This window comes from Actinophytocola sp., assembly GCF_049647105.1.
GTDB lineage: Bacteria > Actinomycetota > Actinomycetes > Mycobacteriales > Pseudonocardiaceae > Actinophytocola.
Genome location: NZ_JBARWZ010000144.1, coordinates 1 through 56,069 on the forward strand (window position 1 = coordinate 1; position 56,069 = coordinate 56,069).

Consider the following 56,069-nt stretch of genomic DNA (forward strand, 5'->3'; position numbering starts at 1 on the left):
GCGCTACCCCGAGCTCGGGGTAGCGCTTCTCCGAATGCGGATCAGAACCAGTGCGCGCGTCCACCGATCTTGCGACCGGTTCCGCCGACGATGGCCAGCACCGCGCCGATGACGACCAGCACAATGCCGACGGTCCACAGGATCGAGATGTTCGCGATCAGACCAATGACGAGCAGAATGATTCCTAGGATGATCAACAGGGGCCTCTTTTTCTACCCGGAGTACGTTGCCGTACCTGTTCGCGAGAGTTTTTCTCAACGGCGTGGTACCCCTTGCCGGGAGGGCTAAACACGGCTTGTCGAGAATGTGGGTGGCAGACGGCCGTCACGGTCAGGTGTGATGCACCCGCGCCCGGGTACACGGTGGGTCGGGGAGGAAACCCGACATCGGAGGTACGTCATGGGTGTGTTCGACAAGGCCAAGGACAAGGCCGAGCAGGTGACCGGCGCGGCGAAGGAGAAGCTCGGTCGCGCCACCGACAACGAGGAACTGGAGGACGCGGGCCGCCGCGACCAGCTCAGTGGCGAGATGAAGGAGACCGGCCACGACGTCCGGGACAAGGCGGCGGGCGCGGTGCACAAGGTGCGGGAAGACCTGCGCGACGACAAGTGACTTAGAGGGCGCGCCCTCTAACGATCGGTGACCGGCGGCAGCCGGCCACCGATCGCCTATGTCAGCCGCTCACGCGGGTGAAGCCGACCTGGTAGAGCTTGCCGGGCGTCTCCGTCACCACGTAGAACTCGCCGTGGTTGTCGGTGCCGAAGGCCGTCACGTACTCGGGGAAGGTGCCGATCGCGGCGCCGGTGTGGCCGCCGTCGCGGTCGGCGCGCAGGCCCCACGCGGTCATGGCGCAGAAGTCGGCGGCCACGTAGGTGCCGTCGGCCAGGTCGGCGTAGCGCCGGCCGTGGTACACCGCGCCGCCGATGACGGCGCAGCCTTCGGTGCCGGACCGGTAGTGGAAGACCGGGTCGGTGAACGCGGCATCCGGCTCGCAGCGGGTCTCGTCGAACACGATCGGCCCCTCCATACAGGACCAGCCGAAGTTCGCGCCGCCGTCGCGGGCGCCGATGTGGTCGATCTCCTCGTACCGGCCCTGGCCGACGTCCGCGATCCACAGCGAGCCGTCCGTCTTGTCGAACGAGAACTTCCACGGGTTGCGCAGGCCCCACGCCCAGATCTCCGGCCGCGCGCCGCTGGTCCCGGCGAACGGGTTGCTCCTCGGCACGCAGTACGGCAGGGCGCCGCAGGTGCGGCTGACGTCGATGCGCAGGATCTTGCCGAGCAGGGTGTTCAGGTTCTGGCCGCTGCCGAACGGGTCGCCGCCGCTGCCACCGTCCCCGATGCCGAGGTACAGGTAGCCGTCGGGGCCGAACGTGACGTGGCCGCCGTTGTGGTTGCCGAACTCGGCGTGTTCCTGGGTGAGCAGCACCTGCTCGGCGCCGGTGGTCAGCTTCACCCGCGACAGGGTCACCGCGCCGTCCGGGAGGCGGGTGTAGGCGACGTAGACGTTCCTGGTTCTGGCGAAGTCCGGTGCGAGCGCGAGACCCAGCAGTCCGCGCTCGGCTTCCGAGTCGTTGACCCGGTCGGACAGGTCGAGCACGGGCGTGGGTGCCAGGCCGGTGCGTTGGTCGTACACGCGAACGCGGCCCGGCTTCTCGGTGATCAGCAGGCGCCCGTCGGGAAGGCCGGTGATCGAGGTCGGCTTGGTCAGGTCTGCCGCTACTTCCGTTGTGGTGACTCGTAGTTGGTCCAGTGGTACGCCGCTGCCATCTCCGTTCGCAGGCACGGCCAGCCCGATCGCGGTCGCGGCAGTGAGCAGGGGGATGGTGAACATACGACTGCGCCATCGACGTCGTGACATCCGGACTCCCTCGCTGAATGGTCTAGACAACTTGTGTCCTGATTCAACCACCTGCGAGGTGTGCTGGGTAGCTGCCCGATGACGCAACCCGCCTCCCCGGAATTTCTCAGTGTTGGTCTCGACCCAGCGCATCCTCGGATCGCAGGCCAGATCGGCCATGGCGCGAATCGACGGTGTCGCCGTCGGTAGGTCCACAGGACCAAGGCTAGCGACGGTGGGCGCCTCAAACTGCTTGGTACCAACGGGCTTTCGTGTCAGTGCCGGAGCACGCCGGTCAGCGGGTCGTAGCGGAGCACCCTGCGCCGGGACGCGGACCGGTTCGCCAGGCCGTCCACCTCCACCACCAGCACGCCTTCCTTCACCAGGTCCCGGGTGGCCACCCGCAGCCACGGCTGTCCCGCTCGCAGTACCGTCACCTCCTCGACCAGGGTGCCGTTCCGGCCCGCCGCGATGGCGTACGCCGGACCGCTCGCCGGGGCGATGTCCAGGCCGCCGTCCCCGCGGATCGTGAACGTGACGACCAGGTTGCCCCTGCCGTTGTTGGCGTCGCCGATGAAGTCGTAGACGGGAGCCGGGTCGCCGACGTAGTGCTTGAAGCGGCCGAGGCCGGTGACGTCCATGCCGTTGTAGAACGTGCCGCCGTCCGCGTTGAGCCAGAAGTGTGGGTTGTGGGTCTTCGCGTTGAAGTCCGCGCCCGAGTTGTAGGAGATGTGCCAGTGCGGTGGGTTGTCGGCGTGCAGGGTGTTGTTGGTCTCGAACCCCATCAGCACGAAGCGGTGCCCCTTGGCCGCGGCGACGCTCGTCATGCCGGAGTCCTGCCAGATCGCGTGTGCCGCGATCAGCTGGTGCACCACCGACCGCACCTGTCCCTCGGGCCACGCCACGGTCGTCCACGGCCCGGCCACGCGGTCGGGGTCGTTGTGCTCGATGCGGAAGTCCATGCCCGGTGAGACATCCGGGAAGCTCCACACCTGCAGCGTCGGCTGGTTCGCGTCGGCCGAGGGCTGGGTCACCGGCAGCGTGAACGCGACGCCGTCGCGATGGCGGCGCAGGTCAAGACGGGTCTCCTGGTGGACCACGGCACGCACCGGCACCCCCGGCCACGTGACGTGGATATCGACGCCGTCCGCCACCGGGCCACGCACGAACGTGTAGTACTCGGCGCGGCTGGCCACGGAGTACTGGTCACCCGGCACGATCTCGTACCCGGCGGGCAGCGTGATCTCCGGCCGTGCTGGCTCGCCCGGCCGCACGCGCACCACGCGGAACGCCGCGTAGCCGAGCTGTTGTGCGGCGGCGGCGCCGGGCAGGGCGACGGCGAGGCCTGCGACGGACGCGCCAAGAAGCAACGTACGACGGCTCAAGTCTGTGGACATATCACAAGCATGTCAGCGATAGGCCGCCGCCTGAAGGGTGTAGAGCTCGGCGTAGAGGCCATCGTGGGACATGAGCTCCTCGTGGGTGCCGTCCTCGGTGATGCTTCCCTTTTCGAGGACGATGATGCGGTCGGCCTGCCGCACATTGGCCAGGCGATGGGTGACGAGCACGGTGGTGCGTTCGCCTCGCTGGTCACGGCCGGCCTGCTGCAGCGCGCTGAACACCTTGGCCTCGGCCCGCGCGTCGAGCGCCGCGGTTGGCTCGTCGGCCACCAGCACCGGCGCGTCCCGGTAGGCGCCTCGGGACACGGACAGCCGCTGCCACTGCCCGCCGGACAGGTCCTTGCCCTCCTCGTACCGCCGCGACAGGATCGTGTTCTCCTTGCGCGGCAGGGCATCGATCACCTCGTCCGCGCCGGACGTGGCCGCGTGCCCGACCCACAGCGTGCCGTCGCGGCCGTCGCGGTCCAGGCGGCCGATCCGGATGTTGTCGGCGGCGGTCACCGGCCAGCGCAGCGGTTCCTGGGTGATCACCGAGACCTGCTCGTGCACGGTGTGCCGGTGCGCGGTGGCGATGTCCGTGCCGTCCCACAGCACCTGGCCCTCGGTCGGCCGGTACAGGCCGGTGATCAGCTTGCCCAGCGTCGACTTGCCAGAGCCGTTCTCCCCGACGAGCGCGACCACCTCGCCCCGCCGGATCTTCAGCGACACCCCGGCCAGGGCGGGGGAGTCCTGGCCGGGGTAGGTGTAGGAGACGTCCCGCAGCTCGATCGTGGCCGGGTTGACCGGGGCGTCCGCGACCGGCTCCGGTCCACGCCGCGTCGTCGCGTCGGTCAGCAGCCTGCGGAACAGGTCGATGTGGAAGCTCTGCTCGTACAACCGGTTCACCTGGTACATCGTGTTGCGCAGGGAGGTGGACCCGGTGCGCATGGCGACGACCGCGGCCCCGGCCAGCGCCAGCGGCATCGCTTCGATGTAGAGCAGCCACCCGAGCACCCCGTAGGCCAGCGCGGTGCCGACCCCGGCCGCTGTCCGGCCGGTGAGCTGGATCCACGTCTGCCGCCGCTCGACCCGGACCGTCTCGGCCGCCAGGATCTCCGCGACCCTCCGGTACTCCGCGAGCAACGTCGGCTGTGCGGTGAACGCCCGCACCTCGAGCGCCGCCTCGCGCCCGGTGATCAGCTCGCCGATCATCCACTGCTGCCGGTCCCGGTTGACCATCTGCAGGAACGACTCGTAGCTCAGCTTGGCCGCACGCATCGCCGCCCAGGCGTCGATGCCCGCGGCGACCAGCATCGCGGGCAGCAGCCAGCCACTGAAGAACGAGACCGTCACCATGGCCGCGACCATCGTCACCACCGACGACATCAGGTCGGCGACTCCCTGCGTGGAGTTGCGGATCGCGTTCGCGCCGCGCTCACCGCCCTGGCGCACCAGCTCCCGGAAGTCGGCGTCGTCGAACGCGGCGGCCTCGACATCGAGCACGGCCCGGTGCATCTGGTCGTAGGCGGCCACCTCGACATACGGCGTGAGCATCCCCTGCACCAGGGCGACGGCCGCGTCCAGTAACGCCCCCAGCGCGAACGCCCCCACCACCAACGCGATCGACGGCAGCGACGCCACGACCCGCTCCGGCGTCGGCCCCTGCTCCAGTAGCTCGGTCAGCACGTCGGCCGTGGCCAGCAGGCCGAACGCCGTGACGCACCCGGACAGCACGTGCAGCACCGCGGCGAGCACGGTCAGCCGCCGGGACGCCTGCCAGGAGTACCGCGTCACGGTGGCCACCGCAGCTGGCACCGAACGGACCGTCTCCCACCAGGTCGCGTCCGCGGCCGCACGGTCGGCCGCCGCCCATTTCGGGGCGGCGATGCCGTCCAAGCCGATCAGCGGCCGCTCCGTGTCCACGTTCTCACCCATACAGGCATGTTCGCGCACACCACCGACAATTCAAGCCGGGACACCGGGATCGTCCGGAAACATCACCGTGATGCGAGCCGTGCCGTGCCAGTGCCGCCGAGGCCGGGGGTCCTCGGTCTGGACATGCCTCATCGCAGGACCGCGAACGCCGGAACACGTCCGGTTCTCGCGCTGTCCGTGCGGTCAGGCCGTCGGGCGCGCCGCGACCGGAGCAGGCTGTTTCCGCGCGGCCCGCGTCCACGTCCACAGCCCGTGGACCACGAGGGCGCCGAACACCACGTACACCAGCGCGCTGAAGTACAGGTGCGACGAGATCTGCAGTGGTACGCCGATCGCGTCCACGAGGAGCCACACGATCCAGAACTCGACCAGACCCAGGCTCTGCAACAGGAACGCCAGGGCGGTGCCGACGAAGATCGCGGCGTCCGGCCACGGAGCCCACGACGCGTCGAACGCGTCAAGGGCCAGGGCGAAGACCACGGTGCCCACGACGAACCCGGCCACGGCGGCCAGTCGTTCCCGTGTCGTGCCGGTGCGCACCGGCACACCGAGGATCGGGTCACGCTTGCGGGCCCACGCCCACCAGCCGTAGACCGCGATCAGGCCGACGATCACCTGCCGCACCGCCAGCCCGCCCAGCTGCGCGGAGGCGTAGACGCCGAACAGGAGCGCCACCGACACCAGTTGCACCGGCCACGTCCACAGCGTGCGTGCGCCGGCGAGGAACACCACCGCGATCGCGAACACCTGGCCGATCACCTCGGCGTAGGACATGGTCTGCCCCAGGAACGGGATTCCGTTGTCGAGCAACACGTGCATGAGAACCCTCTCAGCCAGCGTGCTCCTCCCATCCGGACTCTGACCGTCGGCCCCGGAATCTCACCGGGTCAACCGTCCGCGGGTGCGGACGGGTCGCGGGCTGTACCGCCGGCTCGGAATTTCACCGACCCCGGAACACGCTTCCCGTCCAGCCTGCACCTGTCCCGAATCGCCGACAGCAGCTTGTGACCAACCCCACCGGCCACCGCACCCGCGGGGTGCGATGGCCGGTGGCCCGAGGGGCTCGAGTGCTCTTCCGGGCATCAGTCGTAGGTGTCCTGGTTGAGGAAGCGGGCGAAGGCGCGCCACGAGTTGGGGCCCATGACGCCGTCGACGGGGCCGGTGTAGCCCCACTGCGTGCCCAGCCGCTGCACCGCCGCCCACGTGTTCGTGCCCGGCACGCCGTCGACCGGGCCGGTGTACCCGTGGTCGCGCATGGCGCGTTGCAGTGCCTTGTAGGTGTTGGTCCCGGGTGCGCCGTCGATCGGGCCGGTGTAGGCCCAATCCATCGACAGCCAGTTCTGGGCGCGTTGCCAGAACACCGTGCCGGGTACACCGTCCTGTTCGGTCGTCGTCTTCGGCAACGCGGGTGGCTCGCCAGGCGGGCCGGGTGTGACGACGTCGAACGCGTCGGGGCGGGCCACGTTCACGTCGACCCGGGTCCCGCCGACCGTGCCGTTCGACGTGTACTGGTGCGCGCTCCACGCCGGGTACTTGCCGCCGAGGTTCGGCTCGCCGGGATAGGAGCCGTCGTTCGCGCCCCATGACGCCACCCACAGCTTCGTGCCGGTGGCGATGGTGCGTGGCCACGAACCCGACCGCAGGTCCGCCGCGCCCATGTAGAGCCACGGCACGTGGTCGCCGACGCGGTCGTGCACGCGGGTGAAGAACGCCGCCACGTCACTGTCGTTCCACAGCCGCGTCGAGTCGTCCAGCACCTCGTTGTCCAGCGCGAGCACGTCGCCGAGCCGGTAGTCGTGCAGGTGGCCGACGAAGTAGTCGGCCGCCTGCACGGGGGTCGAGAAGTCGCCGGTCACCCAGTAGTGCCCGACGCGGAGTCCCGCGGCACGTGCCCCGGTGACCTGAGCGGTGTAGTGGGGGCTCGTGTACGGGCCCTCGGTGAGCTGCGAGCCGCCCGCCTTGACGACGGCGAACGCGTGGCCGTCCGCGCGGGCCTGGGTGAAGTCGATCCCGGCCTGCGTGGTGGCGACGTCGAGGCCGGTGACCACGCCGGGCGGTACGGGTACGGGGGCCGCGACGGCGATGACCGCCGCGACCAGAGTCTGTGCGAGCACGGCGTTCCCCTAGTTGTACTTGTCCTGGTTGAGGAAACGGGCGAAGCCGCGCCACGAGTTGGGGCCCATGGCACCGTCGATGGGGCCGGTGTAACCCCAGTGCGAGGCCAGCCGCTGCACACCCGCCCACGAGTTGGGGCCCATGACGCCGTCGATCGGGCCCGTGTAGCCGTAGCCGCGCACACCCCGCTGCAGCGCCGCATAGGTGTTCACGCCGGGAACGCCGTCGATCGGGCCGGTGTAGCCCTGCTCGATGCGCAGCCAGTTCTGTGCGCGCTTCCACATGATCGGGCCGGGGACGCCGTCCTGTTCCGTCGTGGTCTTCGGCAGCCCGCCGCCACCGCCGCCACCGGCCATGAAGTCCAGCGGGTTGATGCGCGTGCCACTCGGGTTGATCATGTGCCAGTGCAGGTGCGGGCCGGTCGAGCTGCCCGATCCCGGCGCGCCGACCGCGCCGCCGGAGAGCCCCACGACGTCGCCCATGCCGACCCGCGTGCCGTTGCCAAGCAGGAACTGCGACAGGTGCATGTACTGGGTGCGGTAGCCGTTGTCGTGCTGGATGGTGACGGTGTGACCGCCGGTGCCGTTGTTCGGGATGTTGGTCACGACCCCGCCGCCGCACGCGGGCAACCGGGTGCCGACGCCCATCCCGAAGTCGATGCCGCCGAGCGAGCCGTCGTTGAGGTGGTCCTGCCACGTCCCGGTGATCGGATAGCCGGTGAAGGGGTGGTAGAACCCCGGGGGCGCGGCCTGCGCGATGCCGGCCCCCACCCCGGCCGCGGTGACGACACCGGCCGCCACCGTTCCCCGCAACAACGTCCGCCTGCTGATGCCATCGCTCGCCATTGGGCCCGACTCCCGAGTTCGAGGGTGTTTCGCACGAACGTAGAACGAGTGACGAGTCGTGCGCATCGGGTGTTCGACCGACGGCCGTTCGGCTCAGTGCGGGCGGCTCACAGGTCGTCGAGCCGGACCAGGCCGTCCTGGATCGCGCGTGCCACCAGCGCCGCCTTCGTCGGCGCCTCCCGGCCGCTCATCGCGTACTTGACGCGGATGTGCTCGAGGTGGGTGTTGACCGTGCTCAGCGAGATCCCCAGGCGCTGGGCCACGAAGTCCTTGGACTCCGACTGGAACCACTCGACGAGCACCTCGGTCTCGCGGGCCGACAACACCGGCCGGTGGGCGGAGCGGTCGCCAGCGAGCGCACCGGCCAGCGACGGCGGCGTGTACGCGCGGCCCTCGGCAGCGGCGACGGTGGCCTGGACGAGGTGGTCGGCGCCCTCGGCCTTCGTCAGGTAGCTCAACGCCCCGAGCTCAAGGCACCGCAGCGCGATCGCGTCGTCCGCGCGCATCGAGTAGACGACGACCCGCCGCCCCGCCTGCACCAGCCTGCGCAGCTCACCCGTCACGGGGGCGGGCCCGCCAAGGTGCAGGTCGAGGATGACCACGTCGGCCGTGGCGCCGTCGCCGACCCACGCGACGCGGACGTCGTCGCCATCGGCCGCCACGCGGATCGCGGGCGTGCCGGAGGAAAGCCAGTGGGCGACCCCGGTCCGCACCGCGGGATGGTCGTCAATGACCACCGCGCTCACCACCGCGCTCAGCCCTTCCTCCGCCATCTGGCCTCCGTTCGCACGTACTCACCATAAGTGCCGCTCTCCACCTCGACTCGTGCCGTGGCGGCGGCGACCGTGTCGGTGCCCGCCTCCGTGCCCGCGTCGGCGACCACGGCGACCCGCACGTCCTCGTCGGTGCGCAGCACGCTCACCCGCGCGCGCACCCGCGTCGCCGACAACGTCGCCACGACCGGGCCGGTGAGCGCACGGCGCACGTCCGCGGGCACCGCCACGGCCGCGCCGCTGACCGCCAGCGACACGTCGACACCGCGGCGCTCCGCCACGTCCACGCACGCGGTGACCTCGTGCACCAGCGGATCGGGGACCTCGTCGTTCTCGGCGAACAACCTGCGCAGCTGGGTCGCCGCGAGCGCGCACCGCCGCCGGGTGCCGCGGTCGCGCGGGTCCAGCACACCGTCGGCCAGGTCCGCGAGCAACGGCAGCGTCGCGCCCATCTGCCCGGCGAAGACGGTCCGCTGCTCGCGTTCCCACTGCTCGGCCGACAGCACCCTGGTCGCCAGCCGGTCCCGTTCCCGCGCCACCGCCATCGCCATGGCGGTGCGGCGGCGCAGCATCCGCGTGATCACCACGACCGCCAGCTGCACGCTGGCCGTGCCGAGCGCGACAGCACCCGCGGCGCCGACCTCGGCGCGTTCCGGCACACCCGCCAGCACGAACTGGCCAGCACTCACCGCCATGTGCGTGGCCATGGCCGCGAGCAACACGGGCACCCGGTCCAGGAGCAGCAGCAACAGATGCCACCCCACCAGGCCGACGGACCAGTCCGGTGGGCGGAGGTGCCCGTCCGGCGGCAGGGCGGCCGTCGCGCAGAACGAGGCGGTCAGCACGATCACCGTGCCACCCACCACGACGGCGGACGGCAGGGGTTTCCTTCGCACGACCCACACCCCGCACGTCGCGGTGACCAGCGCCAGCGCGATGAACGCGGCGACGGCGACCCACGCTGGCCGGTACGCGTGGCCCGTGAGCGTCCACAGGCACAGCGCGAACTGCACGCCGCCCGCGACGCCGAGCAACGCGATCCGCATGGTGGCGTGCACGTGCCCGGCCGCCGCGCGATCCTCAGCCACCCGGCCACTCCAGCCGCACGGTGGTCCCCTCGCCGGGGCGTGAGGTGACGGCGGCGCTGCCACCGACGGCGGTCATGCGCTCGACGACCGAGCCGCGGATGCCGCGCCGGGAGCGCGGCACCTCGTCGGGCCGGAAGCCGGCGCCGTCGTCGGCGACCGTCACGACCACCCGGTCACCGTCGAGGTCCGCGCTCAGCGTCGCGGTGTGCACGCCAGCGTGCCGCTCGACGTTGGCCAGCGTCTCGCGCACCGCACGCACCAGTGCGAGCGCGACCGAAGCGGGCACCGGCAACCCGTCCCGCCACCGGACGTCGACGGTCAGCCCGCTGCGGTCCACGACGGTGCGCAGCGAGGCATTGAGGTCGACCGGACTGTCCTGTGTGGTCGGTCCGCCCGCGGTACCCGTGAGCACGGCGAGGTCGTGCCGTGCGAACCCGGCCACCTGTCCCGGCTCGGTGTCCGCACCGTGCACCGCAACGAGGAGGAAGGTCGACGAGGCCGTGTCGTGCAACAGCGCGAGGTACTCCCGTTCCCGCCTGCGGCGCGCGAGTGACAGCGCCTCGGCCCGCGCCAGTGCCGCCTGGCGTGCACGCAGCAGGTCAACGCGGCGGCTCGACCGGCGCAGCAGCACGAACGCCAGCCGGGACAGCACGCACTCGATCAGCAGCCGCGCGACGATGGCGCCCCCGTCGCCGGTCACGGCGAGGTGGACCGCGAGCAACCCGGCCGTGACCGGCACCGAGACCTTCGGCGACCACTCCCACTGCACGGTGATCGCCGTCGTGGTCAGCACGTTGAGCGCCCACTGGTTGGGCTGCCCGCCGGTCCACTCCTGGGTCACGCAGACCGCGACGACCCGCGCGACGGCGAACGCCAGTGCCAACGGCGCCCAGCGCCCGGAGAGCCCGGTCCAGCAGTCCACCGCGGCGCCGGCCACCACCAGGGCGAACAGAGCGAACCCCAGGGGCAGAGTGTCACCGGGCACCGCCAGGAGTCCGAACGCGCTGATGAGCACCAGCCCGATCCCGCGCAGGGGCCCGGCGAACCGGCGTGCGGAGATCAGGAACTCCGCTTCGACGCTGCCTTGCCGCGGCACCAGGAGACCGTAACAACCCGAGGGGGCGCACATCGGCGAAACGGCACACCCCGTTGCGGCGGCCGACCGACGCCGAGTTGTGACCGTCGCCGGGCCAACGGGTTCGTGCCGTTCGTCCGTCCAGGTGACATCCACAGACGTCAGGGAGGACGTATGAACGGCAGAATCGTCGGCATCGCGATCGTGTTGGGCATCGCGACGGGACTGGTCACGGCGTGCACAGGCGACTCCGGCGGCTCCGCCGACAGCATCGCCGCCCAGCCCTACCAGGCCGAGGACGCGGGCCGCGGTGCCGGTGAGCCGAATGCGACCGGCGAGGGGGAGAAGCCGGAGGCGGTGGGACAGCGGGACATCAGCCAGCCGGGGGTGGACCGGACGCTGGTGCGCACCGCGACCATCGAGCTGACGACCGCCGACGTCGTCGAGACGGTCGACAACGCACGTGACGTCGCGGCGGGCGCGGGCGGTTACGCGGGCCGCGAGGCGGTCCGGGAGGAGTCGGCGACGCTGACCCTGCACATCCCGTCGGACCGGTTCGACGAGACCCTCACCGAGCTGTCCGGGCTGGGCGAGGTGGTGTCGCGGGAGCAGGCCGCGGAGGACGTCACCGAGCAGGTCGTGGACCTGGACAGCCGGATCGCCACCCAGCGCGCCAGCGTGGACCGGGTGCGCGCGTTGCTGGCCAAGGCGACGACGGTGGACGAGATCGTGCGGATCGAGCAGGAGGTGACCAACCGCGAGGCCGACCTCGAGTCGTTGCAGCAGCGCAGGCAGGCACTGGCGGGCCAGGTCGCCATGTCCACGGTGACGATGCGGGTCGACAAGACCGACGCGGTACCCGTGCAGGAGCAGGAGGAGGAACAGGGCGGCTTCTTCGCCGGTCTGTCCGACGGCTGGGGCGCGTTCCTCGACGCGGGGGCAGGCACGCTGCGGGTCGTCGGCGCCATGCTGCCGTTCCTGATCGTGCTCGGCGTGCCAACCGTGCTGGCGATCCGCTGGCGGCGCCGTCGCCGTCCGGCGGCACCGGTGGCGCAGCAGTCCTGACCGCGGGTTTGTCACGAGCGGACAATGCCGGGGTGGCCGATGATTGCGCCGGTGCGCAATTTCGCGGTCAGGGTGGTCGCGGGCGGAACAGCGCTGTTTCATGGACTTTCGGTTCCGACCTGGGGAGAAAGCCATGCGCGGCAAGCTGTTCCGTGCCCTGTTCGCCACGATGACCGTCCTGGTCCTCGGTGCCGGTGTCGCGCAGGCCGCGCCCACGGTGGGGCGGTACGCCGGGTACGGGGGACCGGTCTCCTCGCTGGGCTGTGACACCAACGTGATCGGTGGCAACCAGACGGGCGGCATCCTGGCCGACATCGACGAGTCCACCTACGAGAACTGCGGCCAGTGGGGCTTGATGTGGACGGTGTCCCCGTACCACCCGTGGCAGCTGCACCCGGACAGCCAGTCGGGCACGGTGACGACCTACACCATCACCAACATCGACGCGGACGTCTCCGGGCCCTTTTGCGAGGCGACGATCGTGGGTAGCGCGGGTGCCTCGTACGACAGTGCGCCGGGCGTCCTTACCGTGGACTATCAGGCGACCACGGTGACCTATGTCGACCCGGCCAACGACTGCCTCGGGCTGATCACCCAAGGTGAACAGTTGCCCGTATTGGCGGACTGGTACGACATCGTGTTCTTCGGCTGACTCGCCCGGCGGTCAGGCGAGACCGGCGGCGATGAGCTGCCGCCAGATCTCACCCTGGTCGACGACCTCCACGCCGAACTTCTCGGCCTTGGTGAGCTTGCTCGCGCCGACGTCGGCGCCGGTGATGAGGAAGTCGGTGCTCGCCGAGACCGACGACGCCGGGGTCGCGCCCGCCTTCTCGCACATGCGCTGGAAGGTGGGCCGGGGGACCTTCTCGCCGGAGCGGGGGTCGCTGATCGAGCCGGTGATGACGACCGTCTTGCCCGCGAGCGGCGCGTCCGACGCCACGACCGGCGGGAGGTCCTCGTCGCGGACGTCCAGTGAGACACCGCGCGCACGCAGGCGTGCCAGTTCCGGACGCAGCCGGGTCAGGTGCTCGACGAGCGACGCGGCGACCTTCGGGCCGATGTCCTCGACGGCCACGAGCCGCTCCTCGCCCGCGTCGGCGACCTCCTCGAGCGAGCCGAAACCGGCGCGGCACAGCCGTGCGGCGGTGCCCTCCGACGCCATCGGGATCGCGAGGCCGATCAACCCACGGCGCAGGCCGACACCGCGGCTCGCGTCGATCGACTCGATCATCCTGGCCGCCGAGACCTCGCCGATGCGGTCGAACTCGAGCAGCTGCTCCTTGGTCAGCGCGTAGAGATCCGACGGGTTCTCGAGGATCCCGTGCTCGGCGAGCCGTTCGATCCACACCGGACCGACGGCCTCGATGTCCGCCGCCGCGCGCGATGCCCAGTGCGCCAGCCGTCTTGCGGTCTGGCCGGGACAGGAGACGTTGACGCAGAACAGTTCGCGGCTGTTGCCCTGCTCGATGAGCGGCTGCCCGCACGACGGGCACACGGTGGGCGGCACGATCTCCCGCTCCGCGCCGGTGCGCTTGGACTCGTCGAGCACACCGGCCACGAACGGGATCACGTCGCCCGCGCGGCGCACCAGTACCGTGTCGCCGATCCGGATGCCGCGGGCGCGGATCACCTCCTGGTTCGCCAGCGTCGCCTTCGTGACCGTCGACCCGCCGACGAACACCGGCTCCAGCTTGGCGACCGGCGCGATCTTGCCCGTCTTGCCGACGTCCCATACGACGTCGGCGAGCACCGTCGTCTTCTCCTCGGCGGCGAACTTGTACGCCAGCGCGCCACGCGGCGAGCTCGACCGGGTGCCCGCGGCCGCGTAGGCGTCGCGGTTGGCCAGGCGCAACACCGCACCGTCGAGGTCGTAGTCCAGGTCGGCCCGCTGTGTCTCGATCGCCGAGATCGCCTCCTGCGCGGCGGCCGCGTCCACGCAGTGCCGCATGTCGGCGACGGTGAACCCGAGCGTGCGCAGTGCGTCCTCGAGGTCGGTCTCTGCGCCGCCGCTGGAGGTGTCGAGGTCGAAGGCGAAGAACCGCAGACGCCGCCCGGCGACCGTGGCCGGGTCCTTCGCACGCAGGGTGCCCGCGGCGCCGCCGCGCGGGTTGATCAGCAACCGGTCCGGGTGCGCGGCGTTGTAGGCGGCGAACGTGGAACGCAGCATCACCGCCTCGCCCCGCACCTCGACCCGGCCCGGCGCGTCCACCCGCTCCGGTATCCCGTCGCCCAGCGCCCGGATCAGGACCGTGACGTCCTCGCCCGTCGTCCCGTCTCCCCGGGTGACCGCCCGCGCCAGCCGCCCGTCCTCGTAGACCAGCGCCAGCGACAGCCCGTCCAGCTTCGGCATGACCACCACCGGCTGACCGGGGAACCGGTCGAAGAACGCCGCGACCTGCTCTGGCCGGTTCGCCTTCTCCAGCGACAGCATCGGCCGCGAGTGCCGGACCGGCGCGTGCAGCACCGAGGGCGCGCCGACCTGTTCGAGCGGGTTGGGGTCGGGTGCCAGCTCCGGGTTCGCCTCGATCAGGCCCCGCAGCTCGTCCTCGATCGCGTCGTACTCGGCGTCCGCCACCAGCGGCGCGCCCTGGTAGTAGGCGTCACGCAGCGACGTGATCTGGCCGGCGAGTTCCTGGATGCGTTCCCGAGCGTTCACAGCGCAACACGGTACCGGCGACAGCAGCAGTTCAAGCTCTACCGGCTGGTGTAGTGGGCGCTGTCGTCCTCGGGGTGGTGATCGTCCTGAGTCAGGCTGACAGGAGCGGTAGCCTGGGTGGCGAACCTCTCGCAGAGGTAGCCCCCGGCCGACGGGCCGGGGGCGCGAGGGGTCCAACCTGCGAGAGGTGGAGGCCATGGCCGGCATCAGCGACCCTGGCGTGCCCTTCAAAGACCGGCTGCGACGTCTCCGTGAGCGTGCTGGTCTGTCCCGTCCGGTGCTCGGCGGTCTCGTCGGCCGGTCCGGTGAATGGGTGAAGGCCCTTGAGGGTGGTCGGCTGTTGACCCCGCGACTGCCCTTGCTGCTACGCCTGGCCGAGGTGCTCGGTGTCGACGACCTGGCTGAGCTGACCGGCGATGAGCGTCTTACCACCGCGTCCTACACCAAGGCGGCTCATGAGCAACTGTCCGATGTCGCCCAGGCGCTCGCCACATATCCGATGGTCATCGGCGACGGCCCGGCCGATGTGGACGGAGTAATCAGTCGAGTGCGCCAGATGTGGGAGCTGTGGCACGGCACCCACCGACATCGCACCGCGATCGCCGGTCTGATCCCTGACATCCTGCAAGACGCCCGCCGGGCGGTGCGCCGCGCCGACGGCAACGACCGTCGCGCCGCCTTGGCTGCCGAGGCGCAGGTATACCACCTGACCCAGCTGTTCCTATCGAATCAGCCAGCGTCCGAACAGGTGTGGCTGTCCGGTGACCGAGCGATGACGGCCGCACAGGACGCTGACAGTCCCTACGCGATGGCGGCGGCGGTCTGGTACCTCAACCATGTCTTCAGGGATGCCGGCCAACAGCACGAAGCACGCGTCCAGCTCGCGCTCGACGCCATCCGGTTGCTCGACTTCGAGCGCAGCGAAGAGGACCGCGCCCTCTGGGGACTGCTGTACCTGGCCATTGCGCTGTCGCATGCCAAGATGGGCAGGGAAGGCGATGCGTGGCACTACTGGGATCACGCGGACTATGCCGCCTCTGCGCTCGGTGACCAGTACACACACCCGTGGTTGATGTTTGGCCGGGGCATTGTCGACGGCTACGCCGTTGACATCCTCAACGACTTGATGAAGCCAGGAGACGCGGTGCAACGAGCCGACAGGCTCGACCTGAGCCTCGTCCCCTCGGCCACTCGGCGGTCGCGCCACACGATCCAGATCGCCAGGGCGTTCTACCTTAACCGCGAACCAGTCGCCACGGTCCACCTGCTGCGCAAGGCCGAGGACGAGGCACCGGAGACGATCAAGTTCGACCCGTTCACACGCGGTGCGCTGATCGATCTCGCCGAGAACGGCGGAACAGTTGTCCGCGAGGAAGCGCGGATGCTGGCTCAGCGGATCGGCATTCAACCTGCCTGAAGGGGTACAAGCTGTACCCCTTGATGAGGGGGGTTGCTTTGTGCCCCGCGTACCCATGACCGGCGCATAGCGTCACGTCCCGTCAACGGGAGGTGACTATGGCAGTGATCATGTCGGATCGTCGGCACAGAACGGGCCGGTGCTCGTCACGGGCGGCGTCGGGCTGGTGGGGGTCATGACTCTGGCTGACCCGAGTCCTGCTGTGCGGGCGCTGATGCAGCGGATGCGTGATCGCAGTTGGACGATTCACCGGTGGGCGTCGGGTGTCGGTCAGGTGCCCGAGATTGTGAGTGCGGTGTGGATGTGGGAGGACGGTGCCGCGGATGTGGTGGTGATCCGCAGTCACTTGATGGCCAGTGCGTACCGGGCGATGCCCTGTGTGGACTGCTGGGAGCCGGCGGCTGTCACGCTTTGGGACATGGCGGCGCCCGAGAAGATTCTCCGGGAGGTGCTTGGTTGGGAACCGTATGGCGAGGAGGGGCGGCGGCGGGAGGCTGTGCGTCCTCTTCCTGGGTTGGTGTTGCCGCTCGCGGCACGTCAGCGGCTCACCCAGTACATCGATCTGCCGCACTTGCCAGAACCGATCGTGGTGCCACCGATTCCCGTCTTCTGACTCGACCGCGAACGCACCCCTACGCCTGCGCGAAGGCTGAGCGCCGAGGAGTTGCCTGCCCAGCGGCCCCGCGCCTCGCAGAGACCGCCGGGGTCCGAAAGTTTTGCGGAAGTTTCATTGGTGGTGGCCGAATGCGGTCACGTCAATTCGCAACTTTCGGCGCCCATGGCGCGCACGGTGCCGGGTTCAACTCGTTGAACAGGTGAAATGGTCGACCGGGTATCCGCGCCCTCGGAAGGCATTTCCGAAACATTGACGAAACTTGTTGACAACACGGCGGAGTCGGACCAACACTGCTCGTGTCGACAAAGGCTCACGCCGGTGTCGATCCGGGGTCGGGAGACCTGCTCTCCGGTCGCAAATGGCCGGTCAATCCCGCTGTTGTGCGTCATCGGCGCGTGGCGTCCCGCCCTGCCCCGGGCAACCCTCAACGACGAGGAGGAAGAATGCGTTTCGTTCAGTCGGGGAGTCGCAAGCGCGGGCGGATCAGGGTGCTCGCGGGCAGTGCGTGCGTCGCGCTGGCCATGACCGTGCTGCCCGGTGCCACCGGCGCCACCGCGGCCACGGACGTCGGCATCAACGCCACGTGCTCGAGCCAGACCGGCAACCACAACGGTTACTACTACTCGTTCTGGACCGACGGTGGTGGCTCGGCCTGCATGAACATGGGTTCCGGCGGCAACTACAGCATGCAGTGGAGCAACGTCGGCAACTTCGTCGGCGGCAAGGGATGGACCAACGGTTCGCGGAGAACCGTCAGCTACTCCGGCAGTTTCAACCCGTCCGGCAATGCGTACCTGACCCTGTACGGGTGGACGTCGAACCCGCTCGTCGAGTACTACATCGTCGACAACTGGGGAACCTACCGGCCCACCGGGGAGTACAAGGGCACGGTGACCACTGACGGCGGCACGTACGACATCTACCGGACGATGCGGTACAACGCCCCGTCCGTCGAGGGCACCAAGACCTTCCCGCAGTACTGGAGTGTGCGGCAGCAGAGGCGCACCGGCGGCACGATCACCACCGGCAACCATTTCGACGCGTGGGCCCGTGCGGGAATGAACCTCGGCAGCTTCAACTACTACATGGTTCTCGCGACCGAGGGATATCAGAGCAGCGGTAACTCGAACATCACAGTGGGGTGACCATGCGAACCAGAACGTTCCTCACCGCACTGGCCGCCGCCGCGATGGTCGTGACCGGGATCGTGGCCGCCACGCCGGCGCAGGCGGCCGCCTGCAACGGGTACGTCGGGCTCACGTTCGACGACGGCCCGTCGGGGAACACCGGCGCTCTGCTGAACGCGTTGCGGCAGAACGGGTTGCGGGCCACGATGTTCAACCAGGGGCAGTACGCCGCCGCCAACCCGGGCCAGGTCTCAGCCCAGGTCGGCGCCGGCATGTGGGTCGCCAACCACAGCTACACCCACCCGCACCTGACCCAGTTGAGCGCGGCACAGATCGATTCGGAGGTCTCCCGCACACAGCAGGCGATCGCGAACGCGGGCGGTGGCACACCGAGGTTGTTCCGCCCGCCGTACGGGGAGACCAACTCGACCGTGCAGTCGGTGCTCGGCAGGTACGGTCTGACCCAGATCATCTGGGACGTCGACTCGCAGGACTGGAACAACGCCAGTGTCGACGCGATCGTGGCGGCCAACGCACGGCTCACCAACGGCCAGATCATCCTCATGCACGACTGGCCGGCGAACACGCGCGCCGCGATCCCGCGCATCGCGCAGACCCTGGCGAGCAAGAACCTGTGTGCGGGCATGATCTCGCCGCAGACAGGGCGCGCCGTGGCTCCGGCCTGATCCGGGGCGCACAACTGGGCCGGGGGCAACGACGCCCCCGGCCCAGACGTGTCAGTGCGTTGCGTTCATGAGTGCCAGGGCGCTTGCCTGACAGCCAGGCCCCGACGGTTTCGTCCACGCCGACCATGACAGCGAGTACTGGTCGAAAGCGTTGCGGGAACGGGAAAAGGCCGTGTCACCCTGCCGGTCGAGGTAGGCGGCGTACGGGTGACCGGACAACGCGGTGTCCAGTTCGGACAGTCCGCGCAGCAGTCCAGCCTTGAAGTAGGCGCCGTCCTTGAAGCAGTCGTCCCAGCCCTCCGCCGGGTCGTGCAGGATGCCACCGCTGTCGGTGAGTGCGGAGCCCGGCCGGGTGGTCGCGTCGGCGACCTGCCGTGCCCGGTCGCGTGGTGCCGGATCGCCGGTCAGTGCGGACAGTTCCGTGAGCCCGGACATCAGCACGCCCTGGTTGTAGGAGAACACCGTGCCGCCCGGTGCGCAGCCAGCCTCGTCGAGGCCGTCCCGCACGAGCCCGTCGCCGCCGATGAGCCCGCTCGCCGCGAACCACGACCATCCCGTGCTCGCGCGGGTGCGGTAGGTCCCGTCGCCCGTCCGGCTCGCCAGCGTCGCGTTGACCTGGACGTACAGGCTGTTGGAGATCGCCGCCTTGTACGTCCCGCCCTCGCGCCAGCGGATGCCGCCGCCGCACGCACCGGTCCAGAACGTGTGCATGTGGTCCGCGGCGATCCGCGCCGTGTCCAGGTACCGCCGGTCGCCGGTGAGGTCGTAGGCGTCCAGCCACGCCATCGCCCACCAGCCGGTGTCGTCGGAGAACTCGTTGCGGAAGTGGCCCCTGGCGGCGCCGACGTTCCGGTCGTAGGTCGTCGAGATCGCGTACCGGTAGCTCGGCATGCGCGTGACCTCGACGTTGCGGATGACCGAGGACAGCGCGACGGCGCTGCCCCACCAGCCTCCGCCGAGGAAGTTCCCGGCACCGTTGTCGTACAGCGCCATCATCGCGGTCGCCGCCGCCTCGGTGCGGTTCGCCGCGTTCCACCTCGTCCTGGCCCACTCGGTGCACGCGACGGCGCCGGTGTCGGCCGCGCGGCCGCAGGCACGCAGCGCACCGACCCCCAGGTTGTTCCAGTCGTCGTTGTTGTACATCTGGGTCCGCCACCCGCCGACACCGCCCGGCGCGGCGGTCAGGCCGAGACGGCTGCCGTCCGCCCAATTGCCGCCGCCGTCGAACGACCGGTCGAGCCACACCTCGTCACCGGACCGGACCTGGTCGATGGCGGCCCAGCCCATCGCGTCGCCGTCGCTGAGGTGGAGGACGAGCGTCCGGCCGGAGACGCCTGCGGTCACGGATGCGCGGTCACCCGTCGCGGCCGCCGGGTCGCGGGCGTCGCAGTGGAGGTTGCAGATGGTCGCCGCCACGGCAGGCACCTCGGCGGGGGTCGGCGGGCTCGTCGCGGGATCGGCCGCCGCGGGAGCGCCGAGCAGCAACGCGGTTGTCGTGATCAGGACCGGGATATACAAGGGAGATGTACGCACGGAGCTACCTCGCCTTACTTGCAGGGAAATTCCACCGTGACCGATGAGAGCGCTCTCCGAAACGCCCGAAGGGCCTAATCAGGGTCCCGTCGGTGCGCGGAAAAAGGGTAGATTGATGATCGAACATGTGCTTCCGTGAATTACGCGAAATTCCAGCCGATCGGCGTGGGACGTTCGGGCTAACGAAATACGCCGATCGGCCACGGTCGCCGCGATAATTCTCCGCGACCTCGATAGCGTGGTGACACATTTCACCTCACGTATTCGGGGAAACGGAGAGGGCTCCATGGCGAAGAAATCGGGGCATCCACTCGGAGTTACCGGCAGAGTGCTGTTCGGCGCTGCCATCACGACCGTCGGCATGGGATTGTCCGCAGGGGTCGCGGCCGCTGACCCGCAGGCCGCGCAGTCCACAGAGGACTCCCGGCCCGCGCCCGCTGTCGACGTCCGTACCATGACCGACCACGAGTTGCAGACGGAACTCGGCCGGGTGGCCGGGAAGGACTCCCTGCGGCAGCAGGAAGTCGTGACGGAGATGAAGGCGCGCGGCGCACAGTTCTGGGAGGCGGCGCCCGCACCCAACGGGCTTGGCCTCTCCGGCGGCGTGCCGGTCCGGCCGGGGGTGTCGGTGACCGGCACGATCGCGTACGACTCCTACAGCGGCAGCTGGTATGTCAGCGGCGGCGTGCGGGTCGGCAAGCCGACCGGCCCCCAGTTCACGGGTATCGCGCCGAAACCGGACGGCCTCAACGCCACCGGCTCCGTGAAGCTCGACATCGGCAAGGACGGCGAGTTCTCGTCGACGCTGTCGCTCAACCTGTCGCCGGAAGGGGAGGTGACCGGCAGCTACAAGGCGAAGGGCACCGTCACGACGCCGGATGGCCGCAGTTACGAGATGGACGTGACGGTCACCCGCAACGCCGACGGCACGGTGAGTGTCGGGTTGCCGGACGGCTACTCCACCTCCACCCCGCTGCCCGGCGGCGGCACGATCGACACCACCACACCGGTCGATCCCGCCGAGGACGCGAAGCCGCCGGAGGTCAAGGGTCCGGCACCGAAAACCCCGGAGCAGCAACAGAAGAAGCCAACCGGCAGCTGGACGGACTGGTTCGACCTGAGCGGCGGGCTCAGCATCGACAAGGAGATCCGGCCCGCGCCGATGCCGACGCCCACCCAGGAGGAAATCAACCAGGCTCTGGAGAGCTGGGGCGAACAGCAGCGCGCCGCGAAGGAGCAGCAGGACGCGTGGCGGGCGCAGAACCGCCAGGAGTCCCAGTACCGCGAGGCGCTCGAGCGCGCGCAGGAGCGTGCCGACGCCGAGGAGGCCGCGCGCCGCGCCGCGCTGCCGGACCGCGACCACGACGGCGTCCCCGACGAGGAGGACGCCACCTGGAACCAGAACGACACCGACCCGACGAGCACGGACGTCGGTGACGGCCCGGAGGGCGGCAAGGGCTACCCGAGCGACCGCGTCGACACCCCGGCCCCTGCGAGCCCGCCGGACAGCGACGACCCGAACGCCGACCACGACAAGGACGGCGTCCCCGACGAGCAGGACGCCACCTGGAACCAGAACGACACCGACCCGACGAGCACGGACGTCGGCGACGGCCCGGAGGGCGGCGAAGGCTACGGCGGCGATGCCGATGATGGCCGCGGTTCGTTCAGCGGCGACCTCGACGGCGACGGTCTGACCGGTTCGGCGGACGCGACGCCGAACCAGAACGACACGGATCCGTCGAGCACGGACGTCGGTGACGGTCCGGAGGGCGGCGAGGGTTACGGCACCGACGGTGACGCGGATGGTGACGGTCTGACCGGTTCGGCCGATGCGACGCCGAACCAGAACGACACGGATCCGTCGAGCACGGACGTCGGTGACGGTCCGGAGGGCGGCGAAGGCTACGGCGGCAGCGACTTCGGCTCCGGCTCCAGCGACTCCGGTTCGGACTCCGGCATGGGCTCTGGATCGGATTCGGCCGCCGATTCGGGTGGCTACTCAGGTTCGGGTTCGGATACGGGTTCGGACTCTGGCGGCTATTCGGGTTCGGATACGGGTTCGGACTCCGGCGGCTACTCGGGCTCGGACACCGGCACCGACTCCGGTGGCGTGTCGGACTCGTCCGCTTCGGACTCCGGCGGGTTCGGCGACGCCGACGGCGACGGGCTGAGCGGCTCCGCCGACTCCACCCCGAACCAGAACGACACCGACCCGTCCAGCACCGACGTCGGCGACGGCCCAGAAGGCAACGAGGGCTACAGCGGCTCCACCGACTCCGGCACCGACTCCGGCGGCTACGGCACCGACCCTGGCTCCGGCGACTGCGCCTGCGTCTGACCCCCACCCCACTCTGCCCGCGACGTGACCGTCGTCGCGGGCAGAGTGGTCCTCACCCCGGTGGTGGTCAGCACCGCGATGCCGTCCAGCGTCACGCGCACGCGGCGCTCGAGGGGACCGAGCCGCGGCTCGATCGCTATCAGCTGTTTTGCTTCCAGTCGCTCGAGCACACCGTCCCAGGGGATCGGGCCACCACCGGCGAGGCCACGCCAGCGGTAGCCTGCCGGGCCTCCCCAGGCACCGGTGTGGAACTCCACGTCGCCGGATGCGACCAGCGCCAGCGCGTGGAGCGTTCTTTCGTCCATCGCTTACCTCCGAGCCTGCGAGCTCAGAGTGCGCCTGGCGGGACGGCGAGACATCACGCGATGTACGTATTTCGCAATGGACGGTGACACTTTTTCGTGACCGAACTGTGCAGATTCGCAACCAACTTGGCCTCCCATCCGTGATCCTCTGTGTGAGCACGAGATCGCGAGGACGGCTGACTGCCCTGGCCGTCGGTGTCGTCATGGGTGCCGGGGTCGCTTTCGCCTACGTCGGTGCTGGTGAGCCGCGTGCGTCCGGGGTGCCGGACCCCGGCCGGGCGGCCACGACCGTCGGCGTGCCCGCGTCGTCCGGCGCCGCGCAGGCCACGAACACGCCGCCACCCGCGCCACCCCCGGTCCTGCCCTTCAACGCGAAGCTGACCTCGCAGGACATCCCCGTGGCCGGTGGCGGGGTACGCAGCGGCGCCTGCAGCGGCGCGCTGATCGCGCCGGAGTGGGTCGCCACGGCCGGGCACTGCTTCCACGACCTGAACGACAGGCGGATCGGCGGGCCGCCCCGGTACACGATGACGGTGACGATCGGGAAGCTGAAGGACACCGACCCAGGCGGACACGTCGCGAAGGTCGTGGACGTGCGGCAGTCGCCGGTCAACGACCTGGCGGTGGTGAAGCTCAGCGCTCCGGTCACCGGCGTCGAGCCCCTGACCGTGGCCTCGGCACCGCCCTCGGTCGGGGCGCCGCTGCGGTTCGCGGGCTGGGGCTCCCTGTCCGCCACCGTCCCCGGACCGTCCACCTTCCTCAAACGCGGGCGGTTCACGGTCGCGAGCATCGGGCAGAGCACGCTCGAGACCGCGTCGGTTGGGGAGCGCACGGTGGAGAACACCCCGTGTCCTGAGGACTCGGGTGCCCCGTTCTTCGTCTCCACCGATGACCGCACCGGCACGCTGGTGGCGGTCGTGAACACCGGGCCGCCGTGCCCGCAGCCCGGGCTGGAGATCGTCGCGCGCGTCGACGTGGTGGCCGCCTGGATCCACGAGCAGACCGGCGGCACGTCACGGTGAGCGTCGCCGGGAACCGGATATCGGTTGCGTGCCTGCCCGCCCGCGGCCATCGTGCCGGCGTGGACGGTTTGCGTGGTTTCGTGTCCGACGGGCGGCTGGTGCGCCTGCCCGCCCGGCAGTCGCGGCGGCGGGTCGTGCCGGCGCACGTGGTGCTGTCGTTCGAGCCGGGCCGCCGGTGGCCGGAGAAGGAGGTCGGCGTCGTGCTCCGCGCGTGGTGCGCGGGCGGCGGGACCGACCACGTGACACTGCGCCGCCACCTCGTCGACGAGGGCATGCGGAGCCGCGAGGACGGGTCCTACCGGCGCTCGGGCGGCTGGGTGGACGTGCTCGGCTGAGATCCCCGCCGCCACTCGCTGGGCAGCATTCCGTAGGCGGCGCGGAACCGGCGGGTGAAGTGGGTCGGGTCCGTGAAGCCCCACTGCCTGGCGACCGTGGCGATCGAGCGGCGCGCGGCATCCTGGCTCGCCAGCTCGGCCTTGGCGTGCTCGAGCCGCAGATCGATGATCCACTGCTCCAGCCGCAGCCCGGCGGCGGCGCACACGCGGTACAGGTGCCGGGGCGAGATGGCGAGTGCGATCGCGATCGAGGTGGGGGACAGGTCCGGTTCGCGCAGGTGCTGGCGCACGTACGCACGCACCTGGGTGACCAGCGTCTGCTCGACGAGGTCGCGTCCGGCTCCGTCGTCGACGGCGGTGCCGATGAGCGCGCGGGCCAGTTCGATGCTCGCGGCGCCGAGCACGTGCGCCATCGGGCTCTCGCAGAGCGTCTCGGCGTTCCTCGCGAGGTCGACGATGTGGCGGCAGACGAGCCCGTACAACGGGCTGGCGTCGAGCCGGGTGCTCGCGCGCCGCACCAGGTCGGCGGGCAGCCCGAGGTGTGCTACCGGCACGTTGAGTGACCGTGCGGCACCGTGGCCGCGCCACCCGTAGTCGAACGGCCGGGTGACGTCCACGACCAGCGCCTCACCGGGTGGGAGGACCCGTGCCGCGTCGCCGACGCGGTGCCCCGCCACGCCGGACTCGTGCACGCCGATGGCGATGTGCTCGGCGTCGGCCGCCCGCGCGGCCTTCGTGGTGCGGGTCATCGTCACCCCGTTGGACTCCGCCCGGAAGATCGCCGCGGCGCCGAACGACCACAGGTCCAGCCGGGCCCGCACCGGCGCGTCGTCGTCCAGCGCCACCCGCGAGGCGCCGGACACCTCCCGCAGCGTGGTGACCAGCACGTCGCGGCGCTCCCGCGCGGGCAGGTAGGCGGTGTCGAGTAGGACAGCCATCGTGTTCCTCCGCCGGTCCATGGCGTCGCAGGCCGACGGTACGGCGTCGTGAGCCGATCCGGCAGGTTCGGATCTGCCTAGGCTCACAGCACGCCGACAGGCCCCACCAGAGGCGAAATGCCTCTTCAGCCCCCCAGGGAACCCACATGAAAACGATCGTCCTCATCCATGGCTTCTGGGTGACCCCGCGTAGCTGGGAGCACTGGATCGAACGCTACGAGCGGGCCGGCTACCAGGTCATCGCGCCCTCCTACCCCGGGTTCGAGGTGGAGGTCGAGGCGCTCAACGCGGATCCGACGCCGATCGAGCAGGTGACCGCGGCCCAGGTCATCGAGCATCTCGAGTCGGTGGTCGCCGCGCTGGACGAGCCGCCGGTCATCATCGGCCACTCCGCGGGCGGCGCGTTCACGCAGGTCCTGCTCGACCACGGGTACGGCGCTGCGGGCGTGGTGCTGAACTCCGCACCGACCGAAGGGGTGCTCGTCACCCCGCTCTCGCAGGTTCGCTCGACGTTCCCGGTGCTGAGGAACCCCGCCAACCGGCACAAGGCGGTCGGGCTCACCGCGGAGCAGTGGCACTACGCGTTCACCAACACGTTCACCGAGGAGGAGTCGCTCGCGCTGTACGAGCGCTACCACATCCCCGCGTCCGGGCGGATCCTGTGGAACGGCGTGCTCGCCAACATCCAGCCCGGCCCGCAGGACATCCACGTCGACTACCACAACGACAGGCGGGCGCCGCTGCTGTTCGTGTCCGGCAGCGAGGACCACATCATGCCGCCGAAGGTGCAGCGGTCCAACGCCAAGCACTACAAGTCGGCCACCGTGACCGAGGTCGTCGAGTACGAGGGCAAGGCGCACCTGCTGCCCGCGCAGGAGGGCTGGGAGGAGATCGCCGACCACGTGCTGACGTGGGCCGTCGAGCACGCAGGCTGGCCCGCTCCCGAGACCAGCGGCGCGTGAAGGACGCTGGTCCGCCTCCCCGGAATTTCTCAGTGTTGGTCTCGACCCAGCGCATCCTCGGACCGTGGGTGGTTGGTGGCTGGGTGCCGTCACGTTCCCCTGAGGTCACTGTTGGTCAGGCCCGGACCCTCGCGCAAAGATCTATGGGGCAGGCCCTGGACCCCGTGCAGGAAGTCCCGCAGTGGCGGGTTTACCCGGTTACTGTCTGGCGGACTCGGTCGAACACGGTTCGGTCGGACACCAGGTTGGTGTGGCTGACGCAGCCGACGTCGGCGTTGTTCGCGCCGTCCAGGACCGTCCACTCGTTGTCGACCACCGTGTCGCAGCGTGACGAGAACGTCGTGTACGACACCGCGCCAGGGGTCGGGTCGCCGCCGTTGAGCTCGGTGACGAACGCAGAGCCCTTCGTGGCCTGCTCACAGGCGACCGTGCCGGGCGCGGGGCAGGTGCCAGGCTCGCCGCCCTGGTTCGGTCCGCCGAGCGAGATCCAGTCGTCCACGGTTTCCGTGCCACCGAGGAACTTCACGTACCACCGCGACGGCAGTCCGCCGAGCGAGTGGGTGACGACGTCGACCTTCGCGGCGCCCGTCTCCGCCAGTACCCGGTCGACCGTCGCGGCGAACTGGTTCGCGGCGGTGACGAGCGATCCCGTCGAGTCGTACCCGAACGCGACCAGCTCGCTCCTGGCGTAGCCGTTGAGCCGGAACCGCAGCGACATCGTGTCGAAGTTGGCCGTCGAGCCGAACAGGCCGTGTACGAACACGATCGGTTCCCGGCCATCGGGTTCCGCGGTGGCCGGGGCCGGGCTGAGCAGAGCCGCCACCGCGGCCAACGTGATCGGCACCGCACTCCGTCGCATGATCGTGCGCCAGTTCCGACGAGACATGGACTTCTCCTCTGTGGCAGGAAAACCGGGCCATCTCGCATGGTGTCCGGCCGGTCACCGGTGCGGCATCGGTGAAACCGCCGGTCCATCCGGCAAGCTGGACTCATGGCATATCAACGAATCGACGGCGACCCGGACCCCGAAACCGTGCGAGGGCTGACCTTCGTGCCGTTCCTGCCGGACGGCCGGTGCATGGTCGCGCCGGGACCCGCGCTGCCGACGGGCGAGGTACGGCCGGGTGAGTACTACCTGCTCGACACCAGCGCGCGGATCCCCATGGACACAGTGGGTTTCCGGTTCCAGCGCGTGCATCCGTTCGCCGCCGACGGCGACCACGTCTACCTGTGGCTGGACGGCGACCGCTACCGGGCCGACGGGCATCCCGACGCGGTGGTCGCGACCGCGGAGGAACTCGCGGACCGGCTGGACCCCGCGACCGCCGAGGTGGTCCGGGACGCGGCGCACTCGTTCCGCACCCAGACCGACGCGAGCTACTACGCGGACAACGTCCGGGTGCTGGAACCGGCGTACCTGCGCGGCACCACCCCACAGGCGGGCTCCGGCTTCGGTGGCGACGCGGCCGGCTGGCGGGCAAGGCGCGGGATGATCCTCGACGGCGTGCACCGGCCGGGCACGTTCCTGGATATGGGGTGCGCCAACGGTTTGCTCATGGAGTCGGTGCGGAAGTGGGCCGGGGAACGGGACCTGGTGCTCGAGCCGTACGGGGTGGACCTCGCACCCGGCCTGGTCGACCTGGCCCGCCGGCGGCTGCCGGAGTGGGCGGACCGCATCGAGGTCGGCAACGCCATCGACTACACGCCGGCGGACGGCCGCCGCTTCACGTTCGTGCACGTGCTGCTGGACGCGGTGCCACGACACCGCCGCACGGACCTGATCCGGCACCTGCTGACACTCGTCGAACCGGGCGGCCGCCTGCTGGTCAGTCACTACCAGAGCAGAGGCGGCAGCGACCGCTCGGCGGCGGAACACCTGCGCGACCTCGGGTTCCCGGTGGCAGGCACCACAGCCGCGGAAGGCGCGACCACGGCGTGGCTCGACCAGACCGCGTGAACACCGTGCCGGTGGTCAGCCAAGGTCGGCGAGCTTGCCCGCCAGCACCGCTCGTTCGCGTTCGTTGCCGCAGAAGCGAATGGCGGCCTCGAACTCGGTGCGTGCCTCGCCGGTGCGTCCCATGCGGGTGAGCAGTTCCCCGCGCACGGTCGGCAGCAGGTGCGAGTTCGCGAGCGCGTCCTGCGCCACCAGCTCGTCGACGACCTCCAGTGCCGCGGCAGGGCCCTTGGCCATGGAGATCGCCACCGCCCGGTTGAGGTCGACCACCGGGGACGGCGCGAGCCTGCCCAGTGCCTCGTAGAGGAGCACGACGCGTTCCCAGTTCGTCTCCTCGACCGAGGGCGCGACGGCGTGGCATTCGGCGATCGCCGCCTGCAGGCCGTAGGCGCCGAGGCCGCGGCCCGCCTTCTCCGCGCGGGCCAGCGCGGCGCGGCCCCTGCGGATCGCGGCCCGGTCCCAGCGGCGCCGGTTCTGGTGTTCCAGCAGCACCGGCTCACCGCCGGGGCCGGTGCGGGCGGGGAAGCGCGCCGCGGTCAGTTCGAGCAGCGCCAGCAGACCGTGGACCTCGGGCTCGTCCGGCACCAGCCTGGCCAGCACGCGGGCGAGGCGTGTCGCCTCGCCCGCGAGGTCGAACCTGATCAGGTCGCCGCCGGAGCTGGCCGACGACCCCTCGGTGAAGATCACGTAGATCGCGCTGAGCACCGAGCCGAGCCGTTCGGCCCGCTCCTGTCCCACCGGCAGCGCGAACGGCACACGGGCCGCGCCGAGGGTCTTCTTCGCGCGCGTGATGCGGGCCTGCACGGTGGCGGTCGGGACGAGGAACGCCTTGGCGATCTCATCGCTCGTCAGACCGCCGACCACCCGCAGGGTGAGTGCCACCCGTGCCTCCCGCGACAGGACGGGGTGACAGGAGATGAACATCAGCGCGAGCACGTCGTCGTCGATCTGGTCGGGGTCCCACGGCGCGTCGTCGTCCTGTGCCGGTGCGTTCCCCGAGAAGGCGCCGCCCTCGCCAAGGTCGCGGGCGAGCGCGGCGTACCTCTCGTCGAGGGCGGAGCGCCTGCGGAACGCGTCGATCGCGCGCCGCCTGCCGACGGTCAGCAACCACCCAGCGGGATTGCGGGGCACCCCGTCACGCGGCCAGGTCACGAGCGCCTGCGCCAGTGCTTCCTGGGCGAGGTCCTCGGCCAGGGCGAAGTCGCCGGTGTAGCGCGCGAGCGCACCGACGATCCGCGCGGACTCGATCCGCCAGACGGCGGCGACAGCCTTACGGCCCGTGGGATCGGCCACTGGTGCTTCCCCTCAAAGCTGGCCGGTGGACTCGCGCCACGCCCGCTCTTGCCGGATCCACTCGTTGTCCTGCGGGAACTCGTCGATCTCGGTCACGCGGCGGATCTCGGTCTTGAAGCCGGGCCCGCTGATCGGCGTCCGCTTGGCCCACTCGACGGCCTCTTCCTTCGAGGCCACGTTCAGGATGTAGAACCCGCCGAACAGCTCCTTGGTCTCACCGTAGGGCCCGTCGGTGACCACGGGCACCTCGGACGAGTAGTCGACGACCACGCCGTCGTTGGCGTCGTCCAGACCCTCGGCCGCGACCAGCACGCCCGCCCGGATCATCTCCTGGTTGAACCTGCCGACGGTCGCGAGCATCTCGTCGAAGTCGATGTCGCCCATCTTCGCGAAGGCCTCGTCGGTCGCCCGCATGATCAGCATGTACTTCATCGTTCCGTCTCCCTGCTCGTCCGGGTCCGTCTCGGACCCTCTCACCCCTTGGTCGAACGGCGAAGGCACGGGATCGACACGCGCGGGAACTCCTTTCGCGAGTATTTGACAGCGGCCATTGACTCAATGAAAATTGACTCAATGAAGATTGAGTGGTCTTCGTCGTTGGTGGCGCGAGCGCGGGTGTACGCGGCGCTCGGCGAGCCCGCGCGGCTGGCCATCGTCGACCGGCTCTCGCTCGGTGACGCGTCGCCGGGGGAGCTCGGGCGGGCGCTGGGGCTCGCGACGAACCTGCTCGCGCACCACGTGAAGCTGCTGGCCAAGGCGGGGGTGGTCGAGCGGTCCCGGTCGGAGGGCGACCACCGGCGCACCTACCTGCGGCTGCGGCCTGCCGTGCTGACCGGAGCCGGACCGGCGGGCGCGGTGCGCGCGCCGAGGGTGGTGTTCGTCTGCACGCACAACTCGGCGCGGTCCCAGCTGGCCACGGCGTTGTGGCAGCGCGGCAGCGACGTCCCAGCCACGTCCGCGGGCACCGAGCCCGTCGAGGACGTGCACCCCATGGCGGTCGCCGCCGCGCGGGAGCACGGTCTGTCGCTGTCCCACGCCCGCACCGCGCACGTCAGCGACGTGCTGGCGCCCACCGACCTGGTGGTCGCCGTGTGCGACACCGCGCACGAGCACCTCGGTGAGCGGGCTCCCGAACGGCTGCACTGGTCGGTGCCCGACCCGGTCCGTGCGGGCACCCGTGCGGCGTTCGACCACGCGCTGCGCGACCTCGCCGACCGGGTCGGCAGGCTGGCGCCGGTCGTCGACCCCGAACCAGGAGCACCCGATGTCCGACCGTGACGAGAAACCGGCCGTACTGTTCCTGTGCGTGCACAACGCGGGCCGCAGCCAGATGGCGCTCGGCTTCTTCCGGCACCTGGCCGGTGACCGTGCCGTCGCCTGGTCCGGCGGCTCCGAGCCCGGCCACGAGGTCAACCCGTCCTCGGTCGCCGCGATGGCCGAGCGCGGCATCGACATCACCGGCGAGTTCCCCAAGCCGTGGACCGACGGGATGGTCCGCGCCGCCGACGTGGTGGTCACCATGGGCTGTGGCGACACGTGCCCGGTGTTCCCCGGCAAGCGCTACCTCGACTGGGCGCTCGACGACCCGGCGGGCAAGAGCGTCGCGGACGTCCGGCCCGTGCGGGACGAGATCGAGCGCCGGGTTCGCGACCTGCTCGCCGAGCTCGGCGTGTGCTGACGGCAACGTGTTCCGTCACCGCTTCTTCGGCGACGCCAGGGTGAGCAGCTCCGGTTCCCCCGGCGCGCAGCAGCCGCCGGCACCGGTCCCGGCATCGTCGAACACGCCGGCGCCGCCGCAGACCCCGGTCTCGGGCAGGACCAGTTCGACGCGTTCGGCGGCCTCGCGGTCCCCGGCGATGGCGGCGGCGATGGAGCGGACCTGCTCGTAGCCGGTCATCGCGAGGAAGGTCGGCGCGCGGCCGTAGCTCTTCATCCCGGCGAGGTAGACGTCCGGCTCGGGGTGGGCGAGCTCCTTGACGCCGTGCGGGTGGACGGTGCCGCAGGAGTGCACGTTCGGGTCGATCAGCGGGGCGAGTGCGACCGGCGCCTGCAGCGTCGGGTCCAGCGCCAGGCGTAGCTCCGAGAGCCACGACAGGTCCGGCCGGAACCCGGTCAGCACGACCACCTCGTCCACGCCGGACACGCGCTGCCCGTTGTCGGACAACAGGTCCCGCCCGTCGACCCGTTCCGTGCGGAACCCGGTCACCACCGCGACCCGCCCGGCCTCGACCTCGGCCTTCGCGCGCAGGCCGAGCGCGCCACGCGCGGGCAGCTGGTCCGCGTCGCCGCCACCGAAGGCGGACCCGACGCCGCCGCGCCGCAACAACCAGGTGATCCGGGTCGATGGCGCCAGTCCGGCGAACGCGACGAGCGCGGTCAGCGCCGAGTGCCCGCTACCCGCGATCACCACGTGCGCTCCGGTGTACCGGGCCCGGACGGCGTCGTCGGTGAGGTCCGGCACGCGGTAGGAGATGCGGTCCGCCGCCGCGCGCTCACCGAGCGCGGGCAGGCCGTCGCCGCCAAGCGGGTTCGGGCTGCCCCAGGTGCCGGACGCGTCGACCACCGCGCGGGCCGTGATCCGGGTCTCGGTGCCGTCGGCAGCCCGGACGTGCACGGTCAGCGGTTCGGTGTCGCGACCCGCGTCGACCTCCCGGCCCCGGCGGGCGACGCCGACGACCTCCGCGCCGAATCGGACCCGGTCACCGAGCGCGTCGGCCAGTGGCCGCAGGTAGCGGGCCGCCCATTCCTCGCCCGTCGGGTACTCCGCGTCGGCGGGCCGCCGCCAGCCCGTGGCCGACAACAGGCGCGCGGCGGCGGGACCGACCAGCTCCGACCACGGCGAGAACAACCGGACGTGATGCCACTGCGCGACGGCGGCACCCGCCCGGTCCGCTCGCTCCAGCACCAGCGGCGCCAGGCCGCGTTCGGCCAGCTCGGCCGCTGCCGCCAGGCCCACCGGGCCCGCACCGACCACCACCATGGGAAGCTCCGCCATCGCCGCACTCCATTCATCGACACTGTTCGATTGATTGCGTCGACAGTATCGACCGGTATCGATGAAAGCAACGGCGATGGTTTGACGTGTCATCGATCCACATCGATAATCGGCGGCATGACCGCCGCCGTGCTGACCGACCAGGAGGCCGCGACCTACGCCGAGTGGTTCGCGAGCCTCGCCGAACCGACCAGGGTCCGGCTGCTGCACACCGTCGCCACGACGCCTGGCGGCATCACGGTCGGCGCGCTGACCGAGGTGCTCGGCATCAGCCAGTCGACCTGCTCCCACCACGTCCGCAAGCTGGCCGACGTCGGCTTCCTGTTGCTGCACAAGGAAGGCACGAGCACCAGGGTGACGGTGAACCAGGCGTGCTGCGTCGGCCTGCCGCACGCCGCCGACGCGGTGATGGGGCTGCTCGCACCCCGCCCGTGCTGCCCGGCCGACGTGCCGGCGGAGGTGACCGTCCGCCCGCTCGAGACCGGTGACTGGGCGGCCGTGCGCCGCATCCACGGCGAGGGCATCGCGACCGGCATCGCGACGTTCGAGACCTCGGTGCCCAGCCGCGCGTCGCTGGACGCGAAGTGGCTGCGTGGGCACCGGTGGGTCGCCGAACTCGACGGGGACGTCGTCGGCTGGACCGCGCTTACGCCCGCGTCCACCCGGGACTGCTATTCGGGGGTCGCGGAAAGCTCGGTCTACGTGGCGGACGGGCACCGGGGGCGGGGGATCGGCAAGGCACTCGTCCGAAAACAGGTCATGGCCGCGGACGAGGCCGGTCTGTGGACCCTGCAGACCGCGATCTTCACCGAGAACCGTGCCAGCATCGCGTTGCACCACGCGGCGGGCTACCGCACGGTCGGCATCCGCGAACGCATCGCCCAACGCGACGGCACCTGGCACGACACGGTCTTCCTGGAACGCCGCGCAAGTCCGCCTCCCCGGAATTTTTAAGTGTTGGTCTCGACCCAGCGCATCTGCGGACCGCAGGCGGTTGGTGGCTGGTGGCCGTCCCTAGTCCGCCTCCCCGGAATTTTTAGGTGCTGGTCCCGACACAGCGCATCTGCGGACCGCAGACGGTTGGTGGCTGGTGGCCGTCCCTAGTCCGCCTCCCCGGAATTTTTAGGTGCTGGTCCCGACACAGCGCATCTGCGGACCGCAGGTGGTTGGTGGCTGGTGGCCGTCCCTAGTCCGCCTCCCCGGAAATTTTGGGTGTTGGTCTCGACCCAGCGCTTCTGCGGACCGTGGGTGGTTGGTGGCTGGTTGCCGTCACGTTCCCCTGAGGTCACTGTTGGGCAGGCTCGGATCCTCGCACAAAGATCCATGGACTGGCCCTAGCTCGGTGAGGTGGCCGCGCTAGCTGCCCAGTGTGACCAGGTCCTGGATTACCGCGTTGGAGAGGGACCGGCCGTCGCGGCGGACCTCGCGCAGGTACCACTTCTGGACCGGTGTGTGGGTCTTCGGGCCGAACTCCCACTCACCGCGCGGGCTGTCGATCTTGCCGAGCCCTGCGATCGCCTTGTTGATCTCCGAGGGCCCGGCGTCGTCGCCAGCGGCGGCGATGGCGCGGTCGAGCACGGCGCCGGCGTCGTAGGCGGACACCGCGAGGCCGGACGGCACGACGCCGGGGTACTTCGCGTCCCAGGCGGCCACGAACGCGCGGTTCGCCGGGTTGTCCAGGTTCGGCGCGTAGTGGAACGCCGACCGCACCCCGATCGCGGCCTCGCCGATCGCGGGCAGCGCCTTCGTGCCCTCGGTCGCGCCGCTGCCGTACAGCGGCAGCCCGGCCGCGCCCGACGTCGGGTACTGCTTCAGGAAGTCGACGCCCTGCTTGGCGACGTAGAACCCGTACACGGCCTTCGCGCCGGTCTCCGGGATGCCGTCCAGGTACTGCCGGTAGCCCAGTGTGGACATCGGCGTGAGCGTCGGCTCGCCGCCCGGGTTGGCCAGCACGCCACCCGCCTCGCGGAAGGCACGCAGGAAACCACGCACGCCCTCGTACGCGCCGACGAAGTCCTGGCCCATCACGTACACCGGGCCGTCGATCTCCTCCGCCATGTACCGGCCGAGCGACGCGCCGAAGTCCTCGGTGAGGAAGCTGGTGTGCCACACCCAGGTCGGGTCCTCGATCTTCGGGCGGCCGTTCGCGCCGACGAACGGGATCTTCTCGCGGGTCGCGACCGCCGCGACCCCGCCGGACGCGCCGCTGGAGATCGTGCCCGCCAGCACGTCGACGTTGTCGCGTTGGACCAGCTTCTCCGCCGCGGGCGCCGACGACTCCGCGTTCTCGCCCTCGTCGGCCGTGAACAGCTCGACCTTGCGGCCGCCGAGCGTGTAGTCGTGGGTCTCGAGGTAGAGCAGGAACCCCTGCCGGATGTCGGAGCCCGGCGCCTGCTGGGTGCCGGTCAGCGCGGTGAGCAGGCCGATGCGGATCTCGGCGGGGCCTTCCTCGCTCGTGCACCCGGTCGCCAGCAGCGCCAACGCGGCGCACGCGGCGACGACGCGCCTCACGGGGTGGTCTCCTCGACCGGGGGCGCCGAGGGCGCACGGTTGATGTTGCGGGCGCGGGCCGCCGGGGTCAGCGCAGGACCCACCTTGTTGATCAGCTCCGCCATCTCGAACGACACCTGGCCGATGTCGCACGTGTGGTCCGCGACCACCAGCAGCGACGCGCCGTCGCTCACCGCCATGGAGAACATGAACGCGCCGTTCATCTCCGTGAGGTTGCTGGCCACCGGCTGCGCCGACAGCAGCCGGGACGCCCCGGAGAGCAGGCTGACCAGGCCGGACGCGATCGCCGCGAGCTGTTCGGCGCCACCACCGACCAGTGAGCGGGTCGAGGCGACCAGCAGGCCGTCGGCCGACACTCCCACGGCGTGGGTGACCCCTGTGACCCGCTCGGCGAAGTCGTTCAGCAGCCAGTCGATGTTGGACAGTTCCCTGGTCAACTCTTCTCCACGAGATCTGGGGTCGGCTGGTCCGGTTTGCCGTTCGCAGTGCGGTGGGCGCCGATGCCCCTCGCGAACGCGGTCATGACACCAGATATCTTCGCCGAGTCCCGTTGGTCGGCACCGGCGGAGGGTGCCTGCGCCGCTCGGGTCTGCGTGGTCACGATCGTGCTTGGTGCGGCCGCCTTGGCTTGGCCGTGGAACCAGTCGAAGTCCGCGCGGCGGGTGAACACCCTCGGGGGCAGGCCGACCTTGACCACGGTGCCCTGCTTGGGCGCCGACCGGATCTCGATGCCGATGCCGTACCAGGACGCGATGCGGCCGACGACGGCAAGGCCCATCGCGCGCACCGCGCCGACGTCCCGGTCGGGATCGGCCAGCCGGGCCCGTGCCGCGGCGAGCGCCTCCGGGGTCAGTCCGAGCCCCTTGTCGGTCACGGTGACGACCGCGCCGTCACCGGAGGGCGCCGCGACCACGGTCACCCGGGCGCTCGGCGCCGAGAACGCGGTGGCGTTGTCGATCAGCTCGGCGAACAGGTGCGCGAGGTGGTCGGTCATCTCCGCGGCGATCACCCGGTCGAGGTCCTGCAGGTCCACCTCGCTGTGGAGGTCGACCTGCTGGTACCGCGCGATCTGCGAGACCGCGGCGTTGAGCAGGTCGTGGCAGCTCATCGGCTCCTTGCGCACGCGAGCCGAGCCCTCGCCACCGAGGATGAGCAGGCTGTTGTTGGTGCGGCGCATCCTGGTCGCGAGGTGGTCCAGGGTGAACAGTGCCGCGAGCCGGTCGGGGTCCTGCTCGCCGCGCTCGGTCAGGTCGACCTGCGCGATCAGGGCCGAGGTCAGCCGCTCCGCCCGCCGCGCGAGGGCGACGAACATCGAGTCCATCTGGTCGCGCATCGCGGCCTGCTGCGCCGCGAGGTGGACCGCGGAGTGGTTCAGCTCGTTGAACGCCGTGCCGACCTGGGCGATCTCGTCGGTGCCTCGGACCACCACCGCGTCGTTGGTCGCGTCGGCGTACTCCTTGGGCGTCGCCTTCCCGAGCGCGTTGCGCCCGCGCAGCGCGAAGACCGCGGCGGGCAGGCTCTCGTACGCCGCGGTGTGCGCGGCGCCGCGCAGCTGCCGGAGGCCGCGGATCATCGGCGCGCCGAGCCAGATCGCGACCACGATGGCCGCGGCGAGCGTGGCGACCACGGCGCACGCCTGGATCACGGTGCGTAGCAGCTGGCTGTCCCGGTATTCCTCGACCGACGCGACCACCGCGTCGTCCACCCGCTGCTCGACCGCGCCGAGCTGGTCGAGGTGCGCGTTCATGGCGGAGGTCCACGCCGGCGCGTCGAGCACGACCTTCTGGCCGGGCTGGGTGCGGGCGACGCCGTCGTCCATGACCTGGACCGCCCTGGCCTCCTCGCCGATCCGCGCCCGGTCGTACCAGCCGAGCCAGTCGGCGGGCGCGCCCTGGCTGAAGGTGTAGGCGGCGTCGACGGCCCCGGCCCTTGCGGCGCTCACCTCGTCGCTCATGGCGGGGGAGAGGTACGGGTCCGCCGCGGCGCGTAGCACCGCGATCTGCTGGAGTCCGATGTACTCGGTGATGTGCGAGAGCTGGGCCGCGGCCCGCAGGTCGCCGGTCAGTTCGGCGGGTGCGCCCGCCGACACCTGCTCGCGGAGCGTCGCGAGGTCGGCCGCGGTGATCCGGTACCGGAAGGTGATGGCGGAGAGGTTGGCCCGCTCTCCGGAGAGGACCTGTTCGCGCAGTGCGGGCAGGTCGCCAAGGGCGGTGTCGATCCGCTCGAGCACGTCGACGAAGTGGTCCGGCACGGCGCTCAGCGCGGCCCGCTGAGCGCGGTACTCGGCGGCGTGCGCGTCGGTCCTGCCCGCCAGGCGCCGGAACGCGGTGCGCTGCTCGTCGGTCGGCGGGTTCTGCAGCATCGCGAGCGAGGCGAGCCGTTCCCGGTGGAGGTCACGCGTGAGCACGCCCGCGGTCCTGGCGAGCGACACCTCGTCGGCGAGCCTGCCGCTCTCCACCGCCTGCCCGAAGCTGGTGACGAGTGCCAGCGTGGCGAAGCCGACCACGGCGACCAGCGGGACCGCGACCAGGAGCGCCAGCTTCCGGGCGAGGTTCAACGGTGCTCCCCTCGGTCGCGGCCGGGTGCGGGTTAGGCGAGATCGGCAGGGTTATGGAGTGGTGGGATTTCTACCCGTCAGCGGGGTAGTACGCAACTCTTTCGGGTGAATGGTAACAACGTTGTTGATCAGTGCGGAGTGGACGGTCCGGTGCCCGGAGCCATCGACAGCTGGGCTGAATGGGGGAAGGTGCTGGGCGAGGTGGCCCGATCCGCTTGACAGTGTGATCAGTGCGCGTGTGACATGTTGCCCACTTGTTGTCACAGTTCGGAAACCCCGACCCCGCAGGGAGGATCCACATGGGACAGCGCTTACGGACGGCCATCGGGCTGCTCGCGGCGGCCGTGCCCGCCGTCGCCGTGGTGGTGGTCACAGCGCCGACCGCGTCGGCGGCACCAAGTTTTCAGGTCCCGTTCACCTGTGGGACCACGGTGACCGCCGCGACCTTCAGCGGCCACCGGCCCGCCAACTCCGTCGACTTCCAGAAGTCCGGCATCACCGGGATGCCGGTGCTGGCGTCCGCGGCCGGCACCGTTTCCAGGGTGGACAACGAGGGCGCGGACAGCTACGGCCGCTGGATCGAGATCAACCACGGCGGCGGCTACCGCACGCGCTACGCCCACCTGTCGGCCCAGCAGGTCTCGGTCGGACAGAAGGTCGCGCTGGGTAAGCAGATCGGCAAGGCGGGCGCCACCGGCGGGGTCAGCGGACCGCACCTGCACTACGAGCAGATCCTCAACGGTGCCGTGCGCAAGGCCGTGCTGAACGGCAAGGCCGTGCCGTACAACGGCCACACCGGTTTCACGAGCAGGAATAACTGCGGTGGCGGTGGGGGCAACCCGTACACGGCCAAGGAGGTGTGCGGCTCCGGTTACGCGGTGATCGACTCGCACGCGCTCGGCTCCGCAGGAAAGGTGTACCTGCTGTACAACTCCGGGAACAAGCGCAACTGCGTGGTGACGTTGAAGTCGACCTCACTCGGCAAGGCGTCCTCGGTCTCGGCGCACCTGCAGGTGCAGGGCGGCACGAAGGCCACCGACGCTGGCAAGTTCAGCTACTACGCGGGCCCGGTGTCGAGGGCGGCGGCCGCGAAGTGCGTCCGGTGGGGCGGCTCGGCCGGGTCGACGTCCTACACGAGTTCCTACGAGTACTGCGGTTGAACGGCTTCCGGCTGCTGTTCGCCGCACTCGCCATCGCCCACCTCGCCGCACAGCTCGTCGGCGCGGGCACAGCGGCCACGATCACGCAGTGGCTGGTGATGCCCGCGCTCGCGGCCCTGCTCTGGTCGGCGACGGCGGCACCACGTTCGCGGCTCGTGCGTTTCGTGTTGCTCGCACTGGGTTTCTCGTGGCTCGGCGACAGCCTGCCTGCGCTGTTCGACGGCGACACCCGGTTCCTGTCCATGGTCGGGTTGTTCCTCTGCGCGCAGGTCACCTACGTGGTGGCGTTCTGGCCGTCGCGGCACCGTTCGGTGCTGCGACGGCCCGCGCTCGCCGGTTACGTGCTCGCTTTCGCGGTGCTGCTGGCGCTGTGCGCGCCTGGCGCGGGCGGCCTGCTGGTTCCCGTGGTCTGCTACGGGTTGTGCCTGACGCTCATGGCCGCGCTGGCGACCGGCGTCCACCCGCTGACCGCCGTGGGCGGCGCGGTGTTCTTCGTCTCGGACGGGCTCATCGCGCTGGACGCGTTCGCGGGTTGGTACGCCCCGCCCGTGCCGGGTTTCTGGGTGATGGCGACCTATCTCGCGGGTCAGGCGCTGATCGTGGCCGGTGTGGTCAGCTCGACGAGGAGTCGTCCAGCGCCTGACGGTCCACACCGTTGGCCTCGTCGATCGAGTGGTAGAGGTGCAGCACCTGATCCAGGCCGGTGAGTTCGATGGCCCTGATCACCGGGCGGTTGCCGTCCACCACGATGCGCAGCCGCTCCTGCCGTGCCTCGGCATCGCGGCTGGCTTCGAGCAGCGCGGTGAGTCCAGCGGAGCCGAGATAGGTCACGTCGGTGAGGTCGACGACGCAGTTGTCACCCTCGGCCTCGTCGAGGGCGACGGCGATCGTCTCCCGCAGTCGCGACGCGCTGTCGAGGTCCACTTCGCCCGCCACCTCGACGACCACGGCGCCGTCGAGCCGACGCGTGTCGAAGGTCGGTTTCGCGGGGCGTGGCTGGTCGTTCACGGCTCTGGACCGTACCTCCGTGTGGCGTGCTCAGCTCGGGCGTGGCCATGTCCGCGTGATGGACAGGTGCGGCGCACGTCTTTTGCGCTCCGTGACGTCCATGAGCACTTCGGCCCACACCGTCTTGTGTCCCGGGAACCAGCGCACACCCCACACGTTCGCCAGCCGGTCAACGAGCAGCAGCCCGCGCCCGCCGGAGTTGTCGGGAGTACGGAGGTGCGGCTCACCGCGCCCCGTGTCCGTGACCTCCGTGCGCAGTCCCCACCCGTCGTCGATCAGGGTGAACCGGCAGCTCCTCGGGCCTTCTCCGTGCTGGATGGCGTTGCTGACCAGCTCGTCCGCGACGAGGACGGCGTCATCGAGCAGCACGCCGCGATGGCCGCCGAGCAACGAGCGGACGAGGCGGCGGACACGGCTGACCGGCGTGGTCGCCAGATCGCAGGTGACCCCGGCCATGCTGGATTCTCCGTCCGCGACGTCCTGCGGTTGGATCGACATGGTCCACGCTCCTCACCGGCTGTGTTGACCGAGACGCTGGTGCAGGTCCGAGGTACCCCAGGAGGTACGGGGGCTAAACCCGATGTGGACTATCTGGCATCGGGTGACACGCCGGGGGCGATGAGACGGCGGAGCACGTCGGCGACCTTCGGCGCGGCCTCGTGCAGCGTGTCCACGTCACCCTTGATCAGTGCGGCGGACACCAGGGAACTGATGCCACCGACGACGATGCGGCACGTGAAGCGGGGGTCTGGCAGCTCGCGCCACTCCGGTGAGCCCGCGAACGCCGCGACCATCAGGTCGACGAAGCGTTCCTGGACCTCGACCCGCTTGCGCTGCGCGGGAATCCCCGCCGCGTACGACTCGACGAAGAACACCCGCGCGAACGGCACCTGCTCGGACAACGTCGTGAAGTACGTGGTGAGCACGCGTTCGAGCCGGGGCAGTGCGGGTTCTGCGGACGGGCCGGCACCCGAGGCGAGCGTGCCCGCCATGAGCTTCGCGGACTCGTCCAGCACGGCGAGGAAGCAGTCTTCCTTGTCCGAGAAGTGCTGGTAGAACGTCTCGCGGGAGACGTGGACCCGTTTGAGGACGTCGGCGACGGTGGTCCGGGGGTAGCCGCTCTCCGCGACCGACTCGGCCATCCCGAGCAGCAGGCGGGCCCGCTGGGAGTCGCGGACCTCGTCGCGGGTCAGCCCGTGCCGCCCTCGGGGCAGCGGTTCGTGAGTGCTCACCTCGGCTCGTCTGGCGGGATGCGGAGCGTGCCGATCACCGTGGCCAGCAGGTCGTAGTGCGTCACGAGCAGGCAGAACTCCAGACACTCCACTTCGGACAGTTCCGTGCGCAGCGTACGCCAACCGTCGTCGTCAAGGTCGCGGTCGCGGACCAGCGCGTCGGTGGCCGCGACCAGCACCCGGTCGCGGCCGTGCCACTCGCCGTCGAGGTCCTGGACCCGGTCGATCTCGTCGCGGGACAGCCCGGCGGACCGGCCGATCGCGACGTGCTGCGCCAGTTCGTACGCGCTGGCGCGGAGCGTGGCCACGCGGAGGATGACCAGCTCGGTGTCCCTGCGGGGAAGCCTGCCGCCCGGCATGAGCGCGGACGCGAAGATCAGCCACCGGCGGAACAGCCTGCGATGCCTGCCGAGCACCGTGAACAACGCGGGCGGTGCCGTGCGGGTGCGGAGGCCGGCGAGCCGCGTGAACACCCACCCGAACCAGCCAAGCTGGCGGCGGGTGCCGGGACTGACGCGGGGCCCGGTCACCTCGGTTGCTCGGTGGTGAACGGGACGTCCTCGGTCGCGGCGATCGCCAGTGCCTTCCGCATGCGCGGGCCCCGCGCGCGCAGGCCGATCGCGCGTTGCGCGGGCATGCGGGCCAGCAACACCGGCGCCGCCCACCTCGGCGACCAGATCCGCGCCGCGCGCCTGCGGATGCCGCGTTCGAGCGCGTCGATCGCGACCGGAAGGGGAGTGACGGGACTCAGCGTGCCGCGCGAGCCGAAGAACGCGGCCGCGGCCTTCGTGTCGAAGCCACGCGCGGTCATGTCCGTTGCCAGCTCGGCGAAGTAGGCGACCCCGGCGCGGGCACCCGTCGGCGCGAGCTCGAGGCGCGCGGTGTCGCCGAGCGCCTCGACCGCGGCCTTCGACGCGCTGTAGGCGCCGAGCAGGGGCAGGTGGATGGCCGCCGCCAGCGAGGAGACGGCGAGCACGTACCCGCCGGGGTGGGCGACGTGCCGGGCGGCCGCCTGGATCGTGTGGCACACGCCGAGTGTGTTGACCCGCAGGGTGGTTTCCAGCACGGCGGGGTCGCCGTGCAGCACCGACCACTGCCGGGCGATGCCCGCGTTCGCGACGACCACGTCCAGCCCGCCGAGCGTCCCGGCGAGGTCGTCGACCGCCTCGGTCACGGCGGCGCCGTCGCCGACGTCGCACTCCCGCCACGGCGCGCCGCCGCACTCCCGCGCGACGGCCTCGAGCCCGTCGGGTTCGAGGCCCATCAGCGCGACCCGCGCGCCCTTGCCGTGCAGCCTGCGCGCGAGTGCCGCACCGATGCCGCGTGCGGCACCCGTCACGAGCACCCGGCGGCCGGCGAACGGTTCCTTGTTCCTGCGCCACATGCGGCCACCGTAGCATCTACGAACACGAACGTTCGCAAACTTACCTGGCCGCCAGTACCAGCACGGCGCGTCCGCCGAGCCCGTACGGCGTGCCGTCGAGCGGGTCCTCCGCACCCGGTTGCCGCACCTGGTCCGGTCCCTCCGCCCAGGTCGAGGTGTCGGTGACCCGGTGCCAGGTGGTGCCGGACGGCGGCGACGGCAGCGTGAACGTGACCTCGCCGGACCAGCCGTTGTACGCGACGTAGATCGCCGCCGCCGGGTCGCCCGCCGCGGCGCCGTCGAGCCGCCACGCCAGCGCGTGGTTGCCGGGGTCGTTCCAGTACGCCGCGTCCGGGGTGGTGCCCGAGGGAGTGAACCACTGCAACTGGGCCGCCGTGGGGAAGTTCGCCGGGCGCAGTGCCGGGTGCGCCGCCCGGAACGCCAGCATGCGCTGGGCGAACGTGTGGAACGTGGACTGGTCGGCGGTCGGAGAATGGCCGAGCCAGTTCGCGGACGAGTCCAGGTTGTACGGGTTGTTGTTGCAGTTGATCCTGCGCAGGTACTCGTCACCGCCGGTGATCATGGGCGTGCCCGCCGACAGCGCGAGGAACGCGAACCCGTTGCGCGTGGCCTTGCGCTGCGCCGCGGCCACGCCGCCCTGGTCCCACGAGATGTTGTCGTCGCTGCCGCCGTCCGACGGGCCGTAGGGCCACGGCTGGCTGTTGTTCTTGCCGTTGCACGAGTACAGGTCCGCGAGGGTGAACCCGTCGTGGGCGACCATGAAGTTCACCGAGTGGTAAGGCTTTCTGCCGTCGTCGCCGTACAGGTCCGACGAACCAGCGAACCGGGTCGCCAGTTCGCCGGGCGTGATCGGTGCGACGCCGAGCTTGTTCTGGTCGCGGCGCAGCGAGTCGCGGTAGATGCCGTTCCACTCCGCCCAGCCCGATGGGAAGTTGCCGACCTGGTAGGTGCCGTCGCCGATGGCCCACGGCTCGGCGATCCAGTCCACTCCGGACCCGCCGCCTGCCGGGCGGGGTGGCATCTCGGCCGTGAGCCGGTTCAGCGCGGTGCCGGAGTTCGTTTTGCTGTAGGTGAAACAGCCGTGCTGGCAGGTGTTGCCGAGCACCGAAGCGAGGTCGAACCGGAACCCGTCGACGCCGAGCTTGTCCTTCCAGTACGCCACCGAGTCGACGATCAGGTCCTGCGCGACCGGGTTGGCCGTGTTGTAGTTGCCGCCGACGCCGGTGTTGTCCCACGGCCGCTGCCTGTCGGCGGTCAGCGAGTAGTACGTCGGGTTGTCCAGGCCGCGCCAGGAGTACACGGAGTAGGTGCTCGTGTCGGCCTCGCTCCACGGCCCGCCCTCCGCGGTGTGGTTGTAGACCACGTCGACGAGCACCTTGATCCCGGCCGCGTGGAATGCCGCGACCATCGCCTTGAACTCCTTGGTGGGCCCGCCGGGGGAACGGTCGGCGGCGTAGCGGCGGTCGGGGGCGAAGTAGTTCACCGTCATGTAGCCCCAGTAGTTGTCGCCATCGGTGCCGGTCGCGTCGACGTCGTTGGTGTCGTTCTGCGTCTCCTGCAACGGAAGGAACTCGACCGCGGTCACGCCCAGCTCGCGCAGCCGCTGCGCCTTGAGCCCCGCGCCGCGGTAGGTGCCGCGGTAGGCGGCGGGCACCGACGGGTCGGCCTGGGTCAGCCCGCGCACGTTGACCTCGTACACGACGTCGTCCTTGAGCGCGCGGGCCGGTTTCGTGCCGGTGCCGGTGCCGTCCTCGGCGAGCACGACGCCCTTCGGCGCGGTGGGCCCGGTGTCGGTGGCGCGGTTCGCGGCACCACTGCCGTAACCGGTGCCGTCCGGGTTCGCCGGGGTGAGCGGGTCGTGGCTGATCTCACGCGCGTACGGGTCGAGGAGGAGCTTGTTGGGGTTGAACCGGTTGCCCGACGAGTCAACGTCGCTGACGAACCCGGCCGACGAGCCCGGTGTCCACGACGCCGTGTACGGCCAGTTCGGACCCCACGCGCGGTATCCGTAGTAGACGGTGCCGGTGACACCGGCCGCCCGTAGCGCGGCCACGCTGACCGTGACCGACCAGACGTGGTCGGCGTCCGCCGTCAGCGGGTAGGTCACCGAGGGCGCGCCGGTGGCGGCGGCGTACACGTCGACCCGCATCCGGGTGGCGGCCGCCGAGTAGACCCGGAACGTCACGTTCGACCCGCTGTAGCGCCCGCCGAGCGCGCGCTGGTCGATGCCCTCGGGTGCCGGGGCGTCCGGTGGTGCCGCGCTCGCCGGTGCGGCGAACGCCATGACGAGTGCCGCGACGAATACGGCGATCCAGTGACGTGCAGGCAACATTTTGGGTCCCCCGACCTTTCTTTCAGTGGCACCAACGATTCCAGCGCATGAAACCCGTGGAGAACTGCTCCATTCGGGCGCTTCTTGGTGGAAATTTTCGTGCGACTCTTCCTTCAGGTTCGGGGAAGGACATCCATCGTGCACATCCCTCGTATGAGGCGATGGCCGCTGCTCGCGCCCGTGGTGGGCGCCGCGCTGGCCGTCGTCGCGTTACAGGTTCCGTCCAGCGCGGCCGCGGCCACGCCACTCACCGTCGCCCAGGCGATCGGCCAGCAGGCCGGTGCGTCGGCGACCGTTCGCGGGTACGTCGTCGGGCAGCCGACGGCCACCAGCACCGTTGTCACGTCGGCGTTCCCGTCCGACTACGCCATCGCGCTCGCGGACGCGCCCGGCGAGAGCAGCACGGCCCGGATGATCTACGTGCAGATCTCCGCCGCGTTCCGCGCGGACTACGGCCTCCGGTCCAACCCGGACCTGATGGGCGACCGGCTCGACGTCACCGGGTCGCTCACGGCGTACTTCTCCCACGCCGGGCTCACGTCCCCGACCGCCATCGCGCCATCGGATGGCACCACCCCGCCGCCCGACGACGGTGACGGCGACTACGACGCCACCTACTACCGGACCGCGATCGGCCTCACCGGCACCGCGCTGAAGTCCGCGCTGCACTCGATCATCCGCACCGGCACGAAGCTCAACTACGACCAGGTGTGGAACGCGCTCAAGGCCACCGACCAGGACCCGGCCAACGCGAACAACGTGATCCTGCTGTACTCCGGGCGTTCGCAGTCGAAGACCACGAACGGCGGCAACGCCAACGACTGGAACCGCGAACACGTCTGGGCCAAGTCCCACGGCGACTTCGGCACCGCGACCGGCCCCGGCACCGACGTCCACCACCTGCGGCCGGAGGACGTGAGCGTCAACAGCGCCCGGGGCAACAAGGACTTCGACAACGGCGGTTCGGCCGTCAGCGAGGCCCCTGGCAGCTACACCGACGCCGACTCGTTCGAGCCACGCAACGCCGTCAAGGGCGACGTGGCCAGGATGATCTTCTACATGGCGGTTCGCTACGAGGGTGGCGACGGCTTCGCCAACCTGGAGATGAACAACTCGGTGGCCAACGGCAGCGCCCCATACCTCGGCAAGCTGTCGGTGCTGCTCGCCTGGAGTGCGCAGGACCCGCCGGACGCCTTCGAGAAGCGTCGCAACCAGGTCATCTACGACCAGTTCCAGCACAACCGCAACCCGTTCGTCGACCACCCGGAGTGGGCGCGGGCGATCTGGAACTGAGTCACGCGGCCTCTGCTCCCCGTTGGTCGGCGTACCCTTGGTACGCGCCAGTACCAACGGGGAGGGAGCCGTCGTGACGCTCGCGGGCCGGGTCGGGAACGTGGTCAAACCCGTCGTCCGATGGGGGCTGCTGCACGGGCTGCCCCGGGTCGCGCTGCTGCTCGCCGCGCGGCGGGGTGACCTGCAGGCGCGGCTGTTCGCCGGATCCGGCTCGACGGCCGAGCTGGACGGGCTGTTCGCCGAGATCCGCGACCGCGGCCGGATGCACCGGGGCGCCTTCTCCTACCTCACCGCGAGCCACGCCACCGTGAGGGAAGTGCTGAGCGGCAACGACTTCCGCAGCGGCATCGCCCCGGACTCGAACCGGCTGCCCGGCAGGCTGGCCGACTGGTCGGCTGGCGGGTTCATCCACCCCGTCGCGCCGCCGTCGCTGCTGGTGACCGAGCCGCCGGACCACACGCGCTACCGCAAGCTCGTCACCAGGGTGTTCACCGTGCGCGCGGTCGAGGACCTGCGCGGCCGCGTCGAGGAGATCGCCAACGACCTCCTCGACGCCATCGACCCGGCGCGGCCAGCCGACCTCGTCGAGACCTACTGCGCCAGGCTGCCGGTCACCGTGATCGCCGAGATTCTCGGGGTGCCCGCCGACGAGCGGGAGACGGTGCTGCGGCTGGGTTCCGCCGCGGCGCCGAGCCTCGACATGGGACTGCCCTGGCGGCAGTTCCGCGCGGTGGAGGCGGCGCTCGCCGCCTTCGACGCCTGGCTCACCGGCCACCTCGACCACCTTCGTACCAACCCAGGCGACGACCTGCTGAGCCGGCTGGTCGCGGTCCGCGAGGACGGTGTCGGTCTCAACGATCTGGAGCTGCGCGCCACGGCGGGCCTCGTGCTCGCGGCCGGGTTCGAGACCACGGTGAACCTGCTCGGCAACGGCGTCGCGCTGCTCTGCGACCACCCCGGCCAGCTCGACGTCCTCGCGAACGAACCGGCGTGCTGGCCCAACGCCGTCGACGAGATCCTCCGTGTCGACCCGCCGGTGCTGCTGACCGGCCGGACCTGCCGCCAGGACACCGAGGTCGCCGGGGTGCCGGTGCCGAAGGGCGCGCTGGTGACCACCATCCTCGCGGCCGCGAACCGCGACCCGGCCGTGTTCGCCGACCCGGACCGGTTCGACGTGCGCCGCGACAACGCCCGCGAGCACATCTCGTTCTCCTCTGGCCGCCACTACTGCCTCGGCGCCGCGCTCGCCAGGATGGAAGGCGAGGTCGGCCTGCGAACCCTGTTCGCCCGCTACCCGCGCCTGCGCCGTCTGCCCGGGGCGACCCGCCGCGCCACCCGCATCCTGCGCGGCTTCGAACGGCTGCCGGTGCGCCTCGGCGGCTGAGGTTGACGCAATCGATCGGTTGCAATAATGTCGCAACCGTTGGATTGCTACACGATGGAGGCATGACATGGGATTCCCCGATCGGATCGAACGTGTCGTCGAGATCAGGCAGTCGCGCGAGAAGGTCTGGGCCGCGCTGACGACGGCCGAGGGGCTCGGCGCGTGGTTCGGCAACCAGGCGACGATCGACCTGCGGCCGGGTGGCGCGGCGACGATGGCCTGGGACAGCGGTGACTCGGCCAGCATGCGAGTCGAACGGGTCGATGAGCCGTCGGTGTTCGCGTTCACCTGGCACATCTACGGCCTGCCCGAGGACGACCCGCGCCGCACCTATGTCGAGTTCACGCTCGAACCCGCTGGCGACGGCACCCGGCTGACCGTGGTCGAGACCGGCTTCGCGCAACTGCCGGACGACGCGCACCACACGGCGTTCGACGGCAACACCCGCGGCTGGGCGAGCGAGCTTGGCGAGTTGGTCGCCTACCTCGATGCCGCCTGACGATGTCGCCCGACTCGGAGACGGTCGCCGAACAGGTATTCGTCGCGCTGGCCGACCCGACCCGGCGGAGCATCCTGTCCTCGCTGGCGGCAGGCGGCCCGGCCACGGCCACTGATCTCGCCGGCCGTCTGCCGATCACACGGCAGGCGATCGCCAAACACCTCACCCTGCTCACCGAGACCGGCCTGGTGACCGCCGAGCCGGGGGAGCGGCGGCGGGTGCGCTACCGGCTCCACTCCGCGCCGATGCGGGTGGCACAGCAGTACCTGGCCGCACTGGCCAGCGACTGGGACGGCCGCCTCGACGCACTACGCGAACACCTGGAGGGATGAACCATGAGCTTCACGACCACGTTCACCGTCGACCGACCCCCCGCCGAGCCCTTCGCCGCCATCACCACCGGTGCGGGCAGGCCCAACAGGAACGGCACCCACCAGGTGCCGGAGGAGGCTGTGAGCCGATGAAGACGCCCCCGATCGTCTCGGCGGACGAGTGGACCGCCGAGTGGGAACGCATGCTGGTCAAGGAGAAGGAGTTCACCCGCGCCCGTGACGCGATGGCCGCCGCGCGACGGCGGATGCCGTGGGTGGAGGTGGACAAGGAGTACGCGTTCGAGGGTCCGTCCGGCCGGGTGGACCTGCCCGGCCTGTTCGCGGGGCGGCGGCAGCTGATCGTGTACCGCGCGTTCTTCGAGCCAGGTGTGGAGGGCTGGCCGGACCACGGCTGCCGAGGCTGCTCGCTGGTGGCCGACCAGGTCGCCGACGTCCGGCACCTGAACGCCCGTGACACCACGCTCGTGTTCGCGTCGCGGGCACCGCAGCCCGACATCGAACGCGTGAAGGCCAGGATGGGCTGGACGATGCCGTGGTACTCGCTGCTTGACGACTTCGACGCCGACTTCGGGTGCGCCGAATACCACGGCACCAACGCTTTCATCCAGCACGGTGACCGCGTGTACCGCACGTACTTCGTGAACAACCGCGGCGACGAGGCGATGGGCGGGACATGGTCCTATTTGGACATCACCGCGCTCGGCAGGCAGGAGTCGTGGGAGGACTCGCCTGAGGGCTACCCGCAGACCCCGCCGTACGAGTGGTGGAACTGGCACGACGCGTACGGCACGGCGTGACCATGGCTGTCCGGCTGGCTCAGTTGTAGGGCATGTCGGGGAACCAGCCGAAACCGAAGATCGACGGCACCCGCAGGTCCCAGTAGATGACCGTGAACACGCCGAGGGCCAGCAGCAGCGTCCCGCTGACCAGAGCCGTCCGGCGTGGGTTGCTCGCCAGCCAGGTCAGGAACCGGCCGCGGGTGCCGAGGATCAACAGGGCGAACAACACGGTCACGATCAGGATGTTGCCCGATCGACTGCAACACGAACGTCGCGGCGCCGTACAAGGGGTTGCCGGTCTCGGCCGCCCAGTTGAACAGCTTCACGAACATCCCGTACGGCCTGCCGATGAGGAAGGCGCCCACCAGCGCGCCGAGGGCCACCACCCGCGCCGTCGGCCGGTCAGCGAACACGTCCCGCACGACACCGAGCGCGGCCAGCCCGAGGTAGCCGAACGCGAGTCCGACGAGACCGAACACGACCGACGACTGGATCAGCCGCACCGGCATGTCACCGGCCATCGCAGTGGACAGCTGGGGGAGCGAGTCACCGAGCAGGACACCGACGAAGCCGTACACCGCCGACACGGTGACCATGCCCGCCGTGAACGCGCCGAGCGGGCGGAGCAGCGCCAGCACCGTGTCCCCGCGCTGTCCTTGGCCCGCCTGACTCATCGGCCCGATCGACGCGGCCATCGCGATGTTGCACGCGGTGAAGGTGCCCGCGAACCCGGACACGAACGCGAACAGCAACCCGGCGCCCGCGCCGGTGATCGGCGTGGCCTTGGCCTCATGGCCCAGCAGTGTGTTCGCCACGTTGTCGCCGATCACGCTGTCGACGAACTCGTAGGACCACAGGATCGCGAGCAGGATGCCCGCGGCCACGCTCACCGCGACGGCCATGCCGTTGCGGGTTGCCTGTTTCGGCTCCGTCGCTACCGCTGTCACGGGCGTCTCCGTCTCTGACCGGGATGAGCGCTTCCGTTCAGAGCATTGACGGAAGTGGCCGTGGCCACAATCGGCCGAACAGGTCCAACCACGATGCAACCGGTGACAATGCCGAGCAGCCCGACCGTCCGAAAAGGACAATCAGCGGCTCGGCACCGTCACTGGATGCCTCGGAACTCGACGGCTAGGGCCGCCCCATGGATCTTTGTGCGAGGTCTGGGCCTGACCAACAGCGACCTCAGGGGAACGTGACGGCACCTGGCCACCAACCGTCTGCGGTCCGCACATGCGCTGGGTCGATACCAACACTGTGAATTCCGGGGAGGCGGACTAGGGACGGCACCCGGCCACCAACCGCCTGCGGTCCGCACATGCGCTGGGTCGATACCAACACTGTGAATTCCGGGGGAGGCGGACTAGAACAACCGGTGGACCAGCGTGGCGGTCCTCGCCTCGGTCACCGACGTGCCGGGGGAGCGAGCCAGGTCGGTGACGACGTTGAGCGCGGCGTGGACCCGGAACCGGATGGCCGCGGGGGATTCTCCGCCTCCCGCCTTGGCGACGAGCCCGACCCACGTGTCGACGTGCCGCCGCTGCGCGACGCGCAGCCGGTGGCGGTCGGCCGGGGACAGGTTCTCGCTCTCGGACACGTACACCGCGGCGAGGTCGGCGCCCTCGAACGTGATCCGCACGTAGGTGTCGACCAGCCTGCGCAACGCCTGCGCCGGGGTCCCCGCGTCGACCAGTGCCGTCGCGGTGGCGAGCTCGAGGCGGCTGGTCGCGCGGTAGAAGGCGGCGGCGAGCAGTTCGGTCTTGCTGGCGAAGTGTGCGTACACGCTGGAGGCGTTGATGCCTGCCGCCTCGCCGATGTCGGCGATCCCCACCTCGTGGTAGCCGCGTTCGTGGAACAGGCGCACCGCCTCGGCGAGGAGTCGTTCCCTGCGGGGGAGCAGTGCGAGCTGCTCCGGCCGGTGGCCGCGGGGCCTGCCCCCGCGCGGGGCGGGCAGGTCGGCGGTGAGCACGGCGCGGACGCAGGCGGTGATGGTGCGCTCCGCGCCCGCCCGCGCGAGGTTCGCCCGGTGCGTTGACGGGCTCGCGACGACGCTCAACGCGGCGGTCGTCAGCGTCGCGACGTCTCGTTTCGGCAGTCCCGGCCGAGTGTCGAGCAGCAGGTCCCGCAGCAGGTGCACGGAGGCGTCGAACCGCTCGGCGAGCCGGGTGCGCTCGTCGTCGGGCAGGTGGCGCCCCTCCCACTGGTAGAGCCGCGCCACCAGCCGCCGGTCGAGGGTGTAGCGCACGATGGCACCCATGGCGGCGTCGAGCCGGGTCGCCGGGTCCTCGCGGTCCTCGGCGGCGGCCACGGTCTCCGCGAACGCGGTGACCAGCTCCTCGACCGCGGCGGTGAGCACGGCCTGCTTGGTGGGGAAGTGCCGGTAGATCGCGGGGCCGGTGATGCCGACCGCCCTGGCGATGTCCTCGATCCCGACGTTGTGGAACCCGCGAGCGCAGAACAGTTCGGCCGCGGCGAGCGCGATGCTCGCCTTGCGGTCCTTCGGCCGTCGGCGCTGACTGGGCTGCATGGCGGGAGTGTATCGCCATATACGGCAGCGGGGATTGTCCAACATGCGATACACCTGCCAAGATGGGTGCATAAGTTAGTGACGATTCGGCAGGGAGCAATGATGGTCACAGCCGGAGAGGTGAACGCGGCGGTCGGCGCGTGGACGGTGCCCAGGCTGCTGCGACGCAACGCGACCGTGCACGGCGACCGGCCCGCGCTGACCAGCGCCGACGGGCACACCCGGACGTGGCGGGAGCTGGGGGAGGAGGTGCTCGCCGCCGCGGGCGGACTGTCCGCGCTTGGCCTGCGGCGTGGCGACCGCATGCTCATCGGCATGTCGAGCCGCCCGGAGCACTGGGTCGCCGACTTCGCCGCGGTCGCGCTCGGCGCGATCCCGTGCACGACCTACGCCACCTTGAGCGAGGAGCAGATCAGGCAGGTCGCGCTGCACAGCGCGGCCACCGTCGTCGTCCTGGAAGGGCAGGCCGAGCTGGCCCGCTGGGGCCCCGCGCTCGCCGAGATGCCATGGCTGAAGGGCGTCGTCGTGGTCGAGGACGCCGGTGGCGGGCACACGAGCTACGCCGACCTGCTCGCGACGGGGCAGGATGCCTCGCTCACCGAGGCCGACCAGCACGACCCGGTCGCGATGATCTACACCTCGGGCACCACCGGCGACCCGAAGGGCGTCGTGCTGTCCCACCGCAACGTGCTCTACCAGTGCGCGCTCCAGGAGCTGGTCCAGCCGGTGCCGGCACATCCGAGGACGGTCGCGTACCTGCCGCTCGCGCACATCGCGGAGCGGGTGCTCGGCATGTACCTGCCGGTCTACGCCGCGGGACACGTGACGATCTGCGCCGATCCCACACGGCTGCTCCCCACGCTGAACTCGGTGCGCCCGCAGGGGTTCTTCGGCGTGCCGAGGGTGTGGGAGAAGTTCGCGGCGGGCGTCCAGCACGTGTTGTCGACGATGGATGACGAACCAGCGGCCGCGATCGGCAAGGCGCGGGAGGTCGCCGCCGAGGTCTACCGGATCCGCGCCACCGGCGACGTGCTGCCGGAGAGGCTGGCGGCGGCGTTCGAACAGGCGGACGGGCTGGTGCTGCGCCCGCTGCGGCAACGGCTCGGTCTCGCGGAGGCCCTCCGGCTGGGCAGCGGCGCGGCGCCGATCCCGGTCGAGGTGCTGGAGTTCTTCGGCAGCCTCGGCATGCCGATCATGGAGGTCTGGGGGCTTTCCGAGACCACCGGGGCGGCGACCAGCACGTTCCCCGGCCGCTACCGGGCAGGCACGGTCGGGGAGCCCATGCCGGGCATGGAAGTCCGGCTCGCCGCCGACGGCGAGATCGAGGTGCGTGGGCCGCTCGTGTTCCTCGGTTACCTGCAGGGGGACGGGCGGATCGAACCGGCCGTGGACGCGGACGGCTGGCTGCCGACCGGCGACATCGGCACCCTCGACGACGACGGGCTCCTGCGGATCACCGACCGCAAGAAGGAGCTCATCATCACCGCGAGCGGGAAGAACATCGCGCCGAGCAAGGTCGAGTCGCTGCTGCGTGCGCATCCGCTGATCGGCTACGCGGTGGTGGTCGGCGACCGCCGCGCGTATCTGACCGCGGTGCTGGTGCTGGACGACGAGGCCGCGCCAGCGTGGGCGGTGGCACGCGGCCTGTCCACTGTGGACTTGCCGGGACTCGCGGCGGAACCGCTGGTCCGCGCGGAGATCGCCGCCGCGGTCGAGCGGGCGAACGCGGCGCTGTCGCGGCCGGAACAGGTGAAGGCGTACCGCGTGCTCGACCGCGCGTGGGGGCCGGAGAGCGGGGAGCTGACCCCGACACTGAAGCTGCGGCGTCGCGTGATCGAACAGCGCTACGCCGGGGAGATCGACGAACTCTACGCTGGAGGACTGACCTCTTGACCGACACGACCCTGACCGATGAACGACGTGACTTCGTGGCCGCGGTCGACGACTTCTGCCGTCGCGAGGTCGGCACCCGCGAGCAGTGGCTCAAGCTGACCGACGGGGGCGAGTCACCGCACAACGCCGAGCTGTACCGGAAGATGGCCGACCTCGGCTGGCTCGGGGTCGCCGTGCCGGAGGAGTACGGCGGCGCGGGCCAGGGCATGGTCGACCTGGTCCTGTTCCTGGAGCGCGCCGCGTACTGGCAGGCACCGATCGGCGGGTTCGCCACGTCGGTGATCACCGCGGCCTCGTACGAGAAGTTCGGCAGCGACGAGCAGAAACGCCGGGTCCTCGGTGACTTCCTGAACGGCGAGGTGCTCGCGGTGTCGATGTCCGAACCCGGCGCCGGGTCCGACGTCGGCGCGCTGACGTGCAAGGCGGCCCGCGTCGACGGCGGGTGGGTGATCAACGGTCAGAAGACGTGGTGTTCCAACGCGCACCTCGCCGAGCACATCCTGCTCGTCGCGCGCACGTCGGCGGACGGGGGCAAACACGACGGGCTGACCATGTTCTCGGTGCCCGAGGGCACCGAAGGGCTCGCCGTGCACGGCATCGACACCATGGGCGGCCGCGAGGTCAACGACCTGTACTTCACCGACTGCTTCCTCCCCGACGACGCGGTGGTCGGCGCGGTCGGTCAGGGCTGGGGCCAGCTGATGGCCGGGCTGAACCTGGAACGCATGATCCTGGCCGGGCTGATGCTGGGCACCGCACGCAGGGCCTTCGACGACACGGTGTCCTACGTGAAGGAGCGGCAGCAGTTCGGCCGCCCGGTCGGCAGCTTCCAGGCGCTGCGGCACCGGCTCGCCGACCACGCGACGGAGCTGGAGTGCACCCGGCTGCTGGTGCACGACGTGGCCCGCCGGATCGACGAGGACCCGGCGCGACTGCTGCCGCGCGAGGCGTCCATGGCCAAGCTGAAGGCCACGGAGTTCGCGAAGACCATGGCACTGGACGGCATGCAGATGCTCGGCGGCTACGGCTACGCCACCGAGTACGGCATGGAACGCCTGCTGCGCTCCACCGTGGTGTCCACTGTGTACGGCGGCACGAGCGAGATCCAGCGCGACATCATCGGCAAGACGTTCGGGCTCTGACCGGGGTCGCTGGTCAGGTGGCGCGACGGCGGCGTGCCGCGGCGGCGATCGTGGGGCCGGCCAGCAGCAGGGCCGCCGCCTGACGAACTGGAGGTCGGCCCGGGTGGTGCGACTGGGCCCCGCACCACCCGGGCCGACGGGGAGTTCCCTGCCCGTCGGTGCTCAGGCCGGGAAGATGGTGAGCGTGATGAACGAGTCCTTCGTCGTCGTGTCGGGCTCGCCCGCGTTGGCGGCCACGAACACGATGTCCCCGAACGCCACGTACGGCAGGTAGGGCAGCCCGCAGTAGCAGTCGTAGACGAACCACCGGTCGAACGGCAGCAGGAGATCCGTGGTCGGGTAGCCGTACAGCGGGTACTCGAAGATGGCGCCGTCGGCGACGAACACGCAGCCCGCGTTGACGTCGGTGGTCGCGTTGACGTTGCGCGAGTCCAGGTAGACGTAGCCGAAGCTGGTCAGGATGACCGGGTCGTCATTGTCGAGCGGGCAGTTCGCCATCATGCCGTTCGCGGCCGAGGGCTTGGCCTCCCGGTAACCGGCGGGCACCTCGAACAGTTCCGCCGCGGGCTCGGTGCCTGCCTTGATGTTGGTGTAGGTCTGCGTGTTGACCGCGCCGGAGGGCTCCGCCACCCGGGTCTGCACCGGCAGCTGCAGGTCGGTGGAGAGCCACAGTGTGACCTCCTTCTGCCGGGCCGGGATCAGCTTGCCGTGCGCGGGGAGCGACACGTCGTACACCCTGCCCTCGGCCCGCACGCCGGAAACCGTTGACGTGCCGAGGGAGCGTGGCGCGGCCGCGAGCTTCTGGTGGTCCCGCACGTCGCGGGTGGCCGAGTCGGCCGACCGCGGCGACTGGCTCGCCGTGCGCTGGTAGGTGCGGGACGCGGTGTCCAGCACGAGGTTGGTCCTGGCGACCGGATCGGTGATCGTCACCGTCGAACCGGCCTCGGTGCGGGTGCGGCCCTGGCCGTCCCGGTACAGGTGCTGGGTCTCCTTCTCTGTCTGCCGCTGCCCGGATGCCTCGACGGTCAACCGGTTGATCTCCAGATCGGCGCGGAGCGGCACCACTTTGCTCTCGCCAGAGGCCGGCCTGCCGGACGCGGCCTGGTCGGACTGGGCGAGCCCGGGTGTGCTCACGGTCAGCGCTGTCGCCAGCAGGATCCCCGCCGCGGCCGCGAGCGACCGGCGGGATCGGCGGAAGTGCTTGTGGAACATCGGCTTTCCTCCGTTTCACCGCGATGTCGACGCGGCGCGTTCGACAGGTTCACAGATTCCCGGCACCGGTGCCGGGAATCGTGGACAGGGGTGGACAAGGTTGGACAGGCGCGGAACTACGCCGAGTAGCGGTTTCTCCTGTGGCACACCGTGGTTACGATGCCGATGCCCGAGCCTGAGGAGGCGCGGTGGTCAGGTCACGTGACGACGCCGGCGACCCCACCGGGAACCTGCTCGACCGCGCGGCGACGATCACCGCCGTCGGCGAGCTCTCCGTGCTGCTGCGGGAACTCCGAAGGCGGCACGCCCGCACGAGCGGCAACACCCCGCTGACCTACCGCGAGCTGGCCGGGTCGACCGGCTGGGCGCACGGCATCATCGGCAACTACTTCGCGGGCAAGACCCTGCCGCCCACCGACCGGTTCGACGTGCTGATCAGGCTGCTCGGCGCGTCCGGCGCGGAACAGCGGGCGCTCGCCACGGCCCGCGACCGCGTCGAGGAACACCGCAGGAACACACCCCAGCACGG

At 70.6% G+C, this 56,069-nt stretch carries 56 protein-coding genes and 1 riboswitch (1 of these 57 running past the window's edge); of the genes, 26 read left to right on the forward strand and 30 right to left on the reverse strand.

All coding sequences use genetic code 11. The annotated features are described in order from the left end of the window. Positions 1-41 precede the first annotated feature (41 nt). The gene (locus WBA97_RS17165) at positions 42-197 is read right to left on the reverse strand and encodes a hypothetical protein (protein ID WP_424231834.1); all 156 of its coding nucleotides are present in this window, start codon (positions 195-197) and stop codon (positions 42-44) included. Positions 198-399: 202 nt separating this feature from the next. On the opposite strand from WBA97_RS17165, the gene WBA97_RS17170 reads away from it, so the two are divergent. Further along, complete coding sequence (locus tag WBA97_RS17170) at positions 400-612, forward strand: CsbD family protein (RefSeq protein WP_424231835.1); 213 nt, start codon at positions 400-402, stop codon at positions 610-612. A gap of 61 nt (positions 613-673) precedes the next feature. On the opposite strand, the gene WBA97_RS17175 is transcribed toward WBA97_RS17170, so the two are convergent. From WBA97_RS17175 to WBA97_RS17215, 9 genes are all read right to left on the reverse strand, one after another. Continuing rightward, positions 674-1,834 carry a PQQ-dependent sugar dehydrogenase gene (locus tag WBA97_RS17175; protein WP_424231836.1) on the reverse strand — a complete coding sequence of 387 codons (1,161 nt, stop codon included), beginning with the start codon at positions 1,832-1,834 and terminating at the stop codon, positions 674-676. A gap of 281 nt (positions 1,835-2,115) precedes the next feature. Next, a complete protein-coding gene (locus tag WBA97_RS17180) occupies positions 2,116-3,237 on the reverse strand; it encodes a hypothetical protein (RefSeq protein ID WP_424231837.1) in 1,122 nt (373 codons plus the stop codon). A gap of 12 nt (positions 3,238-3,249) precedes the next feature. Then, the gene (locus WBA97_RS17185) at positions 3,250-5,154 is read right to left on the reverse strand and encodes an ABC transporter ATP-binding protein (protein WP_424231838.1); all 1,905 of its coding nucleotides are present in this window, start codon (positions 5,152-5,154) and stop codon (positions 3,250-3,252) included. 183 nt (positions 5,155-5,337) lie between these two features. Beyond that, positions 5,338-5,973: a nicotinamide riboside transporter PnuC gene (gene pnuC, locus WBA97_RS17190; protein WP_424231839.1), complete on the reverse strand. Its 636-nt coding sequence runs from the start codon at positions 5,971-5,973 to the stop codon at positions 5,338-5,340. 16 nt (positions 5,974-5,989) lie between these two features. Continuing rightward, a riboswitch (FMN riboswitch) is annotated at positions 5,990-6,115 on the reverse strand. A 121-nt stretch (positions 6,116-6,236) separates the two neighbouring features. Continuing rightward, positions 6,237-7,268 (reverse strand): GH25 family lysozyme, encoded by a 1,032-nt coding sequence (locus WBA97_RS17195; RefSeq protein ID WP_424231840.1) that lies wholly within the window; start codon positions 7,266-7,268, stop codon positions 6,237-6,239. Between the two features lie 9 nt (positions 7,269-7,277). Next, positions 7,278-8,114 (reverse strand): M23 family metallopeptidase, encoded by an 837-nt coding sequence (locus WBA97_RS17200; protein WP_424231841.1) that lies wholly within the window; start codon positions 8,112-8,114, stop codon positions 7,278-7,280. 107 nt (positions 8,115-8,221) lie between these two features. Continuing rightward, positions 8,222-8,887, reverse strand: a complete 666-nt coding sequence (locus WBA97_RS17205) for a response regulator (protein WP_424231842.1) — start codon at positions 8,885-8,887, stop codon at positions 8,222-8,224. Beyond that, entirely contained in the window at positions 8,869-9,975 is a 1,107-nt protein-coding gene (locus WBA97_RS17210; protein ID WP_424231843.1) for a hypothetical protein, read from the reverse strand. The genes WBA97_RS17205 and WBA97_RS17210 overlap by 19 nt, the downstream gene beginning before the upstream one ends. Next, entirely contained in the window at positions 9,968-11,071 is a 1,104-nt protein-coding gene (locus WBA97_RS17215) for a sensor histidine kinase (protein ID WP_424231844.1), read from the reverse strand. The genes WBA97_RS17210 and WBA97_RS17215 overlap by 8 nt, the downstream gene beginning before the upstream one ends. A gap of 153 nt (positions 11,072-11,224) precedes the next feature. Here WBA97_RS17215 and WBA97_RS17220 point away from each other — a divergent pair, with 153 nt between their 5' ends. Both WBA97_RS17220 and WBA97_RS17225 read left to right on the forward strand, forming a co-directional pair. Continuing rightward, entirely contained in the window at positions 11,225-12,115 is an 891-nt protein-coding gene (locus WBA97_RS17220) for a DUF4349 domain-containing protein (protein ID WP_424231845.1), read from the forward strand. A gap of 133 nt (positions 12,116-12,248) precedes the next feature. After that, a complete protein-coding gene (locus WBA97_RS17225; RefSeq protein WP_424231846.1) occupies positions 12,249-12,767 on the forward strand; it encodes a hypothetical protein in 519 nt (172 codons plus the stop codon). Positions 12,768-12,779: 12 nt separating this feature from the next. Here the strand turns inward: WBA97_RS17225 and ligA are convergent, their stop codons facing one another. Further along, positions 12,780-14,771: an NAD-dependent DNA ligase LigA gene (ligA, locus tag WBA97_RS17230; protein WP_424231847.1), complete on the reverse strand. Its 1,992-nt coding sequence runs from the start codon at positions 14,769-14,771 to the stop codon at positions 12,780-12,782. Positions 14,772-14,967: 196 nt separating this feature from the next. On the opposite strand from ligA, the gene WBA97_RS17235 reads away from it, so the two are divergent. The 4 genes from WBA97_RS17235 to WBA97_RS17250 all read left to right on the forward strand — a co-directional run bounded on the left by WBA97_RS17235 (position 14,968) and on the right by WBA97_RS17250 (position 18,617). Continuing rightward, positions 14,968-16,188 carry a helix-turn-helix domain-containing protein gene (locus WBA97_RS17235; RefSeq protein WP_424231848.1) on the forward strand — a complete coding sequence of 407 codons (1,221 nt, stop codon included), beginning with the start codon at positions 14,968-14,970 and terminating at the stop codon, positions 16,186-16,188. A gap of 139 nt (positions 16,189-16,327) precedes the next feature. Further along, positions 16,328-16,801: a hypothetical protein gene (locus tag WBA97_RS17240; protein ID WP_424231849.1), complete on the forward strand. Its 474-nt coding sequence runs from the start codon at positions 16,328-16,330 to the stop codon at positions 16,799-16,801. Between the two features lie 446 nt (positions 16,802-17,247). Continuing rightward, positions 17,248-17,949 (forward strand): glycoside hydrolase family 11 protein, encoded by a 702-nt coding sequence (locus WBA97_RS17245; RefSeq protein ID WP_424231850.1) that lies wholly within the window; start codon positions 17,248-17,250, stop codon positions 17,947-17,949. A gap of 2 nt (positions 17,950-17,951) precedes the next feature. Then, positions 17,952-18,617, forward strand: coding sequence for a polysaccharide deacetylase family protein (locus tag WBA97_RS17250; protein ID WP_424231851.1), 666 nt, complete (start codon positions 17,952-17,954; stop codon positions 18,615-18,617). A 51-nt stretch (positions 18,618-18,668) separates the two neighbouring features. On the opposite strand, the gene WBA97_RS17255 is transcribed toward WBA97_RS17250, so the two are convergent. Continuing rightward, positions 18,669-20,150: a glycoside hydrolase family 76 protein gene (locus WBA97_RS17255; protein WP_424231852.1), complete on the reverse strand. Its 1,482-nt coding sequence runs from the start codon at positions 20,148-20,150 to the stop codon at positions 18,669-18,671. A 361-nt stretch (positions 20,151-20,511) separates the two neighbouring features. On the opposite strand from WBA97_RS17255, the gene WBA97_RS17260 reads away from it, so the two are divergent. Then, the gene (locus WBA97_RS17260; protein ID WP_424231853.1) at positions 20,512-22,491 is read left to right on the forward strand and encodes a hypothetical protein; all 1,980 of its coding nucleotides are present in this window, start codon (positions 20,512-20,514) and stop codon (positions 22,489-22,491) included. On the opposite strand, the gene WBA97_RS17265 is transcribed toward WBA97_RS17260, so the two are convergent. Beyond that, positions 22,449-22,796: a hypothetical protein gene (locus WBA97_RS17265; RefSeq protein ID WP_424231854.1), complete on the reverse strand. Its 348-nt coding sequence runs from the start codon at positions 22,794-22,796 to the stop codon at positions 22,449-22,451. The two genes, WBA97_RS17260 and WBA97_RS17265, sit on opposite strands and share 43 nt — an antisense overlap. 152 nt (positions 22,797-22,948) lie before the next feature. Here WBA97_RS17265 and WBA97_RS17270 point away from each other — a divergent pair, with 152 nt between their 5' ends. After that, positions 22,949-23,818, forward strand: coding sequence for a S1 family peptidase (locus tag WBA97_RS17270; protein ID WP_424231855.1), 870 nt, complete (start codon positions 22,949-22,951; stop codon positions 23,816-23,818). A gap of 59 nt (positions 23,819-23,877) precedes the next feature. After that, entirely contained in the window at positions 23,878-24,153 is a 276-nt protein-coding gene (locus WBA97_RS17275) for a DUF2087 domain-containing protein (protein ID WP_424231856.1), read from the forward strand. Here WBA97_RS17275 and WBA97_RS17280 read toward each other — a convergent pair. Further along, on the reverse strand, positions 24,114-25,091 hold the full coding sequence (locus WBA97_RS17280) for a helix-turn-helix domain-containing protein (protein WP_424231857.1): 978 nt from the start codon (positions 25,089-25,091) through the stop codon (positions 24,114-24,116). The two genes, WBA97_RS17275 and WBA97_RS17280, sit on opposite strands and share 40 nt — an antisense overlap. 146 nt (positions 25,092-25,237) lie before the next feature. On the opposite strand from WBA97_RS17280, the gene WBA97_RS17285 reads away from it, so the two are divergent. After that, complete coding sequence (locus WBA97_RS17285) at positions 25,238-26,053, forward strand: alpha/beta hydrolase (protein WP_424231858.1); 816 nt, start codon at positions 25,238-25,240, stop codon at positions 26,051-26,053. Between the two features lie 190 nt (positions 26,054-26,243). On the opposite strand, the gene WBA97_RS17290 is transcribed toward WBA97_RS17285, so the two are convergent. Beyond that, complete coding sequence (locus WBA97_RS17290; protein ID WP_424231859.1) at positions 26,244-26,939, reverse strand: esterase/lipase family protein; 696 nt, start codon at positions 26,937-26,939, stop codon at positions 26,244-26,246. Between the two features lie 105 nt (positions 26,940-27,044). Here WBA97_RS17290 and WBA97_RS17295 point away from each other — a divergent pair, with 105 nt between their 5' ends. Continuing rightward, on the forward strand, positions 27,045-28,010 hold the full coding sequence (locus WBA97_RS17295; RefSeq protein ID WP_424231860.1) for a methyltransferase domain-containing protein: 966 nt from the start codon (positions 27,045-27,047) through the stop codon (positions 28,008-28,010). A gap of 15 nt (positions 28,011-28,025) precedes the next feature. Here the strand turns inward: WBA97_RS17295 and WBA97_RS17300 are convergent, their stop codons facing one another. Together WBA97_RS17300 and WBA97_RS17305 are read right to left on the reverse strand one after the other, a co-directional pair. Then, on the reverse strand, positions 28,026-29,300 hold the full coding sequence (locus tag WBA97_RS17300) for an RNA polymerase sigma factor (RefSeq protein WP_424231861.1): 1,275 nt from the start codon (positions 29,298-29,300) through the stop codon (positions 28,026-28,028). A gap of 12 nt (positions 29,301-29,312) precedes the next feature. Beyond that, positions 29,313-29,732 carry a YciI family protein gene (locus WBA97_RS17305; protein WP_424231862.1) on the reverse strand — a complete coding sequence of 140 codons (420 nt, stop codon included), beginning with the start codon at positions 29,730-29,732 and terminating at the stop codon, positions 29,313-29,315. Positions 29,733-29,873: 141 nt separating this feature from the next. Here WBA97_RS17305 and WBA97_RS17310 point away from each other — a divergent pair, with 141 nt between their 5' ends. Both WBA97_RS17310 and WBA97_RS17315 read left to right on the forward strand, forming a co-directional pair. After that, on the forward strand, positions 29,874-30,578 hold the full coding sequence (locus WBA97_RS17310) for a helix-turn-helix domain-containing protein (protein ID WP_424231863.1): 705 nt from the start codon (positions 29,874-29,876) through the stop codon (positions 30,576-30,578). Then, positions 30,565-30,978, forward strand: a complete 414-nt coding sequence (locus tag WBA97_RS17315) for an arsenate reductase ArsC (RefSeq protein WP_424231864.1) — start codon at positions 30,565-30,567, stop codon at positions 30,976-30,978. Before WBA97_RS17310 ends, WBA97_RS17315 begins: the two co-directional genes overlap by 14 nt. Positions 30,979-30,993: 15 nt before the next feature. On the opposite strand, the gene WBA97_RS17320 is transcribed toward WBA97_RS17315, so the two are convergent. Further along, positions 30,994-32,295: an FAD-dependent oxidoreductase gene (locus tag WBA97_RS17320; RefSeq protein ID WP_424231865.1), complete on the reverse strand. Its 1,302-nt coding sequence runs from the start codon at positions 32,293-32,295 to the stop codon at positions 30,994-30,996. Positions 32,296-32,412: 117 nt separating this feature from the next. Here WBA97_RS17320 and WBA97_RS17325 point away from each other — a divergent pair, with 117 nt between their 5' ends. Beyond that, positions 32,413-33,249, forward strand: a complete 837-nt coding sequence (locus WBA97_RS17325) for a helix-turn-helix domain-containing GNAT family N-acetyltransferase (RefSeq protein ID WP_424231866.1) — start codon at positions 32,413-32,415, stop codon at positions 33,247-33,249. A gap of 402 nt (positions 33,250-33,651) precedes the next feature. Here WBA97_RS17325 and WBA97_RS17330 read toward each other — a convergent pair whose 3' ends face one another. Genes WBA97_RS17330 through WBA97_RS17340 form a run of 3 tightly spaced genes read right to left on the reverse strand, consistent with a single transcriptional unit; the run spans position 33,652 to position 37,363 of the window. After that, positions 33,652-34,806 carry an ABC transporter substrate-binding protein gene (locus tag WBA97_RS17330; RefSeq protein ID WP_424231867.1) on the reverse strand — a complete coding sequence of 385 codons (1,155 nt, stop codon included), beginning with the start codon at positions 34,804-34,806 and terminating at the stop codon, positions 33,652-33,654. Further along, entirely contained in the window at positions 34,803-35,243 is a 441-nt protein-coding gene (locus tag WBA97_RS17335; RefSeq protein WP_424231868.1) for a roadblock/LC7 domain-containing protein, read from the reverse strand. The genes WBA97_RS17330 and WBA97_RS17335 overlap by 4 nt, the downstream gene beginning before the upstream one ends. Beyond that, positions 35,240-37,363 (reverse strand): nitrate- and nitrite sensing domain-containing protein, encoded by a 2,124-nt coding sequence (locus WBA97_RS17340; protein ID WP_424231869.1) that lies wholly within the window; start codon positions 37,361-37,363, stop codon positions 35,240-35,242. The genes WBA97_RS17335 and WBA97_RS17340 overlap by 4 nt, the downstream gene beginning before the upstream one ends. Before the next feature lie 299 nt (positions 37,364-37,662). Between WBA97_RS17340 and WBA97_RS17345 the strand changes: the two genes are divergently transcribed. Together WBA97_RS17345 and WBA97_RS17350 are read left to right on the forward strand one after the other, a co-directional pair. Beyond that, positions 37,663-38,523, forward strand: a complete 861-nt coding sequence (locus WBA97_RS17345; RefSeq protein ID WP_424231870.1) for a M23 family metallopeptidase — start codon at positions 37,663-37,665, stop codon at positions 38,521-38,523. Then, positions 38,520-39,230, forward strand: coding sequence for a lysoplasmalogenase (locus WBA97_RS17350; RefSeq protein ID WP_424231871.1), 711 nt, complete (start codon positions 38,520-38,522; stop codon positions 39,228-39,230). Before WBA97_RS17345 ends, WBA97_RS17350 begins: the two co-directional genes overlap by 4 nt. Here WBA97_RS17350 and WBA97_RS17355 read toward each other — a convergent pair. From WBA97_RS17355 to WBA97_RS17380, 6 genes are all read right to left on the reverse strand, one after another. Then, positions 39,136-39,531: an STAS domain-containing protein gene (locus WBA97_RS17355; RefSeq protein WP_424231872.1), complete on the reverse strand. Its 396-nt coding sequence runs from the start codon at positions 39,529-39,531 to the stop codon at positions 39,136-39,138. The two genes, WBA97_RS17350 and WBA97_RS17355, sit on opposite strands and share 95 nt — an antisense overlap. 30 nt (positions 39,532-39,561) lie before the next feature. After that, complete coding sequence (locus WBA97_RS17360) at positions 39,562-40,029, reverse strand: ATP-binding protein (RefSeq protein ID WP_424231873.1); 468 nt, start codon at positions 40,027-40,029, stop codon at positions 39,562-39,564. Between the two features lie 89 nt (positions 40,030-40,118). Beyond that, positions 40,119-40,763 carry a TetR/AcrR family transcriptional regulator gene (locus tag WBA97_RS17365; protein ID WP_424231874.1) on the reverse strand — a complete coding sequence of 215 codons (645 nt, stop codon included), beginning with the start codon at positions 40,761-40,763 and terminating at the stop codon, positions 40,119-40,121. Next, a complete protein-coding gene (locus WBA97_RS17370; protein ID WP_424231875.1) occupies positions 40,760-41,293 on the reverse strand; it encodes a carboxymuconolactone decarboxylase family protein in 534 nt (177 codons plus the stop codon). The genes WBA97_RS17365 and WBA97_RS17370 overlap by 4 nt, the downstream gene beginning before the upstream one ends. Beyond that, on the reverse strand, positions 41,290-42,147 hold the full coding sequence (locus tag WBA97_RS17375; protein WP_424231876.1) for an SDR family NAD(P)-dependent oxidoreductase: 858 nt from the start codon (positions 42,145-42,147) through the stop codon (positions 41,290-41,292). The genes WBA97_RS17370 and WBA97_RS17375 overlap by 4 nt, the downstream gene beginning before the upstream one ends. A 40-nt stretch (positions 42,148-42,187) precedes the next feature. Continuing rightward, entirely contained in the window at positions 42,188-44,479 is a 2,292-nt protein-coding gene (locus WBA97_RS17380; protein WP_424231877.1) for an alpha-amylase family glycosyl hydrolase, read from the reverse strand. A gap of 153 nt (positions 44,480-44,632) precedes the next feature. Between WBA97_RS17380 and WBA97_RS17385 the strand changes: the two genes are divergently transcribed. The 6 genes from WBA97_RS17385 (at position 44,633) to WBA97_RS17410 (ending at position 48,784) form a co-directional block, all read left to right on the forward strand. Further along, entirely contained in the window at positions 44,633-45,772 is a 1,140-nt protein-coding gene (locus WBA97_RS17385; RefSeq protein WP_424231878.1) for an endonuclease, read from the forward strand. A 73-nt stretch (positions 45,773-45,845) separates the two neighbouring features. Beyond that, complete coding sequence (locus tag WBA97_RS17390) at positions 45,846-47,156, forward strand: cytochrome P450 (RefSeq protein WP_424231879.1); 1,311 nt, start codon at positions 45,846-45,848, stop codon at positions 47,154-47,156. Between the two features lie 67 nt (positions 47,157-47,223). Further along, the gene (locus WBA97_RS17395; RefSeq protein ID WP_424231880.1) at positions 47,224-47,655 is read left to right on the forward strand and encodes an SRPBCC domain-containing protein; all 432 of its coding nucleotides are present in this window, start codon (positions 47,224-47,226) and stop codon (positions 47,653-47,655) included. Between the two features lie 2 nt (positions 47,656-47,657). Then, a complete protein-coding gene (locus WBA97_RS17400) occupies positions 47,658-47,987 on the forward strand; it encodes an ArsR/SmtB family transcription factor (protein WP_424231881.1) in 330 nt (109 codons plus the stop codon). A gap of 3 nt (positions 47,988-47,990) precedes the next feature. Then, positions 47,991-48,119, forward strand: coding sequence for a hypothetical protein (locus WBA97_RS17405; RefSeq protein ID WP_424231882.1), 129 nt, complete (start codon positions 47,991-47,993; stop codon positions 48,117-48,119). Next, positions 48,116-48,784 (forward strand): DUF899 domain-containing protein, encoded by a 669-nt coding sequence (locus WBA97_RS17410; RefSeq protein WP_424231883.1) that lies wholly within the window; start codon positions 48,116-48,118, stop codon positions 48,782-48,784. The genes WBA97_RS17405 and WBA97_RS17410 overlap by 4 nt, the downstream gene beginning before the upstream one ends. On the opposite strand, the gene WBA97_RS17415 is transcribed toward WBA97_RS17410, so the two are convergent. Both WBA97_RS17415 and WBA97_RS17420 read right to left on the reverse strand, forming a co-directional pair. Further along, positions 48,724-49,713, reverse strand: a complete 990-nt coding sequence (locus WBA97_RS17415) for a hypothetical protein (protein ID WP_424231884.1) — start codon at positions 49,711-49,713, stop codon at positions 48,724-48,726. The genes WBA97_RS17410 and WBA97_RS17415 overlap by 61 nt on opposite strands. A 416-nt stretch (positions 49,714-50,129) precedes the next feature. Continuing rightward, on the reverse strand, positions 50,130-51,293 hold the full coding sequence (locus WBA97_RS17420; RefSeq protein WP_424231885.1) for a TetR/AcrR family transcriptional regulator: 1,164 nt from the start codon (positions 51,291-51,293) through the stop codon (positions 50,130-50,132). 102 nt (positions 51,294-51,395) lie between these two features. Between WBA97_RS17420 and WBA97_RS17425 the strand changes: the two genes are divergently transcribed. After that, a complete protein-coding gene (locus WBA97_RS17425; protein ID WP_424231889.1) occupies positions 51,396-53,186 on the forward strand; it encodes an AMP-dependent synthetase/ligase in 1,791 nt (596 codons plus the stop codon). Then, a complete protein-coding gene (locus WBA97_RS17430) occupies positions 53,183-54,328 on the forward strand; it encodes an acyl-CoA dehydrogenase family protein (protein WP_424231886.1) in 1,146 nt (381 codons plus the stop codon). Before WBA97_RS17425 ends, WBA97_RS17430 begins: the two co-directional genes overlap by 4 nt. Before the next feature lie 162 nt (positions 54,329-54,490). On the opposite strand, the gene WBA97_RS17435 is transcribed toward WBA97_RS17430, so the two are convergent. Further along, complete coding sequence (locus WBA97_RS17435) at positions 54,491-55,540, reverse strand: hypothetical protein (RefSeq protein WP_424231887.1); 1,050 nt, start codon at positions 55,538-55,540, stop codon at positions 54,491-54,493. Between the two features lie 188 nt (positions 55,541-55,728). On the opposite strand from WBA97_RS17435, the gene WBA97_RS17440 reads away from it, so the two are divergent. Continuing rightward, on the forward strand, positions 55,729-56,069 hold part of the coding region annotated (locus tag WBA97_RS17440) for an ATP-binding protein (protein WP_424231888.1) (this coding region is incomplete at its 3' end). 1,859 nt of the annotated region lie beyond the right edge of the window; 341 of 2,200 annotated nt are visible.

Coding starts and splice junctions, on each gene's coding strand:
- WBA97_RS17360 (WP_424231873.1), bottom strand. CDS start 40,029: ATGTCGATCCAACCGCAGGACGTCGCGGACGGAGAATCCAGCATGGCC.
- WBA97_RS17345 (WP_424231870.1), top strand. CDS start 37,663: ATGGGACAGCGCTTACGGACGGCCATCGGGCTGCTCGCGGCGGCCGTG.
- WBA97_RS17325 (WP_424231866.1), top strand. CDS start 32,413: ATGACCGCCGCCGTGCTGACCGACCAGGAGGCCGCGACCTACGCCGAG.
- WBA97_RS17295 (WP_424231860.1), top strand. CDS start 27,045: ATGGCATATCAACGAATCGACGGCGACCCGGACCCCGAAACCGTGCGA.
- pnuC (WP_424231839.1), bottom strand. CDS start 5,973: ATGCACGTGTTGCTCGACAACGGAATCCCGTTCCTGGGGCAGACCATG.
- WBA97_RS17315 (WP_424231864.1), top strand. CDS start 30,565: ATGTCCGACCGTGACGAGAAACCGGCCGTACTGTTCCTGTGCGTGCAC.
- WBA97_RS17305 (WP_424231862.1), bottom strand. CDS start 29,732: ATGAAGTACATGCTGATCATGCGGGCGACCGACGAGGCCTTCGCGAAG.
- WBA97_RS17290 (WP_424231859.1), bottom strand. CDS start 26,939: ATGTCTCGTCGGAACTGGCGCACGATCATGCGACGGAGTGCGGTGCCG.
- WBA97_RS17400 (WP_424231881.1), top strand. CDS start 47,658: ATGTCGCCCGACTCGGAGACGGTCGCCGAACAGGTATTCGTCGCGCTG.
- WBA97_RS17250 (WP_424231851.1), top strand. CDS start 17,952: ATGCGAACCAGAACGTTCCTCACCGCACTGGCCGCCGCCGCGATGGTC.
- WBA97_RS17170 (WP_424231835.1), top strand. CDS start 400: ATGGGTGTGTTCGACAAGGCCAAGGACAAGGCCGAGCAGGTGACCGGC.
- WBA97_RS17285 (WP_424231858.1), top strand. CDS start 25,238: ATGAAAACGATCGTCCTCATCCATGGCTTCTGGGTGACCCCGCGTAGC.
- WBA97_RS17435 (WP_424231887.1), bottom strand. CDS start 55,540: ATGTTCCACAAGCACTTCCGCCGATCCCGCCGGTCGCTCGCGGCCGCG.
- WBA97_RS17395 (WP_424231880.1), top strand. CDS start 47,224: ATGGGATTCCCCGATCGGATCGAACGTGTCGTCGAGATCAGGCAGTCG.
- WBA97_RS17425 (WP_424231889.1), top strand. CDS start 51,396: ATGGTCACAGCCGGAGAGGTGAACGCGGCGGTCGGCGCGTGGACGGTG.
- WBA97_RS17405 (WP_424231882.1), top strand. CDS start 47,991: ATGAGCTTCACGACCACGTTCACCGTCGACCGACCCCCCGCCGAGCCC.
- WBA97_RS17380 (WP_424231877.1), bottom strand. CDS start 44,479: ATGTTGCCTGCACGTCACTGGATCGCCGTATTCGTCGCGGCACTCGTC.
- WBA97_RS17410 (WP_424231883.1), top strand. CDS start 48,116: ATGAAGACGCCCCCGATCGTCTCGGCGGACGAGTGGACCGCCGAGTGG.
- WBA97_RS17320 (WP_424231865.1), bottom strand. CDS start 32,295: ATGGCGGAGCTTCCCATGGTGGTGGTCGGTGCGGGCCCGGTGGGCCTG.
- WBA97_RS17420 (WP_424231885.1), bottom strand. CDS start 51,293: ATGCAGCCCAGTCAGCGCCGACGGCCGAAGGACCGCAAGGCGAGCATC.
- WBA97_RS17245 (WP_424231850.1), top strand. CDS start 17,248: ATGCGTTTCGTTCAGTCGGGGAGTCGCAAGCGCGGGCGGATCAGGGTG.
- WBA97_RS17310 (WP_424231863.1), top strand. CDS start 29,874: ATGAAGATTGAGTGGTCTTCGTCGTTGGTGGCGCGAGCGCGGGTGTAC.
- WBA97_RS17220 (WP_424231845.1), top strand. CDS start 11,225: ATGAACGGCAGAATCGTCGGCATCGCGATCGTGTTGGGCATCGCGACG.
- WBA97_RS17200 (WP_424231841.1), bottom strand. CDS start 8,114: ATGGCGAGCGATGGCATCAGCAGGCGGACGTTGTTGCGGGGAACGGTG.
- WBA97_RS17235 (WP_424231848.1), top strand. CDS start 14,968: ATGGCCGGCATCAGCGACCCTGGCGTGCCCTTCAAAGACCGGCTGCGA.
- WBA97_RS17280 (WP_424231857.1), bottom strand. CDS start 25,091: ATGGCTGTCCTACTCGACACCGCCTACCTGCCCGCGCGGGAGCGCCGC.
- WBA97_RS17180 (WP_424231837.1), bottom strand. CDS start 3,237: ATGTCCACAGACTTGAGCCGTCGTACGTTGCTTCTTGGCGCGTCCGTC.
- WBA97_RS17205 (WP_424231842.1), bottom strand. CDS start 8,887: ATGGCGGAGGAAGGGCTGAGCGCGGTGGTGAGCGCGGTGGTCATTGAC.
- WBA97_RS17385 (WP_424231878.1), top strand. CDS start 44,633: ATGAGGCGATGGCCGCTGCTCGCGCCCGTGGTGGGCGCCGCGCTGGCC.
- WBA97_RS17260 (WP_424231853.1), top strand. CDS start 20,512: ATGGGATTGTCCGCAGGGGTCGCGGCCGCTGACCCGCAGGCCGCGCAG.
- WBA97_RS17185 (WP_424231838.1), bottom strand. CDS start 5,154: ATGGGTGAGAACGTGGACACGGAGCGGCCGCTGATCGGCTTGGACGGC.
- WBA97_RS17225 (WP_424231846.1), top strand. CDS start 12,249: ATGCGCGGCAAGCTGTTCCGTGCCCTGTTCGCCACGATGACCGTCCTG.
- WBA97_RS17175 (WP_424231836.1), bottom strand. CDS start 1,834: ATGTTCACCATCCCCCTGCTCACTGCCGCGACCGCGATCGGGCTGGCC.
- WBA97_RS17265 (WP_424231854.1), bottom strand. CDS start 22,796: ATGGACGAAAGAACGCTCCACGCGCTGGCGCTGGTCGCATCCGGCGAC.
- WBA97_RS17375 (WP_424231876.1), bottom strand. CDS start 42,147: ATGTGGCGCAGGAACAAGGAACCGTTCGCCGGCCGCCGGGTGCTCGTG.